Origin of the sequence: Microbacterium sp. (assembly GCF_035556355.1) — a bacterium.
Lineage (GTDB): Bacteria > Actinomycetota > Actinomycetes > Actinomycetales > Microbacteriaceae > Microbacterium.
Genome location: NZ_DATMFG010000057.1, coordinates 56,277 through 111,868, shown reverse-complemented (window position 1 = coordinate 111,868; position 55,592 = coordinate 56,277). Strand labels below are relative to the sequence as shown.

General features: G+C 70.2%; 56 protein-coding genes and 1 pseudogene (1 of these 57 only partly in view). 22 read left to right on the top strand and 35 right to left on the bottom strand.

Features of this window, described 5'->3' with window-relative positions:
* Positions 1–116 precede the first annotated feature (116 nt).
* From VNR19_RS16640 to VNR19_RS16610, 7 genes are all read right to left on the bottom strand, one after another.
* Complete coding sequence (locus VNR19_RS16640; protein WP_325728391.1) at positions 117–968, bottom strand: MBL fold metallo-hydrolase; 852 nt, start codon at positions 966–968, stop codon at positions 117–119.
* Entirely contained in the window at positions 965–2,764 is a 1,800-nt protein-coding gene (locus VNR19_RS16635) for a cytochrome b/b6 domain-containing protein (RefSeq protein ID WP_325728390.1), read from the bottom strand. Before VNR19_RS16635 ends, VNR19_RS16640 begins: the two co-directional genes overlap by 4 nt.
* Before the next feature lie 4 nt (positions 2,765–2,768).
* Positions 2,769–3,755, bottom strand: a complete 987-nt coding sequence (locus VNR19_RS16630; protein ID WP_325728389.1) for an electron transfer flavoprotein subunit alpha/FixB family protein — start codon at positions 3,753–3,755, stop codon at positions 2,769–2,771.
* A gap of 13 nt (positions 3,756–3,768) precedes the next feature.
* Positions 3,769–4,545: an electron transfer flavoprotein subunit beta/FixA family protein gene (locus tag VNR19_RS16625; protein WP_325728388.1), complete on the bottom strand. Its 777-nt coding sequence runs from the start codon at positions 4,543–4,545 to the stop codon at positions 3,769–3,771.
* Between the two features lie 151 nt (positions 4,546–4,696).
* Positions 4,697–5,473 (bottom strand): enoyl-CoA hydratase-related protein, encoded by a 777-nt coding sequence (locus VNR19_RS16620; protein WP_325728387.1) that lies wholly within the window; start codon positions 5,471–5,473, stop codon positions 4,697–4,699.
* A gap of 20 nt (positions 5,474–5,493) precedes the next feature.
* A complete protein-coding gene (locus VNR19_RS16615; protein ID WP_325728386.1) occupies positions 5,494–6,672 on the bottom strand; it encodes a thiolase family protein in 1,179 nt (392 codons plus the stop codon).
* Between the two features lie 5 nt (positions 6,673–6,677).
* On the bottom strand, positions 6,678–7,886 hold the full coding sequence (locus VNR19_RS16610) for an acyl-CoA dehydrogenase family protein (protein ID WP_325728385.1): 1,209 nt from the start codon (positions 7,884–7,886) through the stop codon (positions 6,678–6,680).
* Positions 7,887–7,982: 96 nt separating this feature from the next.
* Between VNR19_RS16610 and VNR19_RS16605 the strand changes: the two genes are divergently transcribed.
* From VNR19_RS16605 to VNR19_RS16590, 4 genes are read left to right on the top strand one after another with little or no spacing between them, the layout of a single operon-like run.
* Positions 7,983–8,612: a TetR/AcrR family transcriptional regulator gene (locus tag VNR19_RS16605; RefSeq protein ID WP_325728384.1), complete on the top strand. Its 630-nt coding sequence runs from the start codon at positions 7,983–7,985 to the stop codon at positions 8,610–8,612.
* Between the two features lie 14 nt (positions 8,613–8,626).
* Positions 8,627–9,385, top strand: a complete 759-nt coding sequence (locus VNR19_RS16600; RefSeq protein ID WP_325728383.1) for an SDR family NAD(P)-dependent oxidoreductase — start codon at positions 8,627–8,629, stop codon at positions 9,383–9,385.
* 35 nt (positions 9,386–9,420) lie between these two features.
* Entirely contained in the window at positions 9,421–10,188 is a 768-nt protein-coding gene (locus VNR19_RS16595) for an enoyl-CoA hydratase/isomerase family protein (protein WP_325728382.1), read from the top strand.
* Positions 10,185–11,027, top strand: a complete 843-nt coding sequence (locus VNR19_RS16590) for an SDR family oxidoreductase (RefSeq protein ID WP_325728381.1) — start codon at positions 10,185–10,187, stop codon at positions 11,025–11,027. Before VNR19_RS16595 ends, VNR19_RS16590 begins: the two co-directional genes overlap by 4 nt.
* Position 11,028: 1 nt before the next feature.
* Here the strand turns inward: VNR19_RS16590 and VNR19_RS16585 are convergent, their stop codons facing one another.
* From VNR19_RS16585 to VNR19_RS16570, 4 genes are all read right to left on the bottom strand, one after another.
* Positions 11,029–11,838 carry a FadR/GntR family transcriptional regulator gene (locus tag VNR19_RS16585; RefSeq protein WP_325728380.1) on the bottom strand — a complete coding sequence of 270 codons (810 nt, stop codon included), beginning with the start codon at positions 11,836–11,838 and terminating at the stop codon, positions 11,029–11,031.
* A gap of 71 nt (positions 11,839–11,909) precedes the next feature.
* On the bottom strand, positions 11,910–12,863 hold the full coding sequence (locus VNR19_RS16580; protein ID WP_325728379.1) for an acyl-CoA dehydrogenase family protein: 954 nt from the start codon (positions 12,861–12,863) through the stop codon (positions 11,910–11,912).
* A complete protein-coding gene (locus VNR19_RS16575; protein ID WP_325728378.1) occupies positions 12,860–14,008 on the bottom strand; it encodes an acyl-CoA dehydrogenase family protein in 1,149 nt (382 codons plus the stop codon). The genes VNR19_RS16580 and VNR19_RS16575 overlap by 4 nt, the downstream gene beginning before the upstream one ends.
* Before the next feature lie 90 nt (positions 14,009–14,098).
* Entirely contained in the window at positions 14,099–14,854 is a 756-nt protein-coding gene (locus VNR19_RS16570; protein WP_325728377.1) for an enoyl-CoA hydratase-related protein, read from the bottom strand.
* A 60-nt stretch (positions 14,855–14,914) separates the two neighbouring features.
* Between VNR19_RS16570 and VNR19_RS16565 the strand changes: the two genes are divergently transcribed.
* Together VNR19_RS16565 and VNR19_RS16560 are read left to right on the top strand one after the other, a co-directional pair.
* Positions 14,915–15,925: an NAD(P)H-dependent flavin oxidoreductase gene (locus tag VNR19_RS16565; RefSeq protein ID WP_325728376.1), complete on the top strand. Its 1,011-nt coding sequence runs from the start codon at positions 14,915–14,917 to the stop codon at positions 15,923–15,925.
* Positions 15,922–16,731 (top strand): enoyl-CoA hydratase/isomerase family protein, encoded by an 810-nt coding sequence (locus VNR19_RS16560; protein WP_325728375.1) that lies wholly within the window; start codon positions 15,922–15,924, stop codon positions 16,729–16,731. Before VNR19_RS16565 ends, VNR19_RS16560 begins: the two co-directional genes overlap by 4 nt.
* A 28-nt stretch (positions 16,732–16,759) precedes the next feature.
* On the opposite strand, the gene VNR19_RS16555 is transcribed toward VNR19_RS16560, so the two are convergent.
* From VNR19_RS16555 to VNR19_RS16545, 3 genes are read right to left on the bottom strand one after another with little or no spacing between them, the layout of a single operon-like run.
* A complete protein-coding gene (locus tag VNR19_RS16555; protein WP_325728374.1) occupies positions 16,760–17,554 on the bottom strand; it encodes an SDR family NAD(P)-dependent oxidoreductase in 795 nt (264 codons plus the stop codon).
* A gap of 2 nt (positions 17,555–17,556) precedes the next feature.
* Positions 17,557–19,074: an AMP-binding protein gene (locus VNR19_RS16550; RefSeq protein ID WP_325728399.1), complete on the bottom strand. Its 1,518-nt coding sequence runs from the start codon at positions 19,072–19,074 to the stop codon at positions 17,557–17,559.
* 36 nt (positions 19,075–19,110) lie between these two features.
* On the bottom strand, positions 19,111–19,854 hold the full coding sequence (locus tag VNR19_RS16545) for an enoyl-CoA hydratase/isomerase family protein (protein ID WP_325728373.1): 744 nt from the start codon (positions 19,852–19,854) through the stop codon (positions 19,111–19,113).
* Positions 19,855–19,916: 62 nt separating this feature from the next.
* Between VNR19_RS16545 and VNR19_RS17320 the strand changes: the two are divergent.
* From VNR19_RS17320 to VNR19_RS16525, 5 genes and pseudogenes are all read left to right on the top strand, one after another.
* Positions 19,917–20,306, top strand: a pseudogene (locus VNR19_RS17320) (alpha/beta fold hydrolase); the annotation flags it as partial.
* A gap of 193 nt (positions 20,307–20,499) precedes the next feature.
* The gene (locus tag VNR19_RS16540; protein ID WP_325728372.1) at positions 20,500–20,715 is read left to right on the top strand and encodes an alpha/beta fold hydrolase; all 216 of its coding nucleotides are present in this window, start codon (positions 20,500–20,502) and stop codon (positions 20,713–20,715) included.
* A 24-nt stretch (positions 20,716–20,739) separates the two neighbouring features.
* A complete protein-coding gene (locus tag VNR19_RS16535) occupies positions 20,740–21,546 on the top strand; it encodes an alpha/beta fold hydrolase (RefSeq protein ID WP_325728371.1) in 807 nt (268 codons plus the stop codon).
* A gap of 43 nt (positions 21,547–21,589) precedes the next feature.
* Positions 21,590–22,069, top strand: coding sequence for an extracellular solute-binding protein (locus VNR19_RS16530; RefSeq protein ID WP_325728370.1), 480 nt, complete (start codon positions 21,590–21,592; stop codon positions 22,067–22,069).
* A complete protein-coding gene (locus VNR19_RS16525; RefSeq protein ID WP_325728369.1) occupies positions 22,066–22,656 on the top strand; it encodes an ABC transporter substrate-binding protein in 591 nt (196 codons plus the stop codon). Before VNR19_RS16530 ends, VNR19_RS16525 begins: the two co-directional genes overlap by 4 nt.
* A gap of 69 nt (positions 22,657–22,725) precedes the next feature.
* Here the strand turns inward: VNR19_RS16525 and VNR19_RS16520 are convergent, their stop codons facing one another.
* Complete coding sequence (locus VNR19_RS16520) at positions 22,726–23,208, bottom strand: MaoC family dehydratase (protein WP_325728368.1); 483 nt, start codon at positions 23,206–23,208, stop codon at positions 22,726–22,728.
* Positions 23,209–23,268: 60 nt separating this feature from the next.
* Between VNR19_RS16520 and VNR19_RS16515 the strand changes: the two genes are divergently transcribed.
* A complete protein-coding gene (locus VNR19_RS16515; RefSeq protein ID WP_325728367.1) occupies positions 23,269–24,147 on the top strand; it encodes an MBL fold metallo-hydrolase in 879 nt (292 codons plus the stop codon).
* Between the two features lie 129 nt (positions 24,148–24,276).
* On the opposite strand, the gene VNR19_RS16510 is transcribed toward VNR19_RS16515, so the two are convergent.
* Positions 24,277–25,143 carry an SMP-30/gluconolactonase/LRE family protein gene (locus tag VNR19_RS16510; protein ID WP_325728366.1) on the bottom strand — a complete coding sequence of 289 codons (867 nt, stop codon included), beginning with the start codon at positions 25,141–25,143 and terminating at the stop codon, positions 24,277–24,279.
* An 86-nt stretch (positions 25,144–25,229) separates the two neighbouring features.
* Here VNR19_RS16510 and VNR19_RS16505 point away from each other — a divergent pair, with 86 nt between their 5' ends.
* Complete coding sequence (locus VNR19_RS16505) at positions 25,230–26,303, top strand: LLM class flavin-dependent oxidoreductase (RefSeq protein WP_325728365.1); 1,074 nt, start codon at positions 25,230–25,232, stop codon at positions 26,301–26,303.
* Positions 26,304–26,382: 79 nt separating this feature from the next.
* Here VNR19_RS16505 and VNR19_RS16500 read toward each other — a convergent pair whose 3' ends face one another.
* The 3 genes from VNR19_RS16500 to VNR19_RS16490 are packed head-to-tail and all read right to left on the bottom strand — an operon-like array spanning position 26,383 to position 29,266.
* The gene (locus VNR19_RS16500) at positions 26,383–27,540 is read right to left on the bottom strand and encodes a CaiB/BaiF CoA transferase family protein (RefSeq protein ID WP_325728364.1); all 1,158 of its coding nucleotides are present in this window, start codon (positions 27,538–27,540) and stop codon (positions 26,383–26,385) included.
* The gene (locus tag VNR19_RS16495) at positions 27,537–28,013 is read right to left on the bottom strand and encodes a MaoC family dehydratase (RefSeq protein ID WP_325728363.1); all 477 of its coding nucleotides are present in this window, start codon (positions 28,011–28,013) and stop codon (positions 27,537–27,539) included. Before VNR19_RS16495 ends, VNR19_RS16500 begins: the two co-directional genes overlap by 4 nt.
* On the bottom strand, positions 28,010–29,266 hold the full coding sequence (locus tag VNR19_RS16490) for an acetyl-CoA hydrolase/transferase family protein (protein WP_325728362.1): 1,257 nt from the start codon (positions 29,264–29,266) through the stop codon (positions 28,010–28,012). The genes VNR19_RS16495 and VNR19_RS16490 overlap by 4 nt, the downstream gene beginning before the upstream one ends.
* Before the next feature lie 64 nt (positions 29,267–29,330).
* Between VNR19_RS16490 and VNR19_RS16485 the strand changes: the two genes are divergently transcribed.
* On the top strand, positions 29,331–30,497 hold the full coding sequence (locus VNR19_RS16485; protein WP_325728361.1) for an acyl-CoA dehydrogenase family protein: 1,167 nt from the start codon (positions 29,331–29,333) through the stop codon (positions 30,495–30,497).
* 24 nt (positions 30,498–30,521) lie between these two features.
* Positions 30,522–31,457, top strand: a complete 936-nt coding sequence (locus VNR19_RS16480; protein ID WP_414684199.1) for a hydroxymethylglutaryl-CoA lyase — start codon at positions 30,522–30,524, stop codon at positions 31,455–31,457.
* On the opposite strand, the gene VNR19_RS16475 is transcribed toward VNR19_RS16480, so the two are convergent.
* Complete coding sequence (locus tag VNR19_RS16475; RefSeq protein ID WP_325728359.1) at positions 31,438–32,193, bottom strand: enoyl-CoA hydratase/isomerase family protein; 756 nt, start codon at positions 32,191–32,193, stop codon at positions 31,438–31,440. The two genes, VNR19_RS16480 and VNR19_RS16475, sit on opposite strands and share 20 nt — an antisense overlap.
* Positions 32,190–33,011, bottom strand: a complete 822-nt coding sequence (locus tag VNR19_RS16470) for an alpha/beta fold hydrolase (protein WP_325728358.1) — start codon at positions 33,009–33,011, stop codon at positions 32,190–32,192. Before VNR19_RS16470 ends, VNR19_RS16475 begins: the two co-directional genes overlap by 4 nt.
* A 101-nt stretch (positions 33,012–33,112) precedes the next feature.
* Between VNR19_RS16470 and VNR19_RS16465 the strand changes: the two genes are divergently transcribed.
* Positions 33,113–33,913 carry an alpha/beta fold hydrolase gene (locus tag VNR19_RS16465; protein WP_325728357.1) on the top strand — a complete coding sequence of 267 codons (801 nt, stop codon included), beginning with the start codon at positions 33,113–33,115 and terminating at the stop codon, positions 33,911–33,913.
* A gap of 26 nt (positions 33,914–33,939) precedes the next feature.
* Positions 33,940–35,028 carry an ABC transporter ATP-binding protein gene (locus tag VNR19_RS16460; RefSeq protein WP_325728356.1) on the top strand — a complete coding sequence of 363 codons (1,089 nt, stop codon included), beginning with the start codon at positions 33,940–33,942 and terminating at the stop codon, positions 35,026–35,028.
* 10 nt (positions 35,029–35,038) lie between these two features.
* Here VNR19_RS16460 and VNR19_RS16455 read toward each other — a convergent pair whose 3' ends face one another.
* Positions 35,039–36,847 (bottom strand): SLC13 family permease, encoded by a 1,809-nt coding sequence (locus VNR19_RS16455; RefSeq protein ID WP_325728355.1) that lies wholly within the window; start codon positions 36,845–36,847, stop codon positions 35,039–35,041.
* Complete coding sequence (locus tag VNR19_RS16450; protein ID WP_325728354.1) at positions 36,844–37,176, bottom strand: hypothetical protein; 333 nt, start codon at positions 37,174–37,176, stop codon at positions 36,844–36,846. The genes VNR19_RS16455 and VNR19_RS16450 overlap by 4 nt, the downstream gene beginning before the upstream one ends.
* Positions 37,177–37,270: 94 nt before the next feature.
* On the opposite strand from VNR19_RS16450, the gene VNR19_RS16445 reads away from it, so the two are divergent.
* On the top strand, positions 37,271–38,986 hold the full coding sequence (locus VNR19_RS16445; protein ID WP_325728353.1) for an ABC transporter permease: 1,716 nt from the start codon (positions 37,271–37,273) through the stop codon (positions 38,984–38,986).
* A 140-nt stretch (positions 38,987–39,126) separates the two neighbouring features.
* Positions 39,127–40,185, top strand: a complete 1,059-nt coding sequence (locus tag VNR19_RS16440; RefSeq protein ID WP_325728352.1) for an ABC transporter substrate-binding protein — start codon at positions 39,127–39,129, stop codon at positions 40,183–40,185.
* 69 nt (positions 40,186–40,254) lie between these two features.
* Here the strand turns inward: VNR19_RS16440 and VNR19_RS16435 are convergent, their stop codons facing one another.
* A complete protein-coding gene (locus VNR19_RS16435; RefSeq protein WP_325728351.1) occupies positions 40,255–41,064 on the bottom strand; it encodes a FadR/GntR family transcriptional regulator in 810 nt (269 codons plus the stop codon).
* 122 nt (positions 41,065–41,186) lie between these two features.
* Between VNR19_RS16435 and VNR19_RS16430 the strand changes: the two genes are divergently transcribed.
* The 3 genes from VNR19_RS16430 to VNR19_RS16420 are packed head-to-tail and all read left to right on the top strand — an operon-like array spanning position 41,187 to position 43,910.
* Positions 41,187–42,242, top strand: a complete 1,056-nt coding sequence (locus VNR19_RS16430) for an acyl-CoA dehydrogenase family protein (protein WP_325728350.1) — start codon at positions 41,187–41,189, stop codon at positions 42,240–42,242.
* Entirely contained in the window at positions 42,239–43,339 is a 1,101-nt protein-coding gene (locus tag VNR19_RS16425; RefSeq protein WP_325728349.1) for an acyl-CoA dehydrogenase family protein, read from the top strand. The genes VNR19_RS16430 and VNR19_RS16425 overlap by 4 nt, the downstream gene beginning before the upstream one ends.
* Before the next feature lie 58 nt (positions 43,340–43,397).
* Positions 43,398–43,910, top strand: a complete 513-nt coding sequence (locus VNR19_RS16420) for a MarR family winged helix-turn-helix transcriptional regulator (protein ID WP_325728348.1) — start codon at positions 43,398–43,400, stop codon at positions 43,908–43,910.
* A 56-nt stretch (positions 43,911–43,966) separates the two neighbouring features.
* On the opposite strand, the gene mmsB is transcribed toward VNR19_RS16420, so the two are convergent.
* The 11 genes from mmsB to VNR19_RS16365 all read right to left on the bottom strand — a co-directional run.
* The gene (gene mmsB / locus VNR19_RS16415; protein ID WP_325728347.1) at positions 43,967–44,893 is read right to left on the bottom strand and encodes a 3-hydroxyisobutyrate dehydrogenase; all 927 of its coding nucleotides are present in this window, start codon (positions 44,891–44,893) and stop codon (positions 43,967–43,969) included.
* On the bottom strand, positions 44,890–46,053 hold the full coding sequence (locus VNR19_RS16410; RefSeq protein WP_325728346.1) for an acyl-CoA dehydrogenase family protein: 1,164 nt from the start codon (positions 46,051–46,053) through the stop codon (positions 44,890–44,892). Before VNR19_RS16410 ends, mmsB begins: the two co-directional genes overlap by 4 nt.
* 150 nt (positions 46,054–46,203) lie before the next feature.
* Positions 46,204–47,601, bottom strand: coding sequence for a Re/Si-specific NAD(P)(+) transhydrogenase subunit beta (pntB, locus tag VNR19_RS16405; protein WP_325728345.1), 1,398 nt, complete (start codon positions 47,599–47,601; stop codon positions 46,204–46,206).
* Positions 47,598–49,163 (bottom strand): Re/Si-specific NAD(P)(+) transhydrogenase subunit alpha, encoded by a 1,566-nt coding sequence (locus VNR19_RS16400; RefSeq protein ID WP_325728344.1) that lies wholly within the window; start codon positions 49,161–49,163, stop codon positions 47,598–47,600. The genes pntB and VNR19_RS16400 overlap by 4 nt, the downstream gene beginning before the upstream one ends.
* 205 nt (positions 49,164–49,368) lie before the next feature.
* A complete protein-coding gene (locus VNR19_RS16395) occupies positions 49,369–50,562 on the bottom strand; it encodes a bifunctional 2-methylcitrate synthase/citrate synthase (RefSeq protein WP_325728343.1) in 1,194 nt (397 codons plus the stop codon).
* 16 nt (positions 50,563–50,578) lie between these two features.
* A complete protein-coding gene (prpB, locus tag VNR19_RS16390; RefSeq protein ID WP_325728342.1) occupies positions 50,579–51,478 on the bottom strand; it encodes a methylisocitrate lyase in 900 nt (299 codons plus the stop codon).
* On the bottom strand, positions 51,478–53,007 hold the full coding sequence (locus tag VNR19_RS16385) for an MmgE/PrpD family protein (protein WP_325728341.1): 1,530 nt from the start codon (positions 53,005–53,007) through the stop codon (positions 51,478–51,480). Before VNR19_RS16385 ends, prpB begins: the two co-directional genes overlap by 1 nt.
* Positions 53,004–53,717 carry a GntR family transcriptional regulator gene (locus VNR19_RS16380; protein WP_325728340.1) on the bottom strand — a complete coding sequence of 238 codons (714 nt, stop codon included), beginning with the start codon at positions 53,715–53,717 and terminating at the stop codon, positions 53,004–53,006. Before VNR19_RS16380 ends, VNR19_RS16385 begins: the two co-directional genes overlap by 4 nt.
* A gap of 246 nt (positions 53,718–53,963) precedes the next feature.
* Positions 53,964–54,470, bottom strand: a complete 507-nt coding sequence (locus tag VNR19_RS16375; RefSeq protein ID WP_325728339.1) for a hotdog fold thioesterase — start codon at positions 54,468–54,470, stop codon at positions 53,964–53,966.
* On the bottom strand, positions 54,467–54,838 hold the full coding sequence (locus VNR19_RS16370) for a VOC family protein (protein ID WP_325728338.1): 372 nt from the start codon (positions 54,836–54,838) through the stop codon (positions 54,467–54,469). The genes VNR19_RS16375 and VNR19_RS16370 overlap by 4 nt, the downstream gene beginning before the upstream one ends.
* A gap of 71 nt (positions 54,839–54,909) precedes the next feature.
* Positions 54,910–55,592, bottom strand: the 3' portion of a protein-coding gene (locus VNR19_RS16365) for a TIGR03620 family F420-dependent LLM class oxidoreductase (protein ID WP_325728337.1). Its footprint extends 154 nt past the window's final position; 683 of the gene's 837 nt are visible here — the last part of the coding sequence; the start codon falls outside the window, past its right edge; its stop codon occupies positions 54,910–54,912.

Sequence of the window (55,592 nt, the reverse complement as noted above, 5' to 3'; positions counted from 1 at the left end):
CGGTCATCGCGCCGGGACCGGCCGGTGACGGACGCCGAGATCGCACGAATGACGGGCGGATGCCGCATCCGATTGCAGTTCGCGCAATCTCGGATGGGTGGAGACCGCCCCCGCCCTCAGTCCGACTGCGCGAGGTACTCGAGTTGGGCGCGCGTGGACGCTTCCGCGGCGAAGCGCACGGCCGGGTCGACGCGTGAATACACGAGGTTGACCACGGCGGTCACGAGCTCCGGATCGCCCGACGGCTCGCGACCGAGCTTGTCGAGCGCGGTGCGCACCTCGTCGAGACGCGATGCGCGGTGAGCGGCGTAGCGCGCGCACACGTCGGCGAGATCGGGAAGCCCCGGTCCGTGCGCGGGGAGCACGGGGATCGCCCCGAACTCCGCGAGCCGCTCGAGGCTGCGCAGGTAGGCGCCGAGCGACCCGCCGGGGTGCGCGATGATCGTCGAACCGCGGCCGAGGATCGTGTCGCCCGTGATCATCGTCCCGCCCGCGGAGGCGTCTCCGCGGAGCGCGGGTGCGTCGCGGGCCCCGTCTTCGACGGCGGTGTCGTCGGGGAGGTGGAAGCTCACGGAGTCGGCGGTGTGGCCCGGGGTCGCGACGACATCCAGCCGCACGCCGCCCGCCTCGATCCGCTCGCCTGCGGCGAGGGGCGGCCCGTCGTGGCACAGGCTCGGGTCGAACGCGCGCACCGGTGCGCCGGTCTGCTCGGCGAACCGTGGCGCGCCCTCCACATGGTCGCGATGGTGATGCGTCAGCAGGATCAGCTCGACGGGCCCCTCGGCCTGCAGCCGGTCGAGGTGCTCGTCGTCGTCGGGACCGGGATCCACGACGATCGCCCCGGTGTGACCCGGCGCGCGGATGATGAACGAGTTCGTGCCGTCGAGCGTCATCGGTCCGGCGTTCGGGGCGAGGAGTCGGGTGACCTGATGCGTCCACCGCTCGGCCGCGAGCACCGGGCGGATCACCGGGCGCTGACCTTGCCGAACAGGCGCGCGATCGGCGCGAGCACCATGGGCCGGGCCGCGACCCACGCGGCCGCGATGACGACCATCGAGGCGACGAAGATCCAGAAGCCGACCCAGTTCTCGACGTCCTGCGACGCGTACATGTGGTTCAGGTTGCGCAGGGCGCCGGTCGCGAACACGAGTACCACGTGCACGAAGATGAACAGCACGAAGTAGATCATCACGGGGAAGTGGATCGCCCGCGCCCACTCGACCGGATACAGCTTGTTGAGTCCGGTGGCGTTCTTCGGCCACACCCCGCTCATGCGCACGCCGGTGACGGCCGCGAGCGGGGCCGCGATGAACACGGTCGTGAAGTACGCGAGCTGCTGGAGCGAGTTGTAGTTCACCCACCCGTTCTCGGTCGGCCAGTCGAGCGACACGTACTGCAGTGCGGCCGAGATCGCGTTCGGGAACACCTCCCAGCTCGTCGGCACGATCCGCATCCACTGCCCGGTCACGAACAGCAGCACGACGAAGATCACGCCGTTGACGAACCACAGGATGTCGAGCGACTGGTGGAACCACAGCGCGAGGCTGATCTTGCGCTTGCTGTTCCAGCGCGGCGACCAGAACGCGGTCGGTCGCTTCTCGGTGCGCACACGCAGACCGGAGCGGATGATCAGCACGATCAGGAACACGTTGAAGAAGTGCTGCCAGCCGAGCCACGGCGGCAGACCCACGGGCGCTCCTTCGGGCAGGTGGTACTCGCCCGGGTACGTCGCGAGGAAGTCCTGCATGACCTCGAGGCTCAGGAACCAGCGCACGAACAGGACGGCCATGCCGGCGGCGAACAGCAGTCCGAGCCCGCCGACGATCGCCGCGCCGACCCATTGGCCCCGCGTGAACGGCCCGATGCGCTTCGGCTCGGGTCGAGGCTCAGGTCGAACGGATGCCGCCGCCCCCGGCCACACCGTCTGGGTGAACGGCAGCGGCGCGCGGGGACCGGCTTCGGCGACCGGTGCGGTCGCGGTGGCGGTGGTTGTAGCCGCGGATGCCGCGGCGGGGGCGGATGCCGCGGCGGGGGCGGATGCCGCGGCGGGCGCCGCGCCCGGACGCGGGAGGCCGGTACGCGCGGCGCGCCCCTGTGCGGACGCGGCTGCTTCGGCTGCTTCCGCAGAGGGCGCCGGCGTCTCGGCGGGCGCAGGCGCCTCCCCCTCGGTCGCTGAGCGAGCGAAGCGAGACGAAGCGGCGGCCCCCGCGGCGGCGCGATCCGGTGCGAAGCCGGAAGGAGGCCACGGCTCTCCGCCCGGCGTGCGCGGAAGTCCGCGGCGCAGCGGGCGGGTTCCTGCAGCGGTGGCGGGCGCTGTCGTGGCGGCGGCGGACGCTTCGTCTCGCTGCGCTGGCTCTGCGACCGGGGTGGAAGTGTCCGCTCGCTCGGCTGCCGCCGTGGTCGGCACGTCCGCCGCCGGCGCGGACTGCACGAGCGACTCGGGCGGCCACGGCTCTCCGCCCGGCGTGCGCGGCAGTCCGCGACGCACCCGGCGTACGCCGACCGCGGCAGTCGCGGCGGCGGGCGCCGCCTGCGCCGCCACCTGTGGCGCGGCATCCGCGACCGTCTGCGCGACCTCCGGTGCGGCATCCGCAACCGTCTGCGCCGCACCCGTCGGCTCGGCGGCCACCGACTCCCCGACCGACTCCTCCGCGGCGGGAGCGGCGCTCAATGCGCCCTCGGGCACCTCGCCGTTCGGCGGCCACGGCTCTCCCCCGGCCACGCGCGGGAGCCCGCGGCGCAGCGTGCGGCCGTACGTTGCCATTCGGTTACGCCTTCTTCGCCTCGAGGGCCGCGATCAGCTGGGGGACGACCTGGAACACGTCGCCCACGACGCCGAAGTCCGCGATCTCGAAGATCGGGGCATCCGCATCCTTGTTGATCGCGACGATCGTCTTCGCCGTCTGCATGCCTGCCTTGTGCTGGATCGCGCCCGAGATGCCGAGAGCGACATACAGCTGCGGCGACACCGACACACCCGTCTGCCCGACCTGGTACGACTGCGGCACGTAGCCCGCATCCACCGCAGCGCGCGACGCGCCCACGGCGGCGCCGAGCGCGTCTGCGAGCTGCTCGACGAGGGCGAACTTCTCGGCCGAGCCGAGGCCGCGACCGCCCGAGACGACCTTCGCGGCACCGCGCAGCTCGGGGCGTGACGACGTGACCTCCGCCTGCTTCACCTCACCGACCGACGCGGCGCGACGACCGGATGCCTGCACCGTGAGCGTCTCGGCCACGAGCGGCTTCGCCTCAGCTCGCGCGTCGACCGCGCCGATGCGCAGCGTGATGACGGGGGCGCCCCACGTGACGGCGGAGTCGGCGCTGTAGGCGCCGCCGTACACGGAGTGGTGCGCGACGACTCCTTCGGCGTCGCGCGAGACGCCGACCGCGTCGACTGCGACCCCGGAGCGCGTGCGCGCCGCGAAGCGGCCGGCGACGTCGCGCCCCTCGATCGAGTGCGAGATGAGCACGGCGTCGGGGCGGACGAGATCGGATGCCGCCACCAGCGCGTCGACGACCGGCACCGTGAGCTGCTCGCCGAGTCCCTCCGGCTCGGCCACGAGCACCGTCGCGGCACCGAGCTCGGCGGCTGCGGCGGCGAGCGCCTCGTGCTTCGCCGACGGCGCGACCACGAGCGCGACCGGTGTGCCGACGCCCGCCGCGGCTCCGAGGAGTCCCGCCGCCGACTTCGCGAGCTGCCCGTCGGGCGTCGTGTCGAGGAGGACGAGGATCGAGTCTTCTGCGAACTCAGCCATCACCATGCGCCCTTCACACCAGCCGGTTCTCGATGAGGAATTCGGCGAGCTTCTCGCCCGCGTCGCCCTCGTCGACGATCTTGACTCCCGCCGCGCGCGGGGGCTTCTCGCTGATCGCGATCACGATCGAGCGCGAGGCATCGGCATCGTGCGGGTCGATCGCGAGATCCGCGAGCGACATCGTCTCGAACGGCTTCTTCTTCGCCGCCATGATGCCCTTGAAGTTGGGGAAGCGCGCATCGGGCAGACGCTCCGTGATCGAGATCACCGCCGGAAGCTGCGCGGTGACCTCGGCTGTGCCGCCGTCGGTCGCACGCTCGCCCGACACCGCGGCATCCGTGATCTCGACCGAGTTCAGGCTCGTCGCCGCCGGGACGTCGAGCAGCTCGGCGACCATGGACGCGATCATGCCGCCCGACCCGTCGGTGGACTGGTTGCCCGCGATCACGAGGTCGAAGCCGATCTTCTGCAGCGCCGCCGCGAGCACTTCGGCCGTCAGGCCCATGTCGGCGCCCAGCAGTTCCTCGTCGACGATCTGCACCGCCGATGCCGCGCCCATCGCGAGGCCCTTGCGCACCGTCGCGGCCGCCGACTCGGGAGCCATCGACAGAACGACGACCTCGGTGCCGGGGTTCTTGTCGGCGTGGCTGAGCGCGACCTCGAGGGAGCGCTCGCCGATCTCATCGAGGACGGACTCGCTCGCCGCGCGGTCGGCCAAGCCGGTCTCCAGGTTCAGCTTGCGGTCCCCGTACGTGTCGGGGACCTCCTTCACCAGCACGACGATCTTCATCGACTCTCCTCACGCCTCCGGCGAGTCTACCGGCGGCCTTTTTATGTACCCAATCGGCGGGACTCGCCCCGCCTGCGCGGGTGGTCACACCCGTTTGTGCATACATTTCCGGATGCCGCGGCGGGCGGCATCCGTCGCGTGCCCGGGCCGGTCAGCGGTGCTCGAACCGCGGCTCCCTCTTCTCGCGGAACGCGGCCATGCCCTCCTTCTGGTCGGCCGTGTCGAACAGCGACGCGAACACGTGCCGCTCGAACCGCAGACCCTCGGCGAGCGGGGTCTCCATCGCCGCGTCGAGAGCCGCCTTCGTCGCGTACAGCGACGGGAGCGACTTCGACGCGATCGTCTCGGCGACGCACTCGGCTTCGGCGAGCAGCTCGTCGACCGGGACCACGCGCGAGACCAGCCCGATGCGCTCGGCCTCGGTCGCGTCGATCATGCGCCCCGTGAGGATGAGCTCGGCGGCCTTGTAGTACCCGACCGCGCGGACCAGCCGCTGCGAGCCGCCCATGCCCGGCATGACCCCGAGGTTGATCTCGGGCTGCCCGAACCTGGCCGTGTCGGCAGCGAGGATGATGTCGCACATCATCGCGAGCTCGCACCCGCCGCCGAGCGCGTAGCCCGAGACGGCCGCGACGACCGGTGTGCGGATGGCGGCGAAGCGCGGCCACCCGCCGAAGTGGTCGCCCATGAGCATCTCGAGGCCGGACTTCGACTCCATCTCCTTGATGTCGGCACCCGCGGCGAACGCCCGCTCGGAGCCGGTCACGACGATGCAGCCCACGCCCGCGTCGGCGTCGAACGCCTCGGCGGCGGAGAGGATGTCCCACATCACCTGGGTGTTGAGCGCGTTGAGCGCGTCGGGTCGGTTGATCGTGATCCAGCCGACACGGCCGTCCTGCCGCACCAGGATCGTCTCGAACTCGGTCATCGCGATGTCCTTCCCGTCCGTCACAGCCGCTCGATCACGGTGGCGTTGGCCATGCCGCCACCCTCGCACATCGTCTGCAGACCGTAGCGGCCGCCCGTGTGCTCGAGATAGGCGACCAGCGTGCCGAGCAGTCGCGTGCCCGACGAGCCGAGCGCGTGGCCGAGGGCGATCGCACCGCCCCACGGGTTCGTCTTCGCGAGGTCGGCGCCGACATCGTGCGCCCACGCGAGCGGGACGGATGCGAACGCCTCGTTGACCTCGAACGCGTCGATGTCGTCGATCCCGAGTCCCGCCCGCTCGAGGACGCGGCGGGTCGCCGGGATCGGGCCTGTGAGCATCATGATCGGATCGTCGCCGACGACGGCGAACGAGTGGAATCGCGCGCGGGGGCGCAGGCCCAGCTCGTCCGCCTTCTCCTCGCTCATGATGAGCACCGCCGACGCGCCGTCGGTCAGGGGCGACGAGGTTCCCGCGGTGATGCGGAAGTCGAGGTCGGGGAAGCGCTCCGCCACGCCCGGCGTCCGGAACGCGGGGGGCAGCTCGGCGAGGCGCTCGGCGGTCGTCCCGGCCCGGACCGTCTCGTCGCGGGTCACCTCGCGGGCATCCGTCGCCACCGGCAACAGCTGGCCATCGAACAGGCCTGCGTCCAGCGCCGACGCCGCGCGGCGGTGGGACTCCGCCGCGAACTCGTCGAGGCGCTCGCGCGAGAAGCCCCACCGCTGGGCGATGAGCTCGGCGGAGATGCCCTGGTGGATGAGCCCCTCCGGATACCGTTCGCGCAGCAGCGGCGACTCGGCCGCTCCGCCCGGCGAGGCGGTGCCCAGCGGGACACGGCTCATGGACTCGACGCCGCCCGCGATGACGATGTCGTAGGCGCCGGCGATGACGCCTTGGGCGGCGAAGTGCGCCGCCTGCTGGCTGCTGCCGCACTGCCGGTCGATGGTCGTCGCCGGCACGCGTTCGTCGAACCCGGCCGCCAGGACTGCGTTGCGGGCGATGTTCGCGCCCTGCTCGCCGACCTGGCTGACGCATCCGAGCAGGACGTCGTCGAGCTGCGAAGACTCAAGGCCGTTGCGCTCGAGGACGGCGCGGAGAACGCCGGCCGCGAGGTCGACGGGATGGACGGTGGACAGCGCCCCGCCCGGCTTCCCCCGGCCGGAGGGCGTGCGGACGACATCGACGATGACGGCGTTCGGCATTGATCTCACCTTGCTTTCGGGGCGGACGGGGCGCCAGCCAGGGCGCGCGCGGTCGTCGTCTGGGCACGGTCCCCGTGAGCGAGGTGCCGGGAGATGATCAGCCGCTGGATCTGGTTCGTCCCCTCGAAGATCTGCATGACCTTCGCCTCGCGCAGGTACCGCTCCACGGGGAAGTCCTTCGTATACCCTGCACCGCCGAACACCTGTACGGCGTCGAGGGTCACCTTCATCGCATTGTCGGTCGCGACGAGCTTCGCGATCGACGCGGCTCGGCTGTACGGCAGTCCTCGATCGCGCAGGCGCGCGGCCGCGAGGTACGTCGCGCGCGACGACTCGACCGCCGCGGCCATGTCGGCCAGCACGAACGCGAGGCCCTGGTGATCGATGATCGGCCGGCCGAACGTCTCGCGCTCCTTCGCGTAGCCGACGGCGGCATCCAGCGCCGCCTGCGCGAGCCCGGTGGCGACGGCCGCGATGCCGAGACGTCCGGAGTCCAGTGCCGACAGCGCGATCGCGAGGCCCTCGCCCTCGGCGCCGATGCGGTCCTCGGTGGGGACGAACGCGTCGTCGAGATGCATCGTCGCCGTCGGGGACGCCGTCAGGCCCATCTTGCGCTCGGGAGGCGCGGCGGTCAGCCCCGGTGTATCGGCGGGGACGAAGAAGCACGAGATGCCGTGGGTGCGGTCGTCGGAAGTGCGGGCCATGACGATGTAGAAGTCCGCGTGGCCGCCGTGGGTCGTCCACGCCTTCGCACCCGAGAGCACGTACCCGCCGTCGACCCGTCGCGCGGTCGTGCGCATCGCGGCGGGATCGGAGCCGGCATGCGACTCCGAGAGGCAGTACGCGCCGAGCGTGTCGCCCGAGAGCGTCCACGGGAGAAGCCGCTCGCGCTGCTCGTCGGTGCCGAACATCGCCACCGGCATGCACGCGAGCGCGTGGACGCTGATGCCGACCGCTACGCTGGCCCAGGTCGAGGCGATCTCCTCGAAGACCTGCAGGTACGTCTCGGCCGGCTGGTCGCCGCCGCCGTACTCCTCCTGGTACGGGAGCGAGAGCAGGCCCGCGGCGCCGAGCTGCGCGAACACGTCACGCGGAAAGCGTCCGTCCTGCTCGTCCTCATTCACCCGCCCGGCCAGGCTTTTCTGGCAGAGCTCGCGCGTGAGCCGGACGAGATCGTCGGCCTCGCGCGTGGGCAGGATCCTCGTCGCAGCCATCGTGGCGCCTCCTCGTCGTGCTGCGGATGAGCCGGTTCCAGTACTCGCCTGGTACTAGTTTCAGTACTGAATTACGGTTTGTGGTACGCTCCCAGTATGCCACGACCGGTTCGTGAACGGCATGTCCCGACGAGGACGACGCAGCGCCGCGAAGAGCTCATCGAGCGGTTGATCGACGTGTTCCTCGACGAGGGGTTCGCCGACACGAGCATCGAAGACCTCGCGCATGCACTGCGCTGCTCCAAGTCCACGCTGTACGCGGTCGCGGCCTCGAAGGAGCAGATCATCGTCGCCGTCGTGCGCGCCTTCTTCCGCCGGTCCGCCGAGCGCGTCGAGGCGGCGGTCGCCGACGAGAGCCTGGACCCGCTCGATCGCCTGCGCGCATACCTCATCGCGATCTCGCACGAGCTCGCGCCCGCCTCGCCGGCGTTCTTCGCGGACCTCGACAGCATGCCCGCGACGCAGGAGATCTACCGCGACAACACCCGGTTCGCCGCCCGCAAAGTGCAGGACTTCGTGCGGCAGGCCGCGCCCCGCACCTCGACGAGCACGGCCACGTTCATCGGCGCCGTCGCCGCCCAGGTCATGGAGGCGATCCACCGCGGCGAGATCGAGACGGCCACCGGCTACGACGACTCGGCCGCGTACCGCGCACTCGCCGACCTCATCGTGGCGGGCATGAGCAGCCGCATGGACTCCCCGACCACTCATCCCGACAATCCCTGACGCGAAGGAGCGCGATGGAAATCAAGGGAACGACCGCGATCGTCACGGGCGCGGCATCGGGCCTCGGCGCGGCGACGGCGCGCGCCCTGGCCGGGCGCGGCGCATCCGTCCTCGGCCTCGACCTGCCGGCGAGCATCGAGCGGGCCGAGCCCGTCGATGGCGTGACGTACGCCGCCGCGGACGTGACGAGCGAGGGCGAGGTGCAGGCCGCCCTCGACGGGATCGGCGCCGACGCGCCGCCGCTGCGGATCGTCGTGAACTGCGCGGGCATCGCACCTGCGCAGCGCCTCCTCTCGAGCAACGGCGCGCACGACCTGCAGGTCTTCCGGCGTGTGATCGAGGTCAACCTCGTCGGAACCTTCAACGTGCTGCGGCTCGTGGCCGAGCGCATCGCGCAGACGGAGGCCGACGAGCACGGCCAGCGCGGCGTCATCGTCAACACCGCCTCGGTCGCCGCGTACGAAGGCCAGATCGGGCAGGTCGCCTACGCCGCATCCAAGGGCGGAGTCGTCGGCCTCACCCTCCCCGCGGCGCGGGACCTCGCGCGCGCCGGGATCCGCGTGAACACGATCGCACCGGGCATCGTCGACACGCCGATGCTCGCGTCGCTCGGCCCCGAGGTCGGCGCGTCGCTCGCCGCCGCGATCCCGTTCCCCCAGCGGCTCGCGCGTCCGGACGAGTACGCCCAGCTCGCCGTCATGATCGTCGAGCACGACTACCTCAACGGCGAGACGATCCGCATGGACGGCGCGATCCGCATGGCCCCGCGATGACGGGGGCCACGACGGACTCGCGATCGCCTGTGCGCGTGTCGCGCGACGGTCTCATCGCGCGGATCGCTCTGACACGACCGGATGCCGCGAACACCGTGAACCTCGCGATGGCCCACGCGCTCGTCGAAGAGCTCGCGCGCCTCGCGATCGACCCTCCGCGAGTGCTCGTCGTCGAGGGCCAGGACGGGGTCTTCTGCGGTGGCGGCGATGTGCGCGAGATGGCGGCATCCGACGACGTCTCGGCGTACCTCGAAGAGCTCGCCGGGACGTTCCACGCCGCCCTCCTCGCGCTCGACGCGCTCGACTGCGTCACGATCGCCGCCGTCGACGGCGCCGCCGCGGGAGGCGGGCTGGGGCTCGCACTGGCGGCCGACATCATCGTCGCGACGGAGCGCTCCCGCTTCCTCACGGCGTACGAGAAGCTCGAGCTCACGCCCGACAGCGGCGTCTCGCACCGCCTCCCCCGCGCGATCGGCAGCGCACGCGCGCTCGCCATGAGCGTCCTCGGGCGGCCCCTCGACGCCGTGACCGCGCGCGAGTGGGGACTCGTCGCCGAGGTCGTCGCCGACGGCGCCCTCGGCCATGCGGTCGACGAGCTCGCGTCGAAGCTCGCCTCTCGACCGACGGCGCACCTCGCGGCCACGCGGCGGCTCATCCGGCGCGGCGCGACGACGGGCATCGAGGAGCACCTGGCGGCCGAGGCATCCGGCATCGCCGCCGCCGCGGCACGCCCCGACGCGCTCGCCGCGATCCGCGCGTTCGCCGCGCCCCGCAACCGCACCCCCGAAGGAGAGACCGCATGACGGCATCCGCGCCCTCGCTCGCCCGCCGCACGATCGTGATGTCGGGCGGCAGCCGCGGCATCGGCCTCGCGATCGCCCTGCGCGCAGCCGCCGACGGAGCGAACATCGTGCTGCTCGCGAAGACCGCGGAGCCGCATCCGAAGCTGCGCGGAACGGTGTTCGAGGCCGTTGAGCAGATCGAACAGGCCGGCGGTCGTGCGGCCGCCGTGGTGGGCGATGTGCGTGATGACGAGAGCATCGCCGAAGCCGTGGCGGTCGCGGTCGAGCGCTTCGGCGGGATCGATGTCTGCGTGAACAACGCGAGCGCGCTGCGGCCGCACAAGACGCTCGAGCTCACGCCGTCGCAGTACGACCTCATGCAGGACATCAACACGCGCGGCGCGTTCATGCTCACGCGTGCGTGCCTCCCGCGGCTGCTCGAGTCGGACAACCCGCACGTGCTCACCCTGAGCCCGCCCCTGAACCTGACGTCGCAGCGCTGGCTCGCCGAGTTCCCGGGCTATCTGCTCTCGAAGTACGGCATGAGCCTCGTCACGCTGAGCCTCTCCGCGGAGTTCGCGGACCGCGGGATCGCGATCAACTCGCTGTGGCCGCGCACGACGATCGGGACGGATGCGGTCCGCAACCTGCTCGGCGGCGACGCCGCCCTGGCGCGGGCGCGGCGGCCCGAGATCATGGCGGATGCGGCGCACGCGATCCTCACGGCGCCGAGCACCGCACGCACCGGGCAGCTCCTGATCGACGAGGACGTGCTCCGAGAGGCGGGGGTCGCGGACTTCGCCCCGTACTCGTACTCCGGCGTGGACGCGGGGCTGGACGGGGATTTCTTCCTGGACTGACTCAGAGGCTCTTGAACGCCTGCACGGCGGCGAGCGACGACGCGTCGACGATCTCGGCGCCGTAGCGCTCGAGCACGATTGCCTGCGTTGCACGCAGGTGAGCCGTCGCGAGCTTCGACGCCCCCTCGACGTCGCCGTCAGCGATCAGGCGCACGAGGGCGGCGTGGGTGCGGTGGGACTCCCGCTGCGGCTCGACGCCCGGGTACTGCGACGCAGCGTTCGCGGACTCGGCCCAGGTCTGCTCCTGGATCGACCAGATCGCCACCATCGCCCGCACGAGCAGCTGCATAGTCTGGTTGTCGAGCCCGGAGACGAGGACGTCGTGGAAGATGCGGGCGGCGGCGGAGTACCGCGCGCCGTCTCCGATGTGGGCCTCGGTGTCGCGGAGGGTCTCCTCGAGCGCCGGCACGATCGTCTCGTGCCGGTCGGCGCGCTGCGCGCACGCGGCCGCGCACATGGGCTCGATCGTGAGGATCGTGGCCGCGAGATCGGCGACGGTCACGCCCTGTCCCTGGAGCGAGAGCGCGAAGGCGTAGGCCGCGGACGACCAGTTCGGCTTGTGGACGTACGCGCCGCCGAACTTGCCCCGCCGGACGGTGATGAGACCCTCGGCTTCGAGGATGCGCAACGCCTCTCGCAGCGAGGGCCCACTCACACCGTACTGCGCGGTGAGGTCGTCCTGACGCGGCAGCGGGATGTCATCGGCCTCGCTGCGCAGGATCCGCTTGCGCAGGTCGGCGGCGATGGACTCCGCCACGCGGGGCGACAGACCTATCCGGGCGCCCTGTGCGCGCTCGCCTGCCTCATTCACAGTGCCTCATCTCGATGGAAAGCATCTTCACAAACCTTATATGGTTCATGGCGAGCGTCGGGATGAGCGCGCTACACGGCGAGGGTCGCGTGCGTGCCTCCTGCGCGACCAAACTCCTCCCAGCCGACCCGCTCGATCATCGCGAGCAGCCTGCGCGCACCTTCGTGCCGGCCCTCGGGGAGCCGCCGCACCGTCTGTGACGCGCGGGACAGCCACGAGACGTCCACTTCGTCGGTGAACCCCATCGCCCCGTACAGCTGGTGAGCACCGCGCAAGATCACGTCCGCCGAATGCTGTGCGGCGCTTCGCAGCGCCACCGCGTCGACTAGCGCGTCCTCGCGGACCACGTTCAAGCGCCACACGGCGTATTTCGCCAGCGCCTCAAGGGACTGGAGCGCGACCGACATGTCGGCCAACTGGAACCCGACCCCCTGGAAGCTGATGAGGCTGCGTCCGAACTGCTCCCGCTCGCGCGTGTAGCGCACCGTGTCCTCCACGGCGTGCTCGAGCAGCCCGAGCAGCCACCACGACTGAAGCGTGACCGCGAGCGCGGCCGACACCGCGGACCGCTCGCCCGTTGCATTCGCGGTCATGCTCACTGCGAACGGCGCGAGCTTGGTCCCGAGCGGCGCGCCGTCCGCCGACAACGAGTACGTGCGGCCCTCGAGGTCGACGCCCGTCCACCCGAGCGGCAGGTCGCCGTGCGACACGAGCGCGGGCGAGGAGTCCGCCACCAGCGCGAGCGCGCCGTCGGATGCCGTCCGCGCCAGCCGTTCGGTGACCGGGTAGGGCAGGGCGTGGAATCCTGCCGCGCGGCTCGCGCTCGCCGCCACCTCGAGCTCGAGGGGGTCTTCGAGCGGCCGCACGTCCCACAGCCCGATCGCGTCTACGAGGTCCGCGACCTCGGCGCGGACATCCGGATCCTCGACTGATCGCCGCAGCAGATCGACACCGCCCGCGGCGGCGATGCTCTCACGGAGGACTTCGCCGAGTTCCACGGCCTCCGCAGCCAAGGACGAGTTCATTCACGCTCCAAAGACTTCGCGATGGTCTGCTTGTTCATCTCGAGCGTCCCCGATGCGACCGTCGAGGACTGCGAGTAGCGCCAGTGGTCCTCGACCTCACGCTCGAAGTAGGACGAGTGATCGGTGGCCCCCACGGCCTGGGCGCCAAGCATCTCCATCAGGATGTCGGCGGCCTCCTGATCGAGCGTGGTCACCACGATGCGATAGGCCGCAGCCGAGAGCGGCGAGAGGTCCGCGGCGCCTTCGCCCACGAGCCGATACGCCAGGAGACGCGCCTGCCGAGCGCGCACGAGGGCCGCCGCCCAGCGCTCGCGCAGGGACTCGGGCAGTTCCGGCCAGCGGTCGCCGAGCTCGCGCGGGGCTTCCCGGAGCAGGCGCTCGGATCGCGCGTATCGGGCGATGCCGATCCGTTCGAATCCCAGCACCTCCGAGACGATGTCCCACCCCGCTCCGACCTCGCCCAGCACCTGGTCTTCGGGCACCCACGCATTGTCCAGGTACACCTCATTGAGGTGGTGCTCGCCAAGCATGGCGGGGATCGGCCGGACCTGCACGCCGGGCTGGTCCATCTGCATGAGGAACACGGTGATGCCGCTCTTGCGCCCGCCGGCAGGCCCCGTGCGGGCGAGGAGGAAGCACCACTGCGCCATTCGTGCGTACGAGGTCCACACCTTCTGCCCCGTGATCGACCAGCCGCCGTCGACCTTCGTCGCCCGCGTGCGCAGCGCGGGGAGATCGGATCCGGCACCCGGCTCGCTGAAGCCCTGGCACCACACGACCTCACCGGCGGCGATCGCGGGGAGATGCTGTGCCTGCTGCTGGGCCGTGCCGTGCCGCATGATCGCGGGGCCGACCCAGTTCACGCCCATGTACTGCGCGCCGCGCGGCTCGTGGGCGGCCCACATCTCCTCGCGGACGGCGGTCTGCTCCCACACGTCGGATCCCGCGCCGCCGTACTCCCGCGGCCACGCCGCGGCGAGCAGCTTGCGCCGGCCGAGCTCACGCGAGAACGCCTCGGTGAGGGCGAAGTCCTCGGCGTTCGGCGTGAACGCGCCGAGGAACCCGTGGGGGATGTGCTCCGCGATGAGAGCACGCAGCTGCGCGCGCAGCCGCGTCACGGATTCCGGTTCGCGGAAGTCGAGCACCGAGCACACCACCTTCCAAGTTTGAACTTCTCCAACTTTATAAAGATTATCTGGTCAGCGCCACTGCATGCTTCCGAGCGTGTCGCGCGGTCAGTCCGGGTCCGCGTGCGCCACCCGCTCCGAGAAGGCTTGGCGCGCGGCGGATGGGTGCACGCTCCACGCCGTAAGCGCCGCACGCTCGACATCGAGAGCGCCGCCCAGCACCGCGTCATGCACGCCCCGGTATAGGCCCACCGCGTTCGCGACGCTGCCCGGATCCAGCCGGGCGATCGCCGTGGCGAGCTCTCTCGCACGTGCGAGGAGCGATCCGTGGGGGACCACCTCGTTCACGAGCCCCCACCGCTGCGCCGTCTCGGCGTCGATGGGCAGACCCGTGAGACTGAGCTGGCGAGCCCGCCACGCGCCCACCGCTGCCGGGAGCGCGACGCTGAGTCCCCACCCCGGCGTGAGCCCGAGCGCGGCGTGCGTGTCGGCGAACCGGGCGCGCTCCGACGCGAGGATGAGCGAGCACGCGAGCGCGATTTCGAGCCCACCCGACACGCACGCGCCGTTTACCGCGGCGATCGACGGGGTCGACAGTGACCGCAGAGTCGTCGCGGGATCCACGGGCAGGGGCTCGTAACCGGGTTCGAGCAACTGCTTCGCGTCGACTCCGCTCGTGAATGCGGGGTCGGCGCCGGTGATCACGATGACGCGCACGTCGGGATCGGCATCCGCTTCGCCCAGAGCCTCCACGAGACGGGCGCGGGTCTCGCGATCGAGTGCATTGCGGGTCGGGGCATGATCGAACCGGATGACCGCGACGCCGTCGGCCGCCTCGGTGCGGATTCGAACAGCTTCGGACATCGGATCCTCCTCCGCATGTAATCTCTATAATGATTGACGGATTCACAAGGGCAATCAAGGATGACTCTTCCCGACTGCATCAGGCGCCGCCTGGCGCTCCCCGTCGTTTGCGCGCCGATGTTCCTCATCTCGGGGCCCGCCCTCGTGGCGGCCGCGCGGAGGGCCGGGTTCATCGGATCGTTCCCGCGTGAGAACACGCGCTCGCGGGGAGAGTTCGCCGACTGGTTGTCGCTGCTGCGGGACGACGCCCACGAGGCGGAGGACGCCGGCATTCGCGTCGGCCCGCTCGCGGTGAACATCCCCACGACCACGCCCGTCGACGAGCTCGTCGCCGACCTCGACCTGTGCCGCGCGTACGGCGTGGACATCGTCATCACGTCCGTCGGCAAGCCGGACGTCATCACGCCCCTCGCCCACGAGCGCGGCCTCCTCGTCCATCACGACGCGACCTCCATCGCGTTCGCCGAGAAGGCGATCGCCGCCGGCGTCGACGGGCTCAACTGCATCGGCGCAGGAGGCGGCGGCCACTCGGGGACGATCAGTCACCTCGTGCTCATCCCGCGGCTGCGGTCGATGTTCGACGGCACGCTGTCACTCGCCGGCGCCGTCGCAACGGGAGCCGCCGTGCGCGCGGCCGAGGTGCTGGGGGCGGATCTCGCATTCGTGGGCACACGGTTCGCCGCGACGACCGAGTCGCTCGCCCACCCCCGCCAGAAGGACTGGATGGTCCGAGGGGACTCCCGTCGCCTGCGCTACACCGCGAAGGTGAACGGCGTGCCCGCGAACTGGATGCTCGACTCGCTCGAGCACCACGGCATCGACCTCGACGCCCTCCCCCAACCCGAGCGACGGGGCCACGACCACCTCCCCGACGAGGTGCGCCCGTGGCGGGACCTGTGGTCCGCAGGCCAGGGCATCGACCTCATCCGCGACACGCCGACCGTCGCAGAGCTCGCTCGGCGCCTCGCCGCGGAGTACCTCGCCGCGTGCGACGTCCCCGACCACCGGGGAGTGGCACAGGCTCTCGTCGCCGCATCCGACCCCGCCGCATCCGAAAGGACCCCCATATGACCGCCGCCCGCCTGCTCGACGCCCTTCCGCACAGCGACGAGATCCTCCTCGACGCCGTCGACGGGTCCCTCGTGGTGACGCTCAACCGCCCGGCGCGCGCCAACGCGCTCACCGAACCGCTCATGCGCGACCTGCGGGAGCTGTGGGGGGCTGTCGCGTCCGCCTCGTGGGTGAGGTCGGTCATCCTGACGGGCGCGGGAACCGCCTTCTGCGCGGGCGCGGATGCGGCGATGCTGTCCGAGCCGCGCACGAGCATCGGCGCGGATGCCGCCGAGGAGTTGTCGTTCGTGCCCGGCCCGCACCTCGACGTGCCGGTCATCGTCGCCATCAACGGCGTGTGCGCAGGCGGCGGCCTGCACTTCGTCGCGGATGCCGACATCGCCATCGCGTCCGAGACCGCCCGGTTCATCGATCCGCACGTCACGGTGGGGCAGGTCAGCGGCCTCGAGCCGCTCGAACTGCTCCTGCGCGCCCGGCGCGACGTCGTCGTGCGCATGGCGCTGCTCGGGCGGAGCGAGAAGCTCGACGCCCGCGCGGCCCAGGCCGCCGGACTCGTGTCCGAGGTCGTCGCGCCCGACGACCTCCTCTCGCATGCGCTCGCGCTCGGCGCGCGGATCGCCGAGGGATCGCCCGAGGCGATCCGCCTGACACGCGCCGCGATCCGCACGTTCGAGGCCAACCTGCTGCGTCCTCACCTCGACGCCGGGTGGCGGGCGGTGCAGGACCACTGGCCGCACCCGGACGCGCACGAGGGCCCGGTCGCGTTCCTCGAGAAGCGCGCACCGCGCTGGGCCACGACGGAGTGACTCCCCGCGGCGCAGCGCCGCACGACGGTCAAGGGAGGTCGCGCAGGGTCCCGCCGTCGACCTGGATGTTGACGCCCGTCGTCCAGCTGGACGCGTCGGACGCGAGGAACACGATCATGCGCGCCACCTCGTCGGGCGTGCCGGTGCGGCCCATCGAGATCGTCTCCAGCTGCATCATCCGCTTCTCGACGTCGTCGGCCGTCACACCCATGTGCTGGGCGGCGGACTCGTATCCCGCGAGCACGCTCTCGCTCTTGGTCAGGCCCGGAAGCACGCAGTTCGCGAGGACGCCGTACTTGGAGTATGCGCGCGAGATGGCCCGCGTGGCATTCATGAGCGCGGCCTTGGCCGCGCCGTACGAGGCGAACCGGGGGTCGGCGGTGCGGCCCGCCGTCGAGCCGACCGTCACGATCCGGCCCCAGCCGCGCTCGCGCATGACCGGCACGCACGCCATCGCGAGGCGGATCGCGCTCAGTGTGTTCACCTGGTACGCCTGCATCCAGCTCTCGTCAGAGAAGTCGCGCAGGTGCTCGCCCGTCGACATCCCGGCGGCGGTCACGACGCCGTCGATCCGCCCGAACACCTCGAGCGCCGCATCGCGGATCCGCTCTCCGGATGCCGGGTCGGATGCGTCGATCGCCAGGCCGTGCACGGATCGCTCCGCGCCGCCCAGCGCGTCGACAACGCCGCGCAGGCGGTCCTCGCCACGCGCGCAGAGCAGCGCGGATGCGCCCTCCTCCACCAGGATCTGCGCGGTCGCCTTCCCGATGCCGGCGCTCGCCCCCGTGATGATGTAGGCGCGCGATGCCACTCCGAGATCCATGCTCACTGCTCCTTCGTCAGGTCACGTGTGTCAGGGGTGATCCCCTGGGATTTGAGTTCGTGCTTCTGCACCTTCATGGTCGGCGTGCGTGGCATGTCGTCCACGCGGCGTACGAACCGGGGCACCGCGTACCGCGGCAGGTCCTTGGCCACCGAGCGCACGATGTCGACGACATCCGCCGTGTCCTCCTCGAGCAGGAGGGCGGCCATAACTTCGGTCTCACCGTCGACCTCGACTCCGTAGACGGCCGCCTCGCTGACCTGCGGGTGGGCGACGAGCACGCTCTCGACCTCCCACGCCGAGATGTTCTCGCCGCGGCGACGCAGGGAGTCCTTCGCGCGCTCCGCGAAGAAGATGTCTCCGGCGGCGGTGAGGTGGCCGCGGTCGCCCGTCGTGAACCACAGGTCGATCGTCGCCGCGACGGTCGCACGGTCGTTGTTGTAGTACCCGCGCGTGAATATGTCCTCGACCTTCGGCCGCACCTGGATGTCGCCGGTCGTGCCAGCCGGTACAGGGCGTCCGCACTCGTCCACCACGCGCACCTGGAACAGCGAGCTCTCCCGCCCCGCCGACCCCGGCGCACAGCCGCTGCCGGGGATGTTGACGGCGGCCATCGGCGCCTCGGTGAGGCCGTACACCTCGAGGAGCTCCACGCCGTAGCGGTCGCGCCACTCCTCGCGGTCCCGGAGCGAGGCGCCGGCCCCGTACGCCAGGCGCACGGAATGGTCGCGGTCCTTGACAGGATCCGGGTCACCCGACGCGGACGAGATCATCGCGAGCACGGATCCGAGGTAGTTGAAGACGGTGATGCCGCGCTCCCGGCAAAGCTTCCAGAACCCGCTGCTGCTGAACTTCGACTCGAGGTCGATCGCCGCACCGACCGCGAGCGCCGCCATCACACCGCTGTAACGCGCGTTCTGGTGGTAGAGCGGGAAGAAGTTGAGCAGCCGGTCAGCGGGTCCGTATCTGCCGACCTCCGCGACGTACTGCCCGAGACGGATGCAGCCGCGCTGGTTGTGCACCACGCCCTTCGACGGGCCCGTCGTGCCGGACGTGTAGAGGATCACAGCGCCATCGTCGGAGTCGGGGGCCGTCCACCCGCTCGGATCGACGTACAGGTCGCGAAGGGAGGCGGCCCCCTCCGGGTCGCCGTTCACGATGATGCGCACGTCGTCGCCGACGAGCTTGCGGACCTCCGGCACGTAGGCGGCGTCGCACACGACCGTCTCCACCTCGCTGTCGCTGATGAGGTGGTGCAGGAGGCTGCCGCGGTAGTTCGTGTTGAACGGGGTCTCGACGCATCCGAGGATCGACGCCGCGAACCATGTGTCGATCACCTCGTGCGAGGTGTCCATGAGGATGCCCACGCGTGAGCCAGGCCCGAGGCCGTACGCCTGGAGGCCGCGGGCCAACGACCTGACGTCGTGGTGCAGCTGCTCATAGGTGCGGCCCGCGCCGTCGACACGCAGCATCTCCTGGTGCCCGTACAGCGCAGTCCGCTCGGACAGGAACGTCGCCATCGCGGTCACTGCAGTACCTCTTCGTCGCTGTGGCTGTTACTTCGCGCTGCTTCGCTGGGCGAACCGGTTGATGCGCTCGAGCGCATCGGAGCCGAGCATCGTCTCGTACGCGTCCTCCATGGACGACAGCGGACGCGTCTCGTTGAGGATCTTCTTGTAGTTGCGGATCGCGATCGGCGAGGCCTTCGCCAGCTGGCCGAGCACCTCGCTCACCGCGGCCTCGAGGCCGTCGTTCGGCACGACCTTCGTGAGCAGTCCGCCGGCGAACGCGTCGGCCGCGCTGAACGTCGTCCCGGAGTACAGCCAGTAGCGCAGGATCGCCGGGGGGACGCGGTCGCGCAGGAGGCGGGGCATGTGTCCGTCGACCACTCCGACGCGGGATTCGGGCATGCCGAACTTCGAGCGCTCCGTCGCGATGGCGATGTCGCTGCACAACGCGATCGTGAGGCCGCCGCCGAGGCACAGACCGTCGATCGCGGCAATCGTCGGCTTCGGCAGACTGCGGATGGCCTCGAACGGCACCGCCTCGTCGTATCCGAAGATGTCGAGGCTGCGGTCGTTCAGCGAGCTGAGCATCTCCTTGAGATCACCCCCCACGGCGAAGTTGCCCTGGGTGCCCTGCAGCACGACCGCGGTCACCGAGTCATCGAGGTACGCCGAGCGATAGATGTCGCGCAGTTCGGCGTACAGCTTCTTCGTCAGGGCGTTCCGCGCCTCCGGCCGATCGAAGACGATCCGGAGGACACCGTCGTCCAGCGTGGTGGTGATCTTCTCTGACATGCCCGTCACCTTATCATCCAATTCTTTACAATGAATACATTGTTCGTTACATTTACGGGAAGATGGACGCGATGCTGCAGACCGTGACGCTCTCGAAGACGACGACCGAGATCTATCGCGCGGGCGCCGGGCCGACGCTGCTTCTCCTCATGGGCGCGGGCACGCCGAAGACGGCGTGGTACCCCGTGATCGAGCGCCTTGCGCCGACCGTGCATTGCGTCACGTTCGACAACCGGGGCGTCGGAATGGCGTCCGACATCTCCGAACCCCTCACCATCGAGCAGCTGGCAGACGATGCCGCCGAGATGATCGAGTATCTCGGTGGGGACCCGGTACATGTCGCCGGAGTCTCACTCGGCGGCATGATCGCGATGCGACTGGCGGCGGGGCATCCGGATCTCGTGAAGAGCCTCACGCTGCACTCGACCGCCGCGAGCCTGAACGGTCGCGTGCGCGACGTTCAGGACCTGCGCATTGCGCTGATCGACTCCGGCGCTCCGCTCGACGCGCTCCGGCACCTGATCGCCCTGTGGTCCGAGGGCTCGGCCGGCCCCGACTTCGAGTTGCCGCGAGGCACCGCGGCCCCGCGGCGCTTCAAACCGCGAGAACTACGTCAACCACCTCGCGGCGGCGCGGGACCACGCGATGACGGCGCAAGATCTCGCCTCCATCGCGCTGCCCACCCTGATCACGGTGGGCAGCGACGACATCCTGACCACTCCCGCGGATGCCGCGCACCTGCACCGGTCCATCGCGGGGTCCACGCTCGTCACGGTCGAAGGCGCCGGGCACGGGCATTACCTCTCGGACCCCGACATGATCGCCATACTGCAGGCGGGCTGGGTCCATCGGAACGAGTAGATCGACGCACTTGGAGGGGAACGCATGCGCGCCACGATCGAGACGGTCGAGCTTCCGTCGACTTGCACCGAGATCTACAGGAAGGGCGAGGGGCCGACACTCGTGCTCATCCAGGGCGGCGGAACGGGCAAGCGCGCGTGGTATCCGATCATCGACCGCATCGCGGACCGTGTGCACTGCCTCGCGTTCGACAACCGCGGCGTCGGCAAGGGGGCCGACATCGGGGACTCGCTCACAATCCACGACCTGGCCGGCGACGCGGCGGAGCTCATCGAGTGGCTCGGCGAGGGACCCGTGCACGTCGCGGGGGTCTCGCTCGGCGGCATGATCGCGATGCGGCTGGCCTCGGAGCGACCCGACCTCGTGAAGACTCTCACGCTGCACTCGACGACCGCCAAGCGGAACGGCCGTGGCCAGGACGCCGCCGACTTCCGGATGCGGATCCTCGACCTCGGCCTTCCCGTCGACGTCCTCCGGCGCTTCGTCGCGCTGTGGTCGGAAGGGGCGGCGGGGCTGACGTGGAATATCCCCGATGACGTCGTCAACACCGAGAGCTTCGACCGGCACAACTACGAGATGCAGATGGAGGCCGCTCGCGGCCACCACATGTCGGTCGAGGAGCTCAACCGGATCACGAGTCCGACCCTCATCACCGTCGGCAGCGACGACATCCTCACCACACCTGAGGACGCGAAGCATCTGTGGCGGTCCATTCCGGGTTCGCGGCTGATCAAGGTTCAAGGCGGCGGGCACGGCTATTACATCGACGACCCCGACCTGGTCGCGATGCTCCAGGCCGGGTGGGTCGCGCAGCACTCGCACACTCCCTGACACTGAGCCGACACGATTCAACGATGAAACGAGAGGCAATCACATGAAGAAGACACTGTTCCGCGCGGTGGCGATCGCCGCCGCGGTGGGCATCGCCGCCGTCGCCGGCGGCTGCTCGTCGCAGGAGCCCGAGCCCGCCGACACCGGCGAGCCGGTCTCGGCCGAATGGCAGGCGGTCGTCGACGCGGCCAAGGAGGAAGGCGCCGTCGTGTGGTACTCGACGGCGCCACCTGCCGCCCGCGAAGCGCTCAAGGCCGCGTTCGAGGAGGAGTACCCCGAGATCACCGTCGAGATCCGCGCACTCAACACGGCGGACATGCAGGCCGCGCTCCAGGCCGAGCACGACACGGGGACACCGGGTGCGGACGTCGTGTCGAACGTCGACTACTCGTGGATCTACGAGCGCATCGAGGAACCCGACTTCATGACGCCGCTCGAAGCGCCCGTCTTCGAGGAGCAGGAGTGGGTCGAAAGCGGCTACGTCCTCGACGACAAGGCGGTCATGCCCCGATCGGCCTGGTGACGATCGGCTGGAACACGGAGCTGTTCCCCGAGGGCATCGACAGCTACGACGACCTGCTTGACCCGAAGCTGGGCGGCGGCACGATCGGCTCCGTGGAGGCGACGCTCACGGCCGTCTACGCCGACTGGTACAGCTTCGTCGAGGAGAACCACAACCCGGACTTCGTCGAGGAGCTCGCGAAGCAGAACCCGACGTTCTACCCGAGCGCCGCGGTAATGGTCGAGGCGCTCACGGCTGGTGAGATCGCGGTCGGCGCGTTCACGACCGCGGCCGACATGACGCGCCTCAAGAACGAGGGCGCGCCGGTGGACTTCTACCTGCCCGATCCGGCGTGGCTCGTGCAGAACATCTTCTACATCGTCGAGTCGGCTGGCCACCCCAACGCCGCCCAGGTGTTCATGAACTTCTTCGGCAGCCCCAAGGGACAGGCGGCGATCGCGCAGTTCGGTGTGTCCCCACTGTCGGAGGTGTCCGACGAGACGCTCGGCGGCGAGACCCCGGTGGTCCTCGTGAACATAGGCAACATGCTCGACCCGGAGTGGGTCGCCGACTACCAGGCACGGTGGGCCGAGGCGTTCGGACGCTGATCCGCCGCTCCGGCAGAGGCGAGGGCCCCGCACCGATCGGTGCGGGGCCCTCGTGCATCCGGCGATGCCTCAGCGGTTGGGATCGCCGTGGCCCCCCGAGCCGTCGGGTCGCGCGACCTGCATGAGCAGTGTCGCCGCCACGGCGGGCTTCTGCTCGCCCTCGCGGTCGAGGGTCAGGTCGACCTTCATGCGGCAGCCCGCGTCGGTCGGGACGACCTCGGTGAGCTTCGCGTTCATCCGAATGCGCGAGCCGCTGCGGACGGGAGCGGTAAAGCGCACGCGGTCGAGTCCGTAGTTCATCTGCATCGGCGAGTCGGTGATCCACAGCAGCGACGGCCACAGTGCGCTGATCATCGACAGCGTGAGGAACCCGTGCGCGATCGTGCCGCCGAAGGGGCTCGAGGCCGCACGATCGGTGTCGACGTGAAGCCAATAGTGGTCGTTGGTGATCTCGGCGAACGTGTCGATGGACGCCTGCGGGATCGTCAGCCACTCGGACGGGCCGAGCTCCTTTCCGACCATCGATTCCAACTCCTCGTATCGAATTCTCATGGCGCCCCTTCCCGAGGCCTATTATATTAATAATATAATACATTATTTATTCGAGCATCCATGCAGCCCACCAGCCCCGCCCAGTACGCCGCGGCCACCGAGCGCCGGACGCCCGACGTCGAGGTCGTGAGGCCCGGCGTCTGGTCTCTCCCCCTGCCCCTCCCTCGCCGTGCGGGGATGGAGTCGACGCTGTGCACCGTGTACGTCGGCGACGACGGCGGCGTCACGGTCATCGACCCGGGGTGGGACGCGGGCGACAATCGCGCACGCCTGCTCTCGCTCCTCGCACGCACGGGGCGCTCGATCGCCGATGTCCGCCTCATCGTCGCGACCCACCTGCACATCGACCACCTCGGGCTCGCGCCATGGATCCACCAGGAGTCGGGCGCGCGGATGGCGCTGCATCCGCTCGATGCCGAAACCCTGCTCCATCCGCCGGAGACGACTCCCGACGACGCGCTCTTCGACCGGTGGGGCGTCCCGCGTGACGAGCGTCACGACTTCCGCCCGGCGATCAGGGCGAGCTTTCCGGAGCTCGACACCGGCGCGCTGATGCCCCTCGAGGGCGGCGATGTCATCGAGCACAGCGGGTCGCGCCTCACCGTGCTCCACACGCCCGGCCATACGCGAGGCTCCGTCTGCCTCGTCGATGCGGGCAACGGGCTGATCATCACGGGCGACCACGTCCTGCCCATCGTGCGGCCCGGCCTGGCGCTCGGCGGCGACGAGCACGCGGATCCGATCGCGGACTACCTGACGTCCCTCGCCTCGCGCCCTACGACGACCTCGAGGTCCTGCCAGCGCACGAGTACCGCTTCCGCGGTCTCGGGGAACGGCGGAGCGACCTCGCATCGCACCACCGGCAGCGCAGCGAAGAGGTCGCGCTGCTACTCGACCGGCTTTCCTCGCCGACCGTGTGGCGCATCGCCGAGCGGATGACGTGGACCGGTGGATGGGAAGCCGTCCGCGGATTCGTGCGCCGCTCCGCGCTTGCGCAGGTCGAGCACCACGTGCGCCACCTCGGGCGCGAGAACGAGCTCGTCCGCGCGCCCGATGCCGGCGGCGCGGTCAGAGCCGAGCGATCTCGACGCGCGACGTCCGACCCGTGAACGTCTGCGCGGGGTCGCCTGTCGCGACGAACAGCGTCGCGCCGTCGTCCGCGACGGCCGGCGCCACACCGCCCTGCGTGAGCTCGACCTCCTCGACGACCTGCCCGTCGAGGTCGTAGCAGCGGATCGTGGTGCTGAACGGGTTGCCGGCCCACACTCGGTCGTGCGGATCCATCGCGAGACCATCCGGGGCGAACGGCCTCGTCACGAAGACGGCGAGGTCGAAGAACACCGACACGTCGTCCGATCGGCTCAGCTCGTCCGAGGCGAGGAACACCTCGCCCTCACCGAGCCGGCCGTCCTCTCCGATCGCGAAGCGCCGCAGCCGTCCGCCGAGCGTCTCGGCGACCACGAGCACGGACGAGTCGGATGTCGCCACCAGCCCGTTCGGGAGCGCGAGGCCCTCGGCGACCACGCGGACATCGCCGTCGGGAGCGACCCGCAGAATCCGCCCCGGTTCGGGCGCCTCCTCTCCGTAGCGGAACCCGTTGTCCCCCACGTACGCGGTGCCGTCCGGCAGCACGAACATGTCGTTGACCGCGACCGCGTGCGCGGACAGGTCCGCGTGCACGGCGCTGGTGCCGTCGGGACCGATGCGCAGGAGCTTCTTGTCGTCCATCGAGACCACGAGGAGGTCACCGCCCGGAAGCCACCCCAGGCCGGACGGATGCGGCGGCACTTGGATGATCACGGTGCGCGTCCCGTCCTCGTCCACGGTCTGCACCGTGCGATCGCCGTAGATGTCGGAGAAGTATAGCAAGCCGTCGCGCCACCTCGGGCCCTCGGCCCATCCGATGTCCTCGATCAGCACCGTCGAGCGCTTCATTGCGGCTCCCGTCGTGTCTTTTGTGTATAAACTTCTAAACAATATAACCTAATACAGTCAACGTGGACACGAAGGGGAAAGCTGCCGTGAAGTTCGGACTGTTCCAAACCCCGTTCTCGCCGCCCGAGCGGTCACCGCGGGAAGTCTTCAATTGGGCGGTCTCGCAGGCCGTCGCCGCTGAGGAGGCCGGCCTCTCCGAGTTCTGGGTGGGTCAGCACTTCACACTGGCGTGGGAGGCCATCCCCAGCCCCGAGCTCGTCCTGGCCGCCGCGGCCCGCGAGACCGAGCGCATCGTGCTCGCGCCGGGGGCGCACATCCCACCCTATGCGCACCCCGCAAGCCTCGCCTCTCAGACGGCATGGATGAGCAACATCCTCGAGGGCCGCTACATCCTGGGCGTCGCGACCGGCGTGAATCCCGTCGACGGCCAGCTCCACGGCTTCGCCGACATGAAGCGCAACCTCGAGATGACCGTCGAGTCGCTCGACATCATGGAGAAGATCTGGTCGGGCGAGCCCTTCGACTACAAGGGCAAGTACTGGTGCTCCTCCTTCCCCGCGCAGGACGACACCCTTCCGCCGCTGCGGTATTCGCGACCCTACGGCGGCCAGATGACGATCGCGATCGGCGGCGCGAGCCCCAACTCCACGTCGATCGAGGTCGGCGGGCGGCGCGGTCTGATCCCACTGTCGTTCGGCGCGAACCCGGCCCTCGTGAAGAACCACTGGGACACGTACTCCGCAGCGGCGCGCGAGGCCGGCCGCACGGACGGCTACGACCGCACCATCCACCACGTGACGATGGACGTCTTCGTAGCCGACACGGATGCCGAGGCCGAGCGCATCGCGATCGAGGGCCCGATCGCGAAGGCGTGGCGTGGGCACCTCATCCCGAATGAGCAGCGCCGCGCGGCACGAGCCGGCACGCCGCCGGTGTGGTCGCTCGACGACGACATGCGCGACATCGTGCGCAAGCACATGATCGTCGGCAGCCCCGAGACCGTGATTGAGAAGCTGAGCGCGTTCGTCGAGGCGAGCAACGGCTGGGGCACGACCCTCATCTTCGGTCACGACTTCTCGGATGACCCGGCACCGTGGAACTACAGCATGGAGCTGCTGGCGAAGGAGGTCGGCCCCAAGGTCGGGCTCGACGTCGAGTGACGCGCTGATCGTCGCGCACACCGAGCGCGCCGCGGACCCGGACCGCGGCGCGCTCCTCTGTCTGCGGGGACCTTTGCGGTCAGGCCGTCTCGCGCCGGCCGAACTCCTGCCGCAGGCGCTGCCCGTCGGCATCGAGCGACGGAGCGGCGTCGAGCGAGGCCGACCCGCTGCGGCTGAAGCGCACGGGTGCCGCCGGCTGACGCAGCGGCCCCGCAACGGGATGCTCGACCTCCTCGAAGAAGCCGGTCTGCGCCAGATGCGGATCGACGAAGAGGTCCTCGATCGTGTTCACGCGCATCGCGGGCACGCGGGCTTCGTGCAACTGTTCCAGCAGGGACCGGGTCGGATGCCGCGCCAGCGCGTCCTTCAGCCACGCGTAGAGCTCGTCGATGTTCTCCGTGCGGGCCCGGATGGAGGCGAAGCGGGGATCCTCGGCGAGCTGCGGTTCGCGGAGGATCCGGAAGAGCGCGGCCCAGTGGGCATCGGTGGACGCGAGGATCGAGATCATCCCGTCCGCCGTCGCGTACGGGTGGCGATGCGGAGAGTTGGTGCGCGCATATCCGGCCGGGCCGCGCGGCGGGTTATGAATGAACCCGCCCTGCTGCTCCGCGAGCAGGAAGCCGACCATGGTCTCGAACATCGGCACCTCGACGAGCTGGCCGACGCCGGAGCGCTCGCGCTCGTAGAGCGCCGCGTTGACGGCGCCCACCGCGACGATGCCCGTGATCTTGTCGGTGAGCGGGGTCCGCACGTACTGCGGAGGACCGTCGCCGGTCTGGTGGGCGGCGATGCCCGAGATGCCCTGCATGACGTCGTCGTAGGCGCCGAGTGATCCGTAGGGTCCGTCCGCGCCGAAGCCGTACATCGCGCACACGATGATGCGCGGGTTCATCCGGCTCAGCGTCGGGTAGTCGACGCCGAGCCGCACGTCGGAGCCCGGCGGCCGGTTGTGGGCGACGACGTCGGCGGCCTCCACGAGCGCGTGGAACGTGGATCGGTCGCCGGGGTCCGCGAGGTCGAGCTCGATCGACTCCTTGCCGCGGTTGATGTTGAGGTAGATGGGCCCCAGGCCGTGGCCGGTCGCGTCGGCGATGCCCCGCGCGATGTCGCCGCCCGGTGGCTCGACCTTGATGACCCGCGCCCCCATCTGGGCGAGCATCATCGTGGCGTACGGCCCCATCAGCATGTTGCTGAGCTCGATGACGGTCACGCCCTCGAGCGGTCCCGGGCGGGTCATCCGGCCTCCATCCGCTCCGGGTCGCGGCGCATCATCGCCTGCCGCACCGCGCGGCACACGACCTCGGCCCGCTGGTTGACGCCGACGTGCCGGAAGGTCACGATGCCGGCATCCGGTCGCGACTTCGACGCCCTCGCCTCGAGCACCTCGGTGGTCACGCGGATCGTGTCGCCCGCGAACACGGGAGCGGGAAACTCGATCGACGAGAAGCCGAGGTTGGCGACGGTCGTGCCGAGCGTCAGCTCGGGCACGGTCATGCCGATCACGAGCCCGAGTGTGAACAGCGAGTTCACGAGCGGCCGTCCGAACTCGGTTCCCGCGGCGAACTCCGCGTCGAGGTGCAGCGGCTGCACGTTCATCGTCATAGACGTGAAGAAGACGTTATCGGCCTCGGTCACCGTGCGCGTGAACGCATGCTCGACAACCGTCCCGACCTCGAGGTCGTCGAACCACGTCCCGAATCGACGCGTCATGCGACCCTCCCTTGCTGCGAATCCACGGATGCCGCGGCCAGCGCGTCCCGGTGTTCGGGGGCCGCGATCGCGATGAGCGCCTCGGCGCGCTCCCGCACGGTCCGGCCGCGCAGGTGCGCGACGCCGTGCTCGGTCACCACGACGTCGACGCCGTGATGCGGGGCGGCGATCGCGTCCCGCGGATCGTGGCGGGCGACGATGCACGAGGATCCGTCTCGCGTGGTCGACCGCAGCGCGATCACGCGCAGCCCGCGCTCCGACAGGTAGGCGCCCTCCGCGAAGTCGGGCCCCCCGCCGACGCCCGCGATGACGGCGCCCTTGACCGACTCCGACACGACCTGCCCGCGAAGGTCCACGGCGACGGCTCCGTTGACGGACACGAACGCCGGCAGCGCCGAGAGCGACACCGGGTCGTGCACGCGCCGCGAGCTGCGCATCTCGACGATCGGGTTGTCGGCCGCCCACGCCATGAGGGCCGGGCCGCCCATGAGCTCGACGGCCTGCACGGGGCCGCCCGCCGCGGCAGCGATCGCCTCGACGAGCGGCACCATGGACTCCGACACGAGTCCGATGAGCCCGAGGCCCATGTCCGCCGCGCGCGATGCGAGGTCCTGCGCGAGCGTCTCGGGGACCGCGCCGATTCCGAGTTGCACCGTCGCCTGCGCGGGGAGGACCGAGAGCACGTGCCGGGCGACGGCGCGAGACGCCTCGTCGGGTTCGGCCGCGGGGTGGCCGGGCATCGCGTGCTCGGAGCGGATGAAGCGATCGATCCGCGACACGTGCACGGCACTGTCGCCCCGCGTGCGTGGGACGTCGTCGGCGACCTCGGCGAGCACGAGGCCCGCGGCGTCGATCGCGGCCCGCGCGAAGGTCGTCGAGGGGCCGAGGCTGCAGAATCCGTCCGCATCCGGCGGGCTCACCCGCACGAGCGCGATGTCGACGCCGGCGATCACCGTGGCGGGGACCGCGGACAGCCGCACGGGGGTGTAGTCGATGAGCCCTTCGCGCATGAGGCGGCGCAGGGACCCGTGGATGTGCCAACTGCGGACCTTCAGCGCCCCCGCGCGGATCGCCTCTTCGAGGGGAGGATCCCCGAGCAGGATGCCTGCGCGCAGTTCCAGGTCGCCGACCCGTATCGCGTGGTCGGCGAGGCCGGCGAGAAGAGTGAGCGGCGTCCCACAGCAGTTGTTGGCGACGACGGTCGCGCCGGCGGGGACGCCGTCGAAGGCGCTCTCGCGGGCGACGAACTTCATTGCCCCTCCCTCGAACCTAATCTAGTAATAGATTATAACTACAGCAGATCACCGAGGAGAACCCATGGACTTCCGCGAACCGGAGCACATCACCGCGATCCGGGGGGCGATCCGCGACCTGTGCAGCGGGTTTCCGGACTCGTACTGGCGCGAGCACGACAAGTCCCATGAGTTCCCGTGGGAGTTCTACGACGCGATGGCGCGCGACGGATGGATCGGCATCTCCATCCCCGAGGAGTACGGCGGCGGGGGCGGCGGCATCACCGAGGCCTCGATCGTGCTGGAGGAGGTCGCGGCATCCGGTGCCGCAATGAACGGCGCCACGACCATCCACATCTCGATCTTCGGGATGAACCCGGTCGTCAAGCACGGCTCCCCCGAGCAGAAGGAGCGGTACCTTCCGGGCGTCGCCGCCGGCGAGCTCCATGTCGCGTTCGGCGTCACCGAGCCCGACGCCGGCCTGGACACGCCGGCCATCGCGACCCGCGCAGTCCGCGACGGCGACCACTACGTCGTGAACGGGCAGAAGGTGTGGACCTCGAAGGCGCACGTCGCGCAGAAGGTGCTGCTGCTCACGCGGACGACCCCCCTTGAGGAGGTCGCCAAGCGCACGGACGGCATGACGCTCCTCCTCGCCGACCTGCAGGTGCCCGAGGTGACCATCAGCCCGATCGACAAGATCGGCCGGAACGCCGTCGCCTCGTGCGAGACGCGCTACGACGGCCTTCGCGTCGATGTCGCCGATCGCGTAGGCGAGGAGGGCCGCGGGTTCACTTACATCCTCGACGGCCTCAACCCCGAGCGGATCCTCATCGCGGCCGAGGCGGTCGGCATCGGGAAGGTGGCGCTGCGCCGGGCGGTGCAGTACGCGCAGGAGCGCACAGTGTTCGGCCGCCCGATCGGCAAGAACCAGGGCGTGTCGTTCCCCCTCGCCGAGGCCCACATGCGCCTGCGCGCCGCCGAGCTCGCGGTGCGCGAGGCCGCGTGGCGGTACGACAACGGGCTCCCGTGCGGTGAGCAGGCGAATGCCGCCAAGTTCCTCGCATCCGATGCCGCGTTCTTCGCGGCCGACACCGCGATGCAGACGTTCGGCGGATTCGCCTACGCGACCGAATATGACGTCGGGCGGTACTGGGTGGAGTCGCGCCTCATGAAGAGCGCCCCGGTGCCGCAGCAGATGGTGCTGAACTTCATCGCCGAGCACGTGCTCGGCCTCCCTCGCTCGTACTGACCGACAGGAGAAGACATGACTCGGATGACCCGCCCGCACGTCGTTCGCGAGGCCGGACTGCCGGCCGCGGTGACGATCTACGAGGTCGGACCGCGCGACGGGCTCCAGAACGAGAAGACCACGATCGCGACGCGCGACAAGGTCCGGTTCGTCGAGCGTCTGATCGCCGCCGGACTCGGCACGATCGAGGTCACGAGCTTCGTCCGACCGGACTGGGTCCCGCAGCTTGCCGATGCCGCCGACGTGCTCGCCGAGCTCGACTTGGACGGGCCGGTGCGGATGCCGGTGCTCGTCCCGAACGAGCGGGGCCTCGACCGCGCCGTCGAGGCGGGCGTGCGCTGGATCGCGATCTTCGGCAGCGCGACCGGGGGACTCGCGCGCGCGAACCTCAACCGCACGGTGGAGACGCAGTTCGACATGTTCCGCCCGGTCGTCTCGCGTGCGCGCGAGCTCGGGCTCGACGTGCGCGCCTACGTCTCGATGTGCTTCGGCGACCCGTGGCAGGGGCCGGTCGAGACCACCCAGGTCGTCGACGTCGGCAAGCGCCTGTTCGACCTCGGCGCGACGCAGCTCTCTATCGGCGACACGATCGGCGTCGCGACGCCCGCCCACGTGACGGAGCTCATCGGCGCCTTCGGAGACGCCGGGCTCGGGCCCGACGTCCTCGCGATGCACTTCCACGACACGTATGGCCAGGCGCTGTCGAACGCGTACGCCGCGCTGCGTGCGGGGGTCACGACGTTCGACACCTCGGCCGGTGGGCTCGGTGGATGCCCCTTCACGCCGGGCGCGACCGGCAACCTCGCCACGGAGGACCTCGTGTGGATGCTCGAGGGTCTCGGCATCCGCACCGGCGTGGACCTCGATCGGCTCGTCGAGACGAGCACGTGGATGGCAGGCCTGCTCGATCGCCCGTCCGAGTCGCGCGTCGTGCGCGCGCTCACCGCACCGGTGACCTGAGCTCCTCGAGCCGCGCGTGATGCTCGGCGCTGCGCATCGACCGCTCCTCGGCGGCTATGCCGTTCTCGAGCGACGGCCACGAGGCGAGGAGCATCGAGTTCAGCGCGCGCTTCGTGCCCTGGAGCGCCGCGATCGGGAGCGCCGCCAGACGGTGGGCAAGCGCGACCGACTCGTCCAGGAGCTCCTCCTGCGGCACCACGCGGTTCGCGAGCCCCGCGCGCACGGCGTCCTCGGCGGGGAGTCGTCCGCCGAGGAAGAGAAACTCCTTGGCGACGTGCATACCGGTGAGCGAGGACCACAGGACGCCGCCGTCGCCGGCGGCCAGCCCGACGTCGACGTGCGGGTCGCTGAACCACGCACCGGGTGCGGCGAGCACGATGTCCGAGAGGACGGTGAGGGTGCAGCCGAGCCCGATCGCCGGTCCGTTCACCGCGGCGACGAGCGGGAGGCGCGTGCCGAGCATTCCGGAGATGATCCTGGCCGCCGTCTTCATGACGGATGCGGCGCCCTCCTCGCTGCCCCCTGCGTCGCGGATCCAGTCGAGGTCTCCGCCGGCGCAGAACGCACGACCCGACCCGGTGAGCACGACGGCGCGTGCATCCGTGTCGGCGTCGAGCCGCGGCCACACGTCGGCGAGTGCCTCGTGCAGCTCGTGGTCGACGGCGTTGAGCGCGTCGGGCCGATCGAGCGTGAGGATCCGGACCGGGCCGTCCGCCTCGACTCGCAGGCGGCTCACGCGCCGGCTCCAGCCGGCTCGTGCTGCAGGATCCAGCCCTCCTGCAGCGCGCCCGTCAGGACGGGCTCCTCGAAGTAGTAGCAGTGTCCCGCGCGTTCGAGGATCACGAGCTGGGAGTTCGGGATGGAGCGGTGCATGAACCGTGCGTTCTCGAGCGAGCACAGGATGTCCTCGGCGCCTGCCGTGATGAGCGTGGGCGCGGTGATCGTCGCGAGCTCGTCCGCGCCCATATCGTGCCCGCGGATCGCGTTGAGGTGTCCGAGGTAGTTCTGCCGCGAGAACTCGGAGTGGCTGACGACGTCCGACGGCAGATCTGCGAGCAGCCCGCGCGACCCCGCGGCCCACGTGCGGAGGTACTCGCGGATCATGCCTCCCGTGTTGGGCAGGCCGAGGTCCATGATGTACCGCCGGAAGTCGCCCTGCTGGATCGTGCGCCGGTCGAGCTTCGCGGCGGTGGCGTGGAGCGTCAGGGTCGACACGAGGTCGGGGCGCATCGCGGCGACGCGCATCGCGATGAAGCCGCCGAGCGACACTCCCGCGACGTGGACGGGACCCTCGTCGAGCGCCTCGACGACGGATGCCGCGTCGCGCGCGAGATCCTGGATCGTGAGCGACTCGTCGGCGTGGGAGGCGCCGCCGACCCCGCGGTTGTCGAACGCCACGCAGCGGATGCGGGGCGCGAGTCGGTCGACGAGGGCGTTCCACGCGTTCTTGCCCGTCCCGCCGCCCTGGATGAGCACCAGCGTGGGCCCCTGCCCGAACTCGCGGATCTCGGTGGTGAACGTCGGCGTGCTGATCTTCCGCACGATGGGTTCCATGCCGCCTCATTTCGGCTCGCCGGCGTTCATCGCCGATTTCTGATCCTGCAAATCTTTGTATACTTATACCACCTGACATCGTTGTGGGAGCCGGAGGCCGCGTGGACGCCAAGACCGAGATCGTCGAACTGCCGTCGTTCACCACGGAGGTGGCCCATGCCGGATCCGGGCCGACCCTCGTGCTCATCCAGGGCCTGGGCACCGACCACCGCGCCTGGAACCCCATCGTCGAGCACCTCGCCCCCTACGTGCACTGCGTCGCATTCGACAACCGGGGAGTGGGCAAGGCGTCGCCCGTCGGCGCGACGACGACGATCGAGGACCTCGCCGACGACGCTGCCGCCCTCATCGAGTCCCTCGGCGAAAACGCGGTCCACGTGGCCGGCGTCTCGCTCGGCGGCGGCATCGCGATGCGCGTCGCCTCGCGCCACCCCCACCTCGTCAAGAGCCTCTCCCTCCACTCGACCGCCGCGCGCCCCGACCCGCGGCTGCTCGCGATGCTCGAGTTCCGCGGGCGACTCCTCGAGAAGGGCGTCGCCGGCGACTTCCTGCGCTCGTTCGTCGCGATGTGGGCGTGGAGCCCAGAGGGCATGTCGCTCGCCGCGCTCCCCGAAGGATCGACTGAGATCGACACGCTCGAGCTTGAGGAGTACGCCCAGCACCTCCGCGTCGCCCAGGAACAGTGGATGACCGACGAGGAGCTCGCCAAGATCACCGCGCCGACCCTCATCACCGTCGGCTCGGAGGACATCCTGACCACACCCCGCCACGCCCACGACCTCTACCGAGGCATCCGCGGCTCCGAGCTCGTGACGGTCGAGGATGGCGGACACGCCTACTACTCGGAGAATCCCGGCCTGTTCGCGTCTCTGCAGCTCGGCTGGGTCCTCCGCCACTCCTGACCCGACTCCCGACGAAAGGCGACCACATGGCCGCAAGCATCCACATCCGCCAGCTGTCCAAGCACTTCAAGGGGAACACCGTCGTCCGCGACCTCGATCTCGAGGTGGAGGAAGGCGAGATCGTCGTCCTGCTCGGACCGAGCGGCTGCGGCAAGACGACGACCCTCCGGTGCCTGGCCGGGCTCGAGAAGCCCGATGGCGGGTCGATCTCCCTCAAGGACAGGGTCGTGTTCGACGCGGAGAAGCGCATCGACGTGCCGACGCACAGGCGCGACATCGGCATGGTCTTCCAGTCCTACGCGCTGTGGCCGCACATGACGGTGAAGCAGAACATCTCCTACCCGCTGAAGGTGAGACGGATGCCGAAGGCGCAGCGCACCGAATGGGTGGAGCGCTCCGCCGCGCTGGTCCACTGCAGCGACCTTCTCGACCGGTATCCGGCACAGCTGAGCGGCGGCCAGCAGCAGCGGATCGCGCTCGCGCGGGGTCTCGTCGCCCGCCCGGCGCTCGTGCTGCTGGACGAGCCGCTCAGCAACCTCGACGCGAAGCTCCGCGACCAGGTGCGCACGCAGATCCGCGAGCTGCACCAGGAGCTCCGCTTCACGGGGGTGCTCGTCACGCATGACCAGGAGGAGGCGCTCGCGCTCGGCGATCGCATCGCGATCATGCGCGACGGGCGGATCGAGCAGTACGACACCCCCGAGAAGGTCTTCCTGAAGCCCGACACGGAGTACGTCGCGTCCTTCATCGGCCTTTCGAACCGCATCGAGTGGACCCGGGAGGACGGCGACTGGGTCACGGCGGCCGGTGCGCGCGTCTCGGTCACCGAGCTCGGCGACGTGCCGGGCGACCGCGCCGTCTCCACCATTCGGCCCGACGATCTGCGGCTGCACCAGGCGCGCCCCTCGCACTCGGGCGGGCTCCTCACCTTCGACGCCAAGCTCGTCACCGTCGAGTATCTCGGCCGGCACGTCGACGTGACCGTGGAGGCGGGCACCACCCGCCTGCAGATCCGCGTACGCGGCGAGGATCAGGGGTGGGTCAGGGCCCTCGAGCCGGGCTCGGACGTCGTGGTGAGCGTGCCGATGGCGGACCTGCACAGCTACACAGCGTGAGCTGGCGCCGTCAGAACGACCACACGAGCGGCACGATGCCGACCGCCACCGCCAGGTATAGAACGGCGAAGGGAGCGCCGAAGCGCGTGAAGTCGGCGAAGCGGTAGTTCCCCGCCTCCTGGATCACGAGGTTCGGCGCGGTGGCGACCGGCGTGAGCACGGCCGCCGCCGCCACCACGGTGATCGCCATGAGGAAGGGCAGCACGGACACGTCCAGCAACGACGCGACAGACACCGCGACGGGCGCGACGATGAGGACCGTCGCGGTGTTACTTATGACCTGACCGAGGATCAGGACGACCAGGCAGAGGGCGAGGAGCGCGCCGAGCGGGCCGGCAGGGCCGACGAACGTCACGACGGCGCTCCCGATCATGGCATCGAGCCCCGTGACTGTGAAGGCCGTGCTGATCGGGATCAGTCCGGCCACGAGGATGACCGTCGACCACGAAATCGCACGGAACGCACGTTCGACGGGAACGATCCGGAGAACGATCAAGGCGCCGGCCGCGAGCAGCGCGCCGACCGCCATTGGCACGAGATCGGACGCGAGTGCGACGACCATCGCCACGAGTATGCCGACGGCGACCCATCCGCGTCGACCGATCGGCGCGACCTGACGACGGATCGCCGCCGGGTCCTCCACCACCAGCAGGTCCCGATCCGAACCGACGCGGTCGAGCGCATCCCAGGGCCCGTGCAGTACGAGCACGTCGCCGATCTCGAGGGCGACGGATGCGTCGTCGGGCTCGGCCCCGTCGCGGTGGATCGCGAGGACGACGAGTTCGCCGCCGCCGACGAGCATGCCGGGGAACGCCTCGCGGCCCACGAGCCGCGAGCGCGGCGCGACTACGAACTCTGCGATGCCCGCGTACGCATCGACCAACGCGGTCGCGCCCGATCCACGGCGCGCCTCGGTGAGGCCGAATCGGCTCTCGATCCTCTCCAGCGCCGGCTCGGACGCGCGCACCGCGATCATGTCACCGACAGCCAAGAGGGACTCCGGCGGTTTCGGGCGCCCGGACGAGTCGCGCACGACGAGCATCCGCATTCCCGTCTCGTCCGGCGCGAGCGCGCCCGCCCACGGGCGCCCGACGAGGGGCGAGCCGGCCGAGACCTCGAACTGCACGACACGGCTGCTCCTGGTCATCGAGCCCACGAGCGCATCCGTGTGCGCGAGCAGATCGCGCGGAGGCGTCGAGGCGGAGCGGTCTGGGAGAAGCCTGCGCCGCAGCAGCACCGTCAGCAGCACGGTCCCCACGACCAGCGGGACGCCCGCGATTGCGAAGTCGAAGAAGCCGAAGGGCGCGCCCGTCTCCTGCGCGGCGAGTTCCGAGACGATGACGTTCACGGGCGTTCCGGTGAGCACGAGCATCGACCCCGCGTGCGTCGCGAAGAGCATCGGCATGAGAAACCGCGACGGCGGGACGGCAAGACGCGTCGCGATGATCATCGCGACGGGCAGCATCGTCGCCACGGCGCCGCTCACGCTCAGCACCGCACTCAGCATCGACTGGATGACCATGAGGATGACGAGCGGCCGAGCCAGGCTCGTCCCGGCGCGCTCGACGACGAAGCGCCCGACACGCGCCGAGACCCCCGTCGCCTCGAGCCCCTCGCCAACGACGAAGAGGGACGCGATGAACATGACCGTGGGGTTCGCGAACCCTGCGAGCGCTTCAGGGAGCGTGAGCACACCCGTCGCCCACAGCGCCAGCGCGACGCCGAGTGCGACGACGGCGGCCGGCACCCGGCCACTCGCGAACGCCACGATCGCCACGATGAGGACGGCGACCGTCGCGACGAGCGGGGCGCTGATCATGCCGGATCGGCGACCCACTCCGTGATGGGCTCGTACACCGTGGCGTATACCGGCTGCGCCATGGACGATGACACCTCGAGGCCCGCCTTGAGCGCGTGACGGAGCGAGCGCATCGCCTCGGCGGGATTACCCTCGATCTCGTAGATCGCGACGTACTCGAAGTCGGACAGGGGCGCGAACTGCGCGTCGGACCGATGGTAGCGGCGGGCGCGCACGAATCCGGGGATCGCAACGACGTCGCGAAGATGACGCTCGCTGTACCACTCGTTGAACTCGGACTCGCGACCCTCGACGGGGTTCGTGTGGACGATGAAGATCGACGTCGCCATGGGAGTCACTGTAGCTCCAGATTGACTTTTCTCTATAAAGATTATTACCGTAAGAATGATGGCCATTGAGGGCGATGGGAAGCAAGGGCCTGGAGTGACCAGCGTCGAGGACGTCCGACCGGTGAGCCGGGTCGGCGTATGGGTACGCGGGCACGGACTCGCGATCGGCCTGATGCTGATCCTGACCTACCTCGTGCTCTTCCCCCTGGGCCGCCTGCAGTACCTCGCGCTCGAGAACGGAGCCGAGGCGTACCGCGAGGCGATCGCGCTGCCCAACATCGGGCAGACCCTGCTCACGACGATCCTCCTCGGCGTCGGCTCACTCGTCATCGCGGTGGGCCTCGGCACGGTGCTGGCCTGGTTCGCGATGCGGCTCCCTCAGCGGATGCGGTGGCTCGCGACGATCCCGATCCTGCCGATGGTGCTTCCCGCCGTGGCCGTCGTCGTCGGCTGGGCGTTCCTGTTCTCGCCGCAGGTCGGGTACGTGAACCTCCTGCTGCGGCAGTTGTCGTTCATCCAGGTCGAGCAGCCGGAGGTGGGGCTGCCGTCAGGCCCCCTCAACATCTACACCGTGGCCGGCGTGGTCATCGTCACGGGCATCCAGCTCGTGCCCCTCATCTTCCTCTTTGTGCAGTCGAGCCTCCGGCAGTTCAACTACGAGAGCATCGAGGCCTCTCTCATCGCCGGTGCGGGCCCGGTGCGGACGTTCGTCACGATCGTGCTGCCCCTCCTGCGTCCCGCCCTCGTCTACTCGGCGGCATTCGCACTGCTGCTCGGGCTCGGGCAGCTGACCGCTCCGCAGTTCCTAGGAACGCGCGAAGGAATCCGGGTCCTCGCGACCGAGGTATACCGGTTCGGCGGCGAGTCGCCCGTCGACTTCCCGCTCTCCGCAGCGGTCGCGTCCCCGCTCCTCATCGCGGGCATCGTCTTCATCGTGGCCCAGAGGCTGCTCCTGCGCCGGGACTTCCGCTTCGTGAGCGCGGGCACGCGCGGCGCGGCCCGCCCGCTCAAGCCGTCGCGCCTCGCGGCGCCCGCCATCATCGTCTACGGGATCATCACGCTGGTGCTCCCGTTCCTCGCCCTGATCCTCGTGTCACTGTCGCCGTTCTGGACGTCATCCGTCAACCTGTCCAAGCTCACCATCAACAATTACGTCAAGGCCTTCGACGACCCCGCGGTCATCAACGCGCTCACGACGAGCGTCACGGTGTCCCTGGGCGCGATGGCGATCGCGCTCCCACTCGGCTATCTGCTCACCGAGGTCCTGTACCGCCGACGCGGCTATGCCGCCGTGCGAGCGATCATCGACACGGTCACACAGGTCCCGCTCGGGGTCCCCGCGGTCGTCTTCGGCGTCGGCTTCCTCTACGTGTACCTGGGAAATCCGTTCATGCTCTACGGCACGCCGCTCCTGATGATCCTCGTCTACGTGGTGCTGGTGCTCCCCTTCACGGTGCGACTGCAGCTCACATCGCGCATGACGATCGGATCCGCCTACGAGGAGGCGGCGCGTGCGAGCGGCGCCGGCGTGCTGCGGACGCATCTCGGGGTCATGGTGCCGATGATGCGCGGTGCCCTGGCCGGCGCGAGCATCCTCATGTTCGTGATCCTCACGCACGAGTTCGCGGCGTCCATGTTCGTCCGCTCGACGCGGGTGCAGGTGCTCGGCACGCTGCTCTACGACCAGTGGTCGCGCGGCTCGTACCCGATGGTCGCGACCATCGCGATCATCATGTCGGCCGTGACCGCCGTCGGCCTGTTGCTGGCCGCAGCCATCGGCGGTCGGGAAGCGTCCCTGGATAAGCTTTAGATCTTGCGCTTCATTTAAATGATTACTACTGTCGCGAGCGTCAGAGGCATTTTCCGAAGCTGCCAGATCGCCACACGGGTGTGACGGGGCCGGGACGGCGCAGTCCGGGCCGGCCGGCAGCGTCCTGAAGGGACCCGAACGTGAAGAAGAGGCACCTCCGTCTGCTGGCCGCTCTGGCCGGCACCGCGCTCATCGTCTCCGGCTGTGCCTCCGCGCAGCCCAGCACCACACCCTCTCCCGAGGCCAGCGAGGTCGACACCGAATGGCAGGCCGTCATCGATGCGGCGAAGGAAGAAGGGACTGTCGTCTGGTACTCGATCGCGCCCCAGGCTGTGCGCGACGCCGTCAAGGCCGGCTTCGAGGCGAAGTATCCGGAGATCACCGTCGAGATCAGCACGGTGACATCCGCTGAGATGAACGCCGCGCTCGAGGCCGAGCACGACACGGGGGTCGACGGCGCCGACGTCGTCACGTCGGTCGCCTACAGCTGGATCGCCGAGAAGCAGGCGGACGGCTGGTTCGTCGACCTCGACGACGTGCCCTCGCTGCAGGCTCCGGAGTGGACCGCGAGCGGCTACTTCGACGGGACGACCGTATCGTCGCCGCTCGGGCTCCTCGTCATCGGCTGGAACACGGACCTCTACCAGGGCGAGCTCGCGACCTACGACGATCTGCTGGACCCGAGCCTGGCCGGCGGGGCGATCGGGACCGTCCGGCCCGAGCCGGCGATCCACGCCGACCACTGGGCCTACGTCCAGGAGTACTTCGACGAGGACTGGCTCGAGGACTTCTCCGCGCAGAAGCCGTCCATCTACCCCAGCGCGTTTGCGAACCAAGAGGCACTCGCGGCCGGTGAGATCGCGGTCAGCGACTTCGTCTCGGCGACCGACATCATGGCTCTCCAGGAGCAGGGCGCTCCCGTCGAGTTCGTCGTGCCCGACCCGGTATGGGCCGCGCAGAACGTGTTCTTCGTGCCCGAGTCGTCGAAGCGCCAGAACGCCGCGAAGCTCTTCATGGATTACTTCGCCTCCGATGAGGGCCAGCGCGCCGCGGCCGAGTTCGGCTACAGCCCCCTGAAGAGCGTCGCCCCCGATACGCTGGGCGGCCAGTCCGAGGTCGTCCTCACGAACATCGACCACATGCTCGACCCGCAGTGGTCGATCGACTACCTCGCCGAGTGGACGACCTACTTCGGCTGAGCTGCGATCGATCGCACGACGAGGCGGGGGTCCGGTCATCCGGGCCCCCGCTTCACCGTTCCGAGACGGTCAGAGGCTCTTGAACGCCTGAACCGCCGCGAGCGACGACGCGTCGACGACCTCACTGCCGAAGCGCTCGAGCACGATCGCCTGGCTGGCCTCGAGGTGTGCGGCGCTCAACCGCCGCGCCCCGTCGACGTCGCCCTCCTCGATCAGGCGGAGCAGTGCGGCGTGCGTGCGATAGGCCTCGCGCTGCGAGTCCTCCGACGGGTACTGCGACGCCGCGTTGACGGTCTCAGCCCAGATCCGCTCCTGGATCGACCAGATCGCCACCATGCTGCGCACGATGAGGCGCATCGACTCCTGCGGCAGGCCGCCGACGAGCAGGTCGTGGAAGGCGCGCGCCGAGACGGAGAACTGCACGTCGTCGCCGATGTGCGCCTCGGTGTCGGCGACGCTCGCCCGCAGCGCCGGCACGATCGTCCCGGCCCGATCTGCCCGCACGGCGCAGCCGGCCGCGCACATCGGCTCGAGGACGAGCAGCGACTCGGCGAGGTCCGCCAGAGTTACACCCTGGCCCTGCAGCGAGAGGGCGAGCGCGTAGGCGGCCGACGACCAACTCGGCTTGTGGACGTAGGCCCCGCCGAACTTGCCGCGCCGCACCGTGATGAGGCCCTCCGCCTCGAGGATGCGCAGCGCCTCGCGCAACGACGGCCCACTGACACCGTACTGACGGGTCAGGTCGTCCTGGCGCGGCAGGGGGGCGCCGTCAGCCTCACCCCGCAGGATGCGCTTGCGCAGGTCGGACGCGATGGACTCCGCCACTCGCGATGACATGCCGAATCGCGGGCTGAACGATCTGTCGGACAATTCGCTCACGGTGCCGCCTTTGCTCATCATGGCAAACCTATAGGCCTCGACGATAATCCGTCTCGCGTGCGCGCGAAGAGACGCTAGACTCGTCTCGACTCGAATCTTATAAAAGATTGAAAGGGGAAGTCATGACCATCGCGTCAGCGACGACGTCGAGCGACATCGACTGGGATCTCTACGTCCCCTCCGAGCAGATGGTGGAGCTCGAAGAGGCGGCGCGCGATCACTTCGCCGGCCTATTCTCCGCGGCAGACGTGCGGGCGGCCGTCACGGGCGAGGCGCTCGACCACCTCTGGCCTGCGATCGTCGAGCAGGGCTACACCGCGATCGGCCTTCCCGCCGAGACGGACGGCATCGGCGGGCTCGTCGACCTTGCGGCGGTCCTCGAACAGGCCGGGCGCTCGCTCCTCCCCGCACCGCTCCTCGCGACGACCGCCGCCACGCAGACGCTCCTCGCGATCCGGGCGCCCGTTGAAGAGCCTCCCGCCGAGCCCTCGACCCTCGCGCGGCGCGATCACGGGGGCGCCTGGCTGTGCTTCGACGGACGCTCCGCGACGACCGCCGTGGCCGTCGCGGAGCGCGCTGGAGGGTGCAGCATCCGTGTCCTCTCGCTTGAATCGGCCGATCGGCGCCCGCTGGCCGGCGTCGACGGCGCGCGCGCCGACGTCGTCGTCGTCGACGGCGATGCGGTCGTGCTCGCGGAGCACGAGAGCGATGCCGACTTGGACGCCGTCCTCGCCTCCGCACGCGTGTGCGCCGCCGCCGACCTCGTGGGGGTCGCCGCCGGCGCGCTCGACGGGGGCATCCGGCACGCCCTCAGGCGCGAGCAGTTCGGCCGCACGATCGGGTCTTTCCAGGCGGTCAAACACCTGCTCGCCGACGCGTACGTGCTCGTCGAGCGCGCGAGGAGCCTCACCCGAGGAGCCGCGGTGGAGGCGTCGCGTGACCCGCTCGGAGCGGCCGCACGGCGCCTCGCGATGCTCGCGAAGGCGGCGGCGGCGGATGCCGCGACGCGAAGCGCCGAGTTACACGTCCAGCTCCTCGGCGCGATGGGCCTGACGTGGGAGTCGGATGCGCCGCTCTTCGTCCGGCGTGCCCGCCACACCGGGCCGTTCCTGGGCATGCCGGATGACCTCTACGCCCGGGTCGGAGCCGAGAGCCTCACGGAAGGGGAAGCACGATGACCGCACTCGACGAGTACCGCGCGTTCCTCGAGGCGACGCTGCCGGCCGACTACGCCGAGCGATACTCCGAGTACCGCGAGGACATCGAGCTGCGCACGCGGTTCCAGGCGGCGTCGTTCGACGAGGGCTGGCTCGTTCCGGAGTGGCCGCGCGAGCGCGGTGGGCGCGACCTGCCGCTGACGGAGGCGCTGTCGGTCCGCATCGAAGGCGCCTTGCGCCGGGTCCCGCGTCAGATGAACATCCAGGCGACCGGCGTGGTAGCGCCCGCCCTCATACAATTCGGCACGCCCGAGCAGAAGGAGCGCTACCTCCGCCCGACGCTGCGCGGCGAGGCGTGGTGGGCCCTGGGTATGTCCGAGCCCGGAGCCGGGTCGGACCTCGCGTCGCTGCGAACGACCGCCGTGCGCCGCGGAGACGTGTTCGTCGTGAACGGGCAGAAGGTGTGGACGACCCAGGCGAACGAGTCCCGCTGGTGCACGCTGTACGTGCGCACCGACCCGGACGCGCCTAAGCACCGCGGCATCACATGCCTCATCCTCGACATGGACACCCCCGGTGTGACCGCTCGCGCGATCAAGACGGCCGGGCCGAGCATCGACAGCTTCTGCGAGGTCTTCCTCGACGACGTCGAAATACCCGCCGAGAACATCCTGGGCGAGCTCAACGGCGGCTGGCGCGTCGCGATGTCCGCCCTCGAGCACGAGCGCGACATGATCTGGATCAACAACTGGCTCGAGATGCAGCGGGCGCTCGACCCCGTGCTGCGCGGCTCCGACCCGGGCGCACACACGCACGTACGCCTCGGCCGGCTGCTCGCCGACATGGAGGCGATCCGGCTCACCGGGATCCGCACAGTTGGTGCCCGCATGGCGGGCGGCGACACACCCCTCTCCGGAATTCTGAAGCTCTTCGGCTCGGAGTCCGTGCAGGAGGCCGCACGCTTCGCCCTCGAGGTTGCCGGCGGCGATGGCCACGCGCCGCTCGCGCCGTTCGACGAGTACCTCGAGTCGATGGCCGCCACGATCTACGGCGGCACGTCCGAGATCCAGCGGAACATCATCGCGGAACGGATCCTTGGCCTGCCCAAGGGTGCGTGATGGGGACGGCGTGCAAGCACCGGTGCACGCCTGGCTAGTCTGAGTGCCGGAGGTGCCCGTGGCCCGAAAAAGACGCCTGCCGATCGACCCGATCGCCGAAGCCCAGCGCCAGTGGGTCGCGCACGGGTGGACGGATGCCGCGCCCGGCATGTCGCTCGTGACGTCGATCATGCGCGCGCACCAGCTCATGCTCGCGCGCGTCGACGAGACGCTGCGCCCGTTCCAGCTGACGTTCGCCCGATACGAGCTGCTGACTCTCTTGAGCTTCTCGAGGTCGGGACGGATGCCGATGGCCTCGGCGAGCTCGCGCCTGCAGGTGCATCCGGCGAGCGTCACGAACACGGTCGACCGTCTCGAGGCCGTCGGGCTCGTGCGCCGCGAGCCGCACCCCGACGACGGCCGCGCGACGCTCGTCGTACTCACCGACGCCGGTCGCGAACTGTCCGAGCGGGCCACCGCCGCGCTCAACGAGAGCGTGTTCGAGCAGCCCGGCCTGTCGCGTGAGGACACCGAGCAGCTCGTCGAGCTCATCACGCGCCTGCGGCGCGACGCCGGCGACTTCGAGGACTGAGTCGAGCGCTCGCCCGCGCGTTTCGTCTCGCTTCGCTCGCTCAACGTCGGGGTGGGTCATCGATCGCCGGACAGCGCCCGGATCGTGTTGATGATCCCCGAGAAGTCCTGGTTCGCCCCCGGACCCTCCGCGAACTCCTTGTAGATCTCGCGCGCCATGAGCCCGAGCTTCGCGTCGACGCCGGTCGACTCGATCGCGCGCTCGGCGAGCCCGAGGTCCTTCGCCATGAGCGAGCCGGCGAACCCGGGCTGGTAGTCGCGGTTCGCGGGCGATGTCGGCACGGGTCCCGGTACCGGGCAGTTCGTCGTGAGCGCCCAGCACTGGCCGGACGCGTTCGAGGCGACGTCGAAGAGCGCCTGGTGCGTGAGCCCCAGCCGCTCCCCCAGCACGAACGCCTCCGCCACGGCGATCTGCGACACCGCGAGGATCATGTTGTTGCACACCTTCGCGGCCTGGCCGAGGCCGTCACCGCCGCAGTGCACGACCCGGCGGCCCATCGCCTCGAGAAGCGGCTTCGCCGTCTCGAAGTCCTCCTCGCCACCGCCGACCATGAACGCGAGTGTCGCGTTCTCGGCGCCGACCACCCCGCCCGACACGGGGGCGTCGAGCGCGCGGTGACCAGCCACCTCAGCGAGCCGGTGCGCCTCGCGCGCCTCGTCGACCGAGATCGTCGAGCAGTCGATGAACAGCGTGCCGGGCGGTGCGACGTCGACGAGTCCGTCCACGCCGTCGCCCCCTGAGTACGCCGAGAGCACCTGGGCGCCGGTCTGGAACATCGTGATGACGACGCGTGCGCCGGCTGCGGCATCCGGTCCTGACGATGCCGTCTCGATGCCCGCTTCGTTCGCCGACCGCATCGCGGCCGGAGACACGTCGAAGCCGACGACGTCGTAGCCCGCCGACTTCAGGTTGCGGGCCATCGGCAGGCCCATGTGCCCGAGGCCGAGGAACGCGACGCGAGCGCCCTGTTCGACGGCGGTCACGACGCACGCTCCAGCAGGTCACGGCCGATGACGACGCGCATGATCTCGTTCGTCCCTTCCAGGATCTGGTGCACGCGCAGGTCGCGCACCACCTTCTCGATGCCGTAATCCTGCAGGTAGCCGTAGCCGCCGTGAAGCTGAAGCGCCGCGTTCGCGACGCGGAAGCCGACGTCGGTCGCGAAGCGCTTCGCCATCGCGGCGCGGACCGCGGCATCCGGCTCCTTCAGGTCGAGGGCTGTGGCGGCGTCCTGCACCATGAGGCGCGCCGCGTGCAGCTCGGTCGTCATGTCGGCGAGCGTGAAGACGACGGACTGCTTCTCGGCGAGCGGCTCGCCGAATGTGAAGCGCTCGTGCACGTAACGACGGGCCTTGTCGAGCGCCCACTGCGCGCCGCCGATCGAGCACGCGGCGATGTTGATGCGGCCGCCGTTGAGGCCGTTCATCGCGATCTTGAAGCCTTGGCCGAGCTCGCCGAGCACCGCGTCGGCGGGCACACGCACCTCGTCGAGGATCACCTGGCGCGTCGGCTGCGCGTGCCAGCCCATCTTCTTCTCGAGCTGGCCGAACGACAGGCCGGGCGTGCCGTCGGGCACGATGAACGCGGTGATACCGCGGGCCCCCGGTTCGCCGGTGCGGGCCATGACGACATAGACGGATGCCTCGCCCCCACCCGAGATGAACTGCTTGACGCCCGTGATGACGTACTCGTCGCCGTCGCGGATCGCGGACGTCGCGATGGCCGCGGCATCCGATCCCGCTCCCGGCTCGGTGAGGCAGTACGCGCCGAAGCCCTGCATCGACGTGAGGGTCGGGAGCCACTCGGCGCGCTGCGCGTCGCTGCCGTAGGTGTCGATCATCCACGCGACCATGTTGTGGATCGAGATGTACGACGCGACTGCGGGGTCGCCCTTCGCGAGCTCCTCGTAGACGGCCGCCGCGTCGACGCGGGCGAGGCCGGTGCCGCCCGACTGCTCGCGGACCGTGATCCCGCCGATGCCGAGCTCGCCTGCTCGCTGGAGGACGTCTCGCGGGAAGTGGGACCTCTCGTCCCACTCGATCGCGTTGGGCTCGAGCTCGGTCTGCGCGAACTCGCGCACCGCCTCGATGATCGCTGCTCGCTCCTCCGCCGTCATCGCGGGGTTGCTCAGGGTGGTCGCCATGGGGTCTCCTCGGTTCACAGCCCGGACCGGCCCTTCGTGGGGGCATTCGGCCCGTGTGCCGTCGTTGGCACGATCTCCATGATACTTGGACATCCAAGTAATCGCTCGCCGAGGTCGACGCGGCCCGACGCGTTCTGCCGCCCGCGGACCTCAGAGCTCGCGCAGGATCTCCTCCACCCGCTGCTTCGCGTCGCCGAACAGCATCGCCGCGTTCTCGCGGGAGAACAGCGGGTTCGCGACGCCCGCATACCCCGACGCCATCGAGCGCTTGAACACGACCACCTGCTGGGCCTCCCACACGCGCAGCACCGGCATCCCGGCGATCGGCGAGCTCGGGTCCTCCGCCGCGGCGGGGTTCACCGTGTCGTTCGCGCCGATCACGAGCACGACGTCGGTGCTCGCGAAGTCGTCGTTGATCTCGTCCATTCCGAGCACGATGTCGTACGGGACGCGTGCCTCGGCGAGCAGCACGTTCATGTGCCCCGGCAGGCGCCCCGCGACCGGGTGGATGCCGAAGCGCACGTTCACGCCGAGCTCGCGCAGGCGGCTCGTGAGTCCCGCGACCGGGTACTGCGCCTGCGCGACCGCCATCCCGTAGCCGGGCGTGATGATGACGCTGTCGGCGTCGCGCAGCAGTTGCGCGACGTCCTCCGGCCCGAGCTCGCGGTGCTCGCCGTGCTCGGCATCCGACGCGGTCGGCGCCTCGATGCCGAAGCCGCCCGCGATCACCGACAGGAACGAGCGGTTCATCGCCTTGCACATGATGTACGACAGGTACGCACCGGATGACCCGACGAGCGCACCCGTCACGATCAGCAGGTCGTTGTTCAGCAGGAACCCGGCTGCGGCCGCGGCCCATCCCGAGTAGCTGTTGAGCATCGACACGACGACGGGCATGTCGCCGCCGCCGATCGATGCGACGAGGTGCCACCCGAGCGCGAGCGCGAGCACCGTCACGGCGATGAGGAGCCACAGCTGCGGGTCGACGACGAACCACACCGTGAGCGCGACGAACACGACGAGCGCTCCCAGGTTCATCGCGTTCCGGCCCGGAAGCACGAGCGGCGCCGACGACATGCGGGCCGACAGCTTGAGGAACGCGACGATCGAGCCCGTGAACGTCACGGCGCCGATGAAGACGCCGATGAAGACCTCGGCGTGGTGGATGCCGACGAGCTCGGCCGGCAGCTCGGGCTCGTCGAGGTATCCGTTCCAGCCGACGAGCACCGCGGCGAGACCGACGAAGCTGTGCAGTAGCGCGATGAGCTGCGGCATGCCGGTCATCTCGACCACACGGGCGCGCCACAGGCCGATCGCGGCTCCGATCAGCACGGCGACCATGAGCAGCACGAGCCCGAAGGTCGCTCCGGTGGTCCACGCGTCGAGCACCGTGAGCACGATCGTCGCGGCGAGCGCGATCGTCATGCCGATGATGCCGTAGACGACGCCGTTGCGGGCGCTCTCGTGGCGGCTGAGCCCGGCGAGGCTCATGATGAACAGCAGCGCGGCGACGATGTAGGCGGCCGCCGCGATCGACTCGGCCGTCACCGGGTGGCCCCCGCACTCCGGGCGGGCGCGTCTTCTCGGAAGAACATCTTGAGCATGCGGCGCGTGACCGCGAAGCCGCCGAAGACGTTGATGCTCGCGACGAGGATCGCCGCGAACGCGAGCGCCTGCACGACGGGGTCACCGCTCGTGACCTGCAGCATCGCACCGACGACGATGATCCCCGAGATCGCGTTCGTCACCGACATGAGCGGCGTGTGCAGCGCATGGTGCACCTTGCCGATCACGTAGAAGCCGACGACGACCGACAGCACGAGCACCGTGAGGTGCTGCGGCAGGGGCGGCGGCGCGATCGCGGCGATCGCGAACAGCGCCACGATGCCCGCCGCGACGAGCAGGGCCCTCGCCCACACCGGCATCCGCTTCGTCTCGGTCGGGTCCGCCGCGGCCTCGGGAGCCCGCGCAGGAGCCGCCGGCACCGACACCGGCACCGGGGGCGGCGGCCACGTCGTCTCACCGTCGCGCACGACCGTCACCGCGCGCTGCACGACGTCGTCGAAGTCGATGACGAGCGTGCCGTCCTTGTTCGGTGTGAGCAGCTTCAGGAGGTTGACGAGGTTCGTGCCGTACAGCTGAGACGCCTGCGCCGGCAGCCGCGACGCGAGGTCGGAGTACCCGAGGATCACGACGCCGTTCTCGGTCACGACTCGCTCGCCGTTGACCGACCCCTCGACGTTGCCGCCCTGCGCGGCGGCCATGTCGACGATGACGCTGCCCGGTTTCATCGTCGCGACCATGTCGGCCGTGATGAGTCGCGGTGCAACGCGACCGGGGATCTGCGCCGTCGTGATGACGATGTCGACATCGCGCACCTGCTCCGCGTAGAGCGCGGCGGCGGCGCGATCGTAGTCCTCGGACGTCGCCTTCGCATAGCCGTCGGTCGACTCCATGCGCTCGTCCACCTCGACCGCGAGGTACTCGCCGCCGATCGAGCGCACCTGATCGGCGACCTCCGGACGCGGGTCGGTCGCGCGCACGATCGCTCCCAGGCTGCTTGCGGCCCCGATCGCGGCGAGGCCAGCGACCCCCGCGCCGGCGACGAGCACCCTCGCCGGCGGCACTTTGCCCGCCGCCGTCACCTGGCCCGTGAAGAAGCGCCCGAACTCGTGCGCCGCCTCGACGACCGCGCGGTAGCCGGCGATGTTCGCCATCGAGCTCAGCACGTCCATCGACTGCGCGCGCGATATGCGGGGCACGGCGTCGAGCGCGATCGCCGTGAGGCCGCGCGTGCTGAGCGCCTCCAGCAGATCGGGTCGCAGCGCAGGAGACAGCAGCGCCGCGATCGCGGCTCCGTCCGCCAGCCGGTCGATCTCGTCGCGCGTCGGCGGGTTGATCTTGAGCACGAGGTCGCCGGCCCACGCTTCCGCCGCATCGACGACGCGCGCGCCGGATGCCTCGTACGCGGCATCCGGGAACGACGACGCCTCACCCGCTCCGCGTTCGACCACCACCTCGTAGCCGAGCGACACGAGTGCCGTCACGGTGACGGGCGTCGCGGCGACGCGCGCGTCCTCTGCCTCACGGACGATTCCGATCCGAGCCACACTGCTCCCTTCAGGTCGACCCGCAGTCGCCTCCGACGGCGAGCGCCCGTCACCGGGCGCTCCGGCCAGACTATGTGCCCGCCGGTCGCCGTGCACCTTCGTGCCGAACTCCGGAGATCCGGGGGGGAGTGCCGCTGGGCGACCCTGGAATCACGCGGCCGCGCGCGCCGGAGCATCCGCATCTCCGGAGTTGCGCACGCCAGAGTCAGTCGGCGGCCTCCTCGGCGCGGGCCGCGACCGCCGCCGTCGCCTCATCCGGAACGTAGCCGTCGACGTGGCGCTCATCGGGGCCGTTGTAGGCCGACAGCGGCCGGATGAGCGCGTTCGAGGCGAGCTGCTCCATGACGTGCGCCGTCCACCCGGTCACGCGCGCCGCGACGAACAGCGGCGTGAAGGTCGGCGTGTCGAAGCCCATGAGGCTGTAGGCGGGTCCCGACGGATAGTCGAGGTTCGGGTAGATGCCCTTGCGAGACAGGAACTCCGACTCGAGCTTGTCGTAGAGCTCCGCGACATCCGGCCGTTCGTAGTGCTCGACGAGCGTGTCGAGCGCCGCCTTCATCGTCGGCACGCGCGAGTCGCCGCGCTTGTAGACGCGGTGCCCGAAGCCCATGATCTTGCGCTTCTGCGCGAGCGCCTCGTCGAGCCACGGCACGACGTTCGACGCGTCGCCGATCTCGTCGAAGATGTGCAGCACGGCCTCGTTCGCCCCTCCGTGGAGGGGTCCCTTGAGCGCGCCGATCGCGCCGACGACCGCGGAGTACAGGTCGCTCAGCGTCGACGCGATGACTCGCGCGGTGAACGTCGAGGCGTTGAACGAGTGCTCGGCGTACAGGATCATCGACCGGTTGAACGCGTCGACCACGACGTCCTCGGGCATCTCACCGAACGTCATCCACAGGAAGTTGGCGGCGTAGTCGAGGTCGTCGCGCGGCTCGACGGGGTCGAGTCCGCGGCGGCGGCGCTGACCGTACGCGACGATCGCGGGAAGAACGGCGAACAGGCGGATGCTGCGCGCCAGGTTCTCCTCGGCGGAGCCGCTCGCGTCGAGCACCGAGCCGGCGCCGGCGAGGTCGCGCGCACCGATGAGGCTCACGGCGGTGCGGACCTCGTCCATCGGGTGTGCGTCGATCGGGACACGGTCGATGACGGCGCGAACATCGGCCGGAAGGGCGCGATACGAGCGCTCGACCGCGCGCAGCTGCGCGAGCTGCACCTCGTCGGGGAGCTCGCCGTGCCACAGCAGGTACGCGACCGCCTCGAACGGCTGCGTCGCCGCGAGCTCCTGCACCGGGTATCCGCGGTACAGCAGGGAGTTGGTCTCGGGGTTGACCTTCGAGATCGCGGTGTAGTCGACGACGACGCCCGCGAGTCCCTTCTTGATGTCCGGTTCGGTCGTCATGGTGCTCCTTCGCGGGTCAACGCTCGATGTGGAAATTGAAGACGTTCGTGTCGAAGCGGTTGTACGACTCGTAGTCGATGAGGTCGTACAGGTCGGCACGGTGCTGCATCTGGTCCAGCTTGCTTGTGAGGTGGCCCTCTTCGATGAGCGTATCCAGAGCGCCGGATGCCGCGCCCATCGCGATCCGCAGGAGCGAGACCGGCCAGATCACGATGTTCACGCCGACGTCGCGCAGCTGGTCCACCGAGAAGAGGTCGCTCTTCCCGAACTCCGTCATGTTCGCGAGGATCGGCACGTCGACCGCGGCGCGCACCGCGGCGAACTCGTCGAGCGTGCGCATCGCCTCGGGGAAGATCGCGTCGGCACCGGCGTCGACGAGCGCCTTGGCGCGGTCGATCGCCGCGTCGAGGCCCTCGACGGCGCGGATGTCGGTGCGCGCCATGATGAGGAAGTTCGGGTCGCGGCGGGCGTCGGCGGCGGCGCGGATGCGCTTGACCGCGGTGTCCTCGTCGACGACGGCCTTGCCGTCGAGGTGGCCGCACCGCTTGGGGTTGATCTGATCCTCGATGTGCGTGCCGGCCAGGCCCGCGTCCTCGAGCGTCTGGATCGTGCGGGCCACGTTCATCGGCTCGCCGAAGCCTGTGTCGGCGTCGATGATCGCCGGGAGGTCGGTCATGCGCGCGATCTGCTGCCCGCGCCCTGCGACCTCGGTGAGGGTCGTGAGGCCGATGTCGGGCAGCCCGAGGTCGGCCGACAGCACGGCACCCGAGATGTAGACGCCTTCGAAGCCCTTGCGCTCGATGAGGCGTGCCGACAGCGGGTTGAACGCGCCCGGGAACCGCAGCAGCTCCCCGGTCGCGAGCCGCTCGCGGAAGGCACGCCGCTTGTCGGCTGGCGTGACGGTCGAATAGAGCATCAGAACAGGCCCTTCGGCGCCGGCGCGCTCGCGAGGACGCCGGGCTTCGCGACGATCGAGAGCCGGCGCACCTCGTCGGCCGTGAGCCCGGGCAGGCGCTGGGCGAGCTCGAGGAACCGCTCGATCTCGTCGGGGTCGAGCACGGGCTCGGCCAGCAGGCGGAACTTGCGGACGTAGTCTTCGCGCACGAACGGCCGGGCGCCGAGCGGGTGCGCGTCGGCGACCGCGATCTCCTCGACGATCTCGCCCCCGTCGGCGAAGCAGATGACGACTCGCCCGCCGAAGGCCTTCTCGTTCGGGTCGTCCGAATGGTAGCGGCGCGTCCACTCGGGGTCCTCCTCGGTCGTGACCTTCTGCCACAGCGCGACGGTGTCGGGCCGCGAGGCGCGCTCGGGCAGATACGAGTCGACGTGATGCCACGTGCCGTCCTGCAGCGCGACGGTGAAGATGTACGGGATCGAGTGGTCGAGCGTCTCGCGCGACGCGGTGGGGTCGTACTTCTGCGGGTCATTCGCGCCCGAGCCGATCACGTGGTGCGTGTGGTGGCTCGTGTGCAGCACGATCGACTCGATGTTGTCGGGCGCGAACGCGTGCTCGGGGTGCTCGTTGTGGAGCTTGCGCGCGAGGTCGATCCACGCCTGAGCCTGGTACTCGGCGGAGTGCTCCTTCGTGTACGAGTCGAGGATGCCCCGCTTGGGCTCGCCCGGTGCGGGCAGGGGCACCTCGTACGAGGCATCCGGCCCGTCCAGCAGCCACGCGATGACGCCGTCCTCGCCCTCGTAGATCGGCGACGGGGACGTCTCGCCGCGCATCGCGCGGTCGACCGCCTCGACGGCCATCTTGCCCGCGAAGGCCGGGGCGTGAGCCTTCCACGTCGAGATCTCGCCCTTGCGCGACTGGCGGGTCGCGGTCGTCGTGTGCAGGGCCTGCCCGATCGCCTGGTAGATCGTCTCGACGGGCAGTCCGAGGAGCGTGCCGATGCCGGCGGCGGCCGACGGCCCGAGGTGGGCGACATGGTCGATCTTGTGCTTGTGCAGGCTGATCGCGCGCACGAGGTCGATCTGGATCTCGTAGCCTGTCGCGATGCCGCGCACGAGCGCGGCGCCGTCGGTGCCGACGTGCTGTGCGACCGCGACGATCGGCGGGATGTTGTCGCCGGGGTGCGAGTAGTCCGCCGCGAGGAACGTGTCGTGGTAATCGAGCTCGCGCACGGCGACGCCGTTCGCCCACGCGGCCCACTCCGGCGACGTGCGGCGCTCGAGCGGGCACCCGAACACGGTCGCTCCGTAGCCCGAGATCGACACCGCGTGGTCGAGCGCCTGCTGGCGCGCGGCGCTCACGGGCGCGCGGGTGAGGGATGCTGCGGCCACCGCCGCGTTGTCGATGACGCGGTTGATGATCATGTCGACGACGTCGGGCTCGACCTCGACCGGGTCGGCGGCGACTTCGGCGATCTTCCACGCGAGCTGGTCCTCCCGAGCGAGGCTCTCTTCGCTGCGGTGGACACGGACGTGATGCATGACGGTCATGCTCTTCCTTTCATGAGGCGCGACCCTGCGACCGGCTCAGGGGCCGGCGCGATGGCCCCGGTCGCTGAGCCTGTCGAAGCGGTGTGGTCGAGCGAAGCGAGGATGCTCGCGAGCGCGTTGTGCAGGTGCACATGCGTCGCGTGCGCGGCGAGCTCGGCGTCGCCGGCGGCGATCGCGCTCGCGATGAGGCGGTGCTCGGCGACCGAGGCCGCGAGTCGCTCGGGGTTGTCGCGCGCGAGCCGGCGCACGCGCACGAGGTGCGTGCGCACGGTCCGCAGGGCGGCGGTGAGGTAGTCGTTCGCGACGGCGGCGTCGAGCGCCGCATCGAAACGGGCGATGAGAGCGTAGTAGTCGTCGGTCGCGTCGGGACCGACGACGGATGCCGCCGCGAACTGCTCGGCGAGCGCGGCGAACTCCGCGCCGTCGCCGCGTTGCGCAGCCGCCCGGGCGGCGGACTCCTCGAGCGCGCGGCGCACCTCGAACAGGGCGCGGATGTCGTCGGCGTCGACGTCGGCGACGACCGTGACGCGAGGCGACTGCTGGACGACCAGCCCGTCGGCTGCGAGGCGTCCGAGCGCTTCGCGCAGGGGCGTACGGCTCACGCCGAGGCGCGTCGCCTGCTCGACCTCGGCGAGCACGGCTCCGGGCGGGAGGGCACCGGTCTGGATCTCCTCGAGCAGGGTGCGGTAGGCGCGGTCGCTCGCGCGCATCGGTCACCCCCTTCGTCGATCGCTCCTCAGTGTATACACAAAGGCGTCCGGATGCCGCATCCGGGGCCTCACAGAAGGCACAGCGTATACACGACCGGTCGTGGCGAGCGGCGCCGCTTTCGCCGCGATCAGGACATCCCGCCCAGACAGGACGATCCCGCGCGAATCGTCCTGCCCTCGCCAGATGTCCTGATGTCAGCGAGAGAGGGGGGCCCGACGCAGCGGGAGGGAGGCGCCGCACGGGCGCTACGCGCCCCGCTCCCCCGGCTTCCCGTACGAGCTGCGCTGCTCGATCACCGCGAGCGTGCACCGCGAGATGCACACGAGCCTTCCGGTGCCCTCCTCGACGATGCGGACCTCCCACACGTGTGCGCGCCGGCCGATGTTGATCGGCTTCGCCGTGCCGACGACCCATCCGCTCGTGAGCGGGCGGATGTGGTTCGCGTTGATCTCCTGGCCGACGACGTGGAACCGCTCGCGGTCGATCGCGAGGAAGCCGGCCCACGACGCGAGCGTCTCGGCGAGCGCGACCGACGCGCCTCCGTGCAGGACGCCGGCGGGCTGCACGGTGCGGTGGTCGACCGGCATCCGCCCCACCAGCGCGTCGTCGCGTATCTCGATGATCTCGATGCCGAGGTTGCGGATGAGCGTCTGCTCGGCCATCGCGTCGAAGTCGATCGGCGAGATGTCGCCGAACCACACGCTCTTCCGCTCCGGCTCCGCCTCGACCCCGTCGCGAAGCTCCTGCGTCACGACTCCTCGACCTCGGTCGTGCCCTCGAACAGACCGATGACGTTGCCATCCGGGTCGACGATCGCGGCCCACCAGCTCGTCGGAGTGATCTCCGACTTCTCGACCGCGACTGAGCCGCCGGATGCGCGGGCGGTGGCGATGACCTCGTCGATCGAGTCGACCTCGACGTAAGACCGAGGCTGCGTGAACCCCTCGCTGCGCGGCGCGAGGGCGCCTCCGCTGATCTTGTTGGGGGCCTGCCACATCGGGTACCCCTCGAAGCCGGGGACATCGGCGATCTGCCAGCCGAACAGGCGCGAGTAGAACTCCGTCGCCCGCGCGAAGTCGGTGACGGGGATGTCGACGTGAGTGATGTCGCCGTGGGCCATGGTCGTCCTCTCGTGGATGGAACTCGCACAGTCTCGCGCCTCGGAACCGGGCGCGACAACCCCTTGCGAGGCTACGCGAGTGCGGCCCGCAGTTCGCCGAGCGCGGGCAGCACGTCGCTGTCGGCGGGCAGCGCCTGCACGCACACATGATCGGCTCCCGCGTCGAGGTGGGCGCGCACCGCCGCCGCGAGCGCGGGCGCGTCGCCCCACGGCGTGAGCTCATCGACGATGCGGTCGCTGCCGTCGCCCGCGAGGTCGTCGTCGCCGTAGCCCGACTTCCGCAGCGTGCCGGCGTAGTTCTCGAGGGCCAGGTAGCGTCGCAGGATCCGGCGTCCGACGGCGCGGGCGGCCGCCGCATCCGTCTCGGCGATCACCATCTGCTCGGGCGCGAGCAGCGCGTCCGGCCCGAGCATCTCGCGGGCCCACCGCGTGTGGCGGGCGGGCGTGAGGTACGGGTGCGCGCCGAGCGTGCGCTCGGCCGCGAGCCGCAGGGTCTTGGGCCCGAGGGCGGCGAGCACTCGGCGCCCGGCGGGCACGCCTTCTGCGTCGAGGACGTCGAGGTACTCGCGCAGCGCGGTGAGCGGCTTGGCGCGGCGGGGGTCGGACTCGGAATGGCCCGACCCGACGCCGAGCACGAAGCGACCCGGATGCCGCGCCTCCAGCCGATGGAACGACGTGGCCGCCTCGCGAGGGTCGGCGCGCCAGATGTTCACGACGCCGGTCGCCACGACGAGGCTCTCGGTCGCGTCCAGAC

What these genes read in the sequence shown, in the direction of transcription:
- VNR19_RS16610 (WP_325728385.1), bottom strand. Translation starts at nt 7,886, where the DNA reads ATGGCTGCGACGAGGATCCTGCCCACGCGCGAGGCCGACGATCTCGTC.
- VNR19_RS16630 (WP_325728389.1), bottom strand. Translation starts at nt 3,755, where the DNA reads ATGGCTGAGTTCGCAGAAGACTCGATCCTCGTCCTCCTCGACACGACG.
- VNR19_RS16385 (WP_325728341.1), bottom strand. Translation starts at nt 53,007, where the DNA reads ATGACCGTCATGCATCACGTCCGTGTCCACCGCAGCGAAGAGAGCCTC.
- VNR19_RS16370 (WP_325728338.1), bottom strand. Translation starts at nt 54,838, where the DNA reads ATGGCCCACGGCGACATCACTCACGTCGACATCCCCGTCACCGACTTC.
- VNR19_RS16425 (WP_325728349.1), top strand. Translation starts at nt 42,239, where the DNA reads ATGACCGCACTCGACGAGTACCGCGCGTTCCTCGAGGCGACGCTGCCG.
- VNR19_RS16380 (WP_325728340.1), bottom strand. Translation starts at nt 53,717, where the DNA reads ATGCGCGCGAGCGACCGCGCCTACCGCACCCTGCTCGAGGAGATCCAG.
- VNR19_RS16500 (WP_325728364.1), bottom strand. Translation starts at nt 27,540, where the DNA reads ATGACCCGCCCGGGACCGCTCGAGGGCGTGACCGTCATCGAGCTCAGC.
- VNR19_RS16625 (WP_325728388.1), bottom strand. Translation starts at nt 4,545, where the DNA reads ATGAAGATCGTCGTGCTGGTGAAGGAGGTCCCCGACACGTACGGGGAC.
- VNR19_RS16570 (WP_325728377.1), bottom strand. Translation starts at nt 14,854, where the DNA reads ATGTCCGAAGCTGTTCGAATCCGCACCGAGGCGGCCGACGGCGTCGCG.
- VNR19_RS16535 (WP_325728371.1), top strand. Translation starts at nt 20,740, where the DNA reads ATGCGCGCCACGATCGAGACGGTCGAGCTTCCGTCGACTTGCACCGAG.
- VNR19_RS16430 (WP_325728350.1), top strand. Translation starts at nt 41,187, where the DNA reads ATGACCATCGCGTCAGCGACGACGTCGAGCGACATCGACTGGGATCTC.
- VNR19_RS16470 (WP_325728358.1), bottom strand. Translation starts at nt 33,011, where the DNA reads ATGGAACCCATCGTGCGGAAGATCAGCACGCCGACGTTCACCACCGAG.
- VNR19_RS16620 (WP_325728387.1), bottom strand. Translation starts at nt 5,473, where the DNA reads ATGACCGAGTTCGAGACGATCCTGGTGCGGCAGGACGGCCGTGTCGGC.
- VNR19_RS16540 (WP_325728372.1), top strand. Translation starts at nt 20,500, where the DNA reads ATGACGGCGCAAGATCTCGCCTCCATCGCGCTGCCCACCCTGATCACG.
- VNR19_RS16580 (WP_325728379.1), bottom strand. Translation starts at nt 12,863, where the DNA reads ATGAACTCGTCCTTGGCTGCGGAGGCCGTGGAACTCGGCGAAGTCCTC.
- VNR19_RS16550 (WP_325728399.1), bottom strand. Translation starts at nt 19,074, where the DNA reads ATGGCGACGTTCCTGTCCGAGCGGACTGCGCTGTACGGGCACCAGGAG.
- VNR19_RS16410 (WP_325728346.1), bottom strand. Translation starts at nt 46,053, where the DNA reads ATGGCGACCACCCTGAGCAACCCCGCGATGACGGCGGAGGAGCGAGCA.
- VNR19_RS16565 (WP_325728376.1), top strand. Translation starts at nt 14,915, where the DNA reads ATGACTCTTCCCGACTGCATCAGGCGCCGCCTGGCGCTCCCCGTCGTT.
- VNR19_RS16545 (WP_325728373.1), bottom strand. Translation starts at nt 19,854, where the DNA reads ATGTCAGAGAAGATCACCACCACGCTGGACGACGGTGTCCTCCGGATC.
- VNR19_RS16520 (WP_325728368.1), bottom strand. Translation starts at nt 23,208, where the DNA reads ATGAGAATTCGATACGAGGAGTTGGAATCGATGGTCGGAAAGGAGCTC.
- VNR19_RS16480 (WP_414684199.1), top strand. Translation starts at nt 30,522, where the DNA reads ATGACCCGCCCGCACGTCGTTCGCGAGGCCGGACTGCCGGCCGCGGTG.
- VNR19_RS16515 (WP_325728367.1), top strand. Translation starts at nt 23,269, where the DNA reads ATGCAGCCCACCAGCCCCGCCCAGTACGCCGCGGCCACCGAGCGCCGG.
- VNR19_RS16560 (WP_325728375.1), top strand. Translation starts at nt 15,922, where the DNA reads ATGACCGCCGCCCGCCTGCTCGACGCCCTTCCGCACAGCGACGAGATC.
- VNR19_RS16490 (WP_325728362.1), bottom strand. Translation starts at nt 29,266, where the DNA reads ATGAAGTTCGTCGCCCGCGAGAGCGCCTTCGACGGCGTCCCCGCCGGC.
- VNR19_RS16615 (WP_325728386.1), bottom strand. Translation starts at nt 6,672, where the DNA reads ATGCCGAACGCCGTCATCGTCGATGTCGTCCGCACGCCCTCCGGCCGG.
- prpB (WP_325728342.1), bottom strand. Translation starts at nt 51,478, where the DNA reads ATGCTCTATTCGACCGTCACGCCAGCCGACAAGCGGCGTGCCTTCCGC.
- VNR19_RS16395 (WP_325728343.1), bottom strand. Translation starts at nt 50,562, where the DNA reads ATGACGACCGAACCGGACATCAAGAAGGGACTCGCGGGCGTCGTCGTC.
- VNR19_RS16600 (WP_325728383.1), top strand. Translation starts at nt 8,627, where the DNA reads ATGGAAATCAAGGGAACGACCGCGATCGTCACGGGCGCGGCATCGGGC.
- VNR19_RS16460 (WP_325728356.1), top strand. Translation starts at nt 33,940, where the DNA reads ATGGCCGCAAGCATCCACATCCGCCAGCTGTCCAAGCACTTCAAGGGG.
- VNR19_RS16510 (WP_325728366.1), bottom strand. Translation starts at nt 25,143, where the DNA reads ATGAAGCGCTCGACGGTGCTGATCGAGGACATCGGATGGGCCGAGGGC.
- VNR19_RS16455 (WP_325728355.1), bottom strand. Translation starts at nt 36,847, where the DNA reads ATGATCAGCGCCCCGCTCGTCGCGACGGTCGCCGTCCTCATCGTGGCG.
- VNR19_RS16555 (WP_325728374.1), bottom strand. Translation starts at nt 17,554, where the DNA reads ATGGATCTCGGAGTGGCATCGCGCGCCTACATCATCACGGGGGCGAGC.
- VNR19_RS16450 (WP_325728354.1), bottom strand. Translation starts at nt 37,176, where the DNA reads ATGGCGACGTCGATCTTCATCGTCCACACGAACCCCGTCGAGGGTCGC.
- VNR19_RS16605 (WP_325728384.1), top strand. Translation starts at nt 7,983, where the DNA reads ATGCCACGACCGGTTCGTGAACGGCATGTCCCGACGAGGACGACGCAG.
- VNR19_RS16530 (WP_325728370.1), top strand. Translation starts at nt 21,590, where the DNA reads ATGAAGAAGACACTGTTCCGCGCGGTGGCGATCGCCGCCGCGGTGGGC.
- VNR19_RS16495 (WP_325728363.1), bottom strand. Translation starts at nt 28,013, where the DNA reads ATGACGCGTCGATTCGGGACGTGGTTCGACGACCTCGAGGTCGGGACG.
- VNR19_RS16590 (WP_325728381.1), top strand. Translation starts at nt 10,185, where the DNA reads ATGACGGCATCCGCGCCCTCGCTCGCCCGCCGCACGATCGTGATGTCG.
- VNR19_RS16635 (WP_325728390.1), bottom strand. Translation starts at nt 2,764, where the DNA reads ATGGCAACGTACGGCCGCACGCTGCGCCGCGGGCTCCCGCGCGTGGCC.
- VNR19_RS16485 (WP_325728361.1), top strand. Translation starts at nt 29,331, where the DNA reads ATGGACTTCCGCGAACCGGAGCACATCACCGCGATCCGGGGGGCGATC.